Origin of the sequence: Streptomyces massasporeus, assembly GCF_014648995.1 — a bacterium.
Lineage (GTDB): Bacteria > Actinomycetota > Actinomycetes > Streptomycetales > Streptomycetaceae > Streptomyces > Streptomyces massasporeus.
In genome coordinates, this window is record NZ_BMSE01000010.1 from 201,992 (window position 1) to 258,215 (window position 56,224).

53 protein-coding genes and 2 pseudogenes (1 of these 55 only partly in view) are annotated in these 56,224 nt (G+C 71.2%); 30 read left to right on the forward strand and 25 right to left on the reverse strand.

What is annotated here, in order from left to right; all coding sequences use genetic code 11:
* Positions 1-280: 280 nt before the first annotated feature.
* The 8 genes and pseudogenes from IE153_RS22825 to IE153_RS22860 all read left to right on the forward strand — a co-directional run bounded on the left by IE153_RS22825 (position 281) and on the right by IE153_RS22860 (position 9,267).
* Entirely contained in the window at positions 281-1,324 is a 1,044-nt protein-coding gene (locus tag IE153_RS22825; protein ID WP_189591680.1) for a BMP family lipoprotein, read from the forward strand.
* Between the two features lie 273 nt (positions 1,325-1,597).
* Positions 1,598-2,644, forward strand: coding sequence for a BMP family lipoprotein (locus IE153_RS22830; protein ID WP_185012517.1), 1,047 nt, complete (start codon positions 1,598-1,600; stop codon positions 2,642-2,644).
* Positions 2,645-2,854: 210 nt separating this feature from the next.
* A complete protein-coding gene (locus IE153_RS22835) occupies positions 2,855-4,426 on the forward strand; it encodes an ABC transporter ATP-binding protein (RefSeq protein WP_189591681.1) in 1,572 nt (523 codons plus the stop codon).
* A complete protein-coding gene (locus tag IE153_RS22840) occupies positions 4,426-5,544 on the forward strand; it encodes an ABC transporter permease (RefSeq protein WP_189591682.1) in 1,119 nt (372 codons plus the stop codon). Before IE153_RS22835 ends, IE153_RS22840 begins: the two co-directional genes overlap by 1 nt.
* Positions 5,541-6,806, forward strand: a complete 1,266-nt coding sequence (locus tag IE153_RS22845; protein ID WP_189591683.1) for an ABC transporter permease — start codon at positions 5,541-5,543, stop codon at positions 6,804-6,806. The genes IE153_RS22840 and IE153_RS22845 overlap by 4 nt, the downstream gene beginning before the upstream one ends.
* Positions 6,803-7,207: a cytidine deaminase gene (locus IE153_RS22850; RefSeq protein ID WP_189591684.1), complete on the forward strand. Its 405-nt coding sequence runs from the start codon at positions 6,803-6,805 to the stop codon at positions 7,205-7,207. Before IE153_RS22845 ends, IE153_RS22850 begins: the two co-directional genes overlap by 4 nt.
* Before the next feature lie 85 nt (positions 7,208-7,292).
* Complete coding sequence (locus IE153_RS22855) at positions 7,293-8,576, forward strand: thymidine phosphorylase (RefSeq protein ID WP_189591685.1); 1,284 nt, start codon at positions 7,293-7,295, stop codon at positions 8,574-8,576.
* A 96-nt stretch (positions 8,577-8,672) separates the two neighbouring features.
* A pseudogene (locus IE153_RS22860) lies at positions 8,673-9,267 on the forward strand (Uma2 family endonuclease).
* Position 9,268: 1 nt separating this feature from the next.
* Here the strand turns inward: IE153_RS22860 and IE153_RS22865 are convergent.
* Positions 9,269-10,189, reverse strand: coding sequence for an AEC family transporter (locus IE153_RS22865; RefSeq protein ID WP_189591686.1), 921 nt, complete (start codon positions 10,187-10,189; stop codon positions 9,269-9,271).
* A gap of 156 nt (positions 10,190-10,345) precedes the next feature.
* Between IE153_RS22865 and IE153_RS22870 the strand changes: the two genes are divergently transcribed.
* A complete protein-coding gene (locus tag IE153_RS22870; protein WP_189591687.1) occupies positions 10,346-10,732 on the forward strand; it encodes an STAS domain-containing protein in 387 nt (128 codons plus the stop codon).
* Here the strand turns inward: IE153_RS22870 and IE153_RS22875 are convergent.
* From IE153_RS22875 to IE153_RS22885, 3 genes are all read right to left on the reverse strand, one after another.
* Positions 10,616-11,632 carry a sigma-70 family RNA polymerase sigma factor gene (locus IE153_RS22875; protein ID WP_189591688.1) on the reverse strand — a complete coding sequence of 339 codons (1,017 nt, stop codon included), beginning with the start codon at positions 11,630-11,632 and terminating at the stop codon, positions 10,616-10,618. The two genes, IE153_RS22870 and IE153_RS22875, sit on opposite strands and share 117 nt — an antisense overlap.
* Positions 11,633-11,783: 151 nt before the next feature.
* The gene (gene dnaN, locus IE153_RS22880; RefSeq protein WP_189591689.1) at positions 11,784-12,926 is read right to left on the reverse strand and encodes a DNA polymerase III subunit beta; all 1,143 of its coding nucleotides are present in this window, start codon (positions 12,924-12,926) and stop codon (positions 11,784-11,786) included.
* 95 nt (positions 12,927-13,021) lie between these two features.
* Complete coding sequence (locus tag IE153_RS22885; protein WP_189591690.1) at positions 13,022-14,296, reverse strand: MFS transporter; 1,275 nt, start codon at positions 14,294-14,296, stop codon at positions 13,022-13,024.
* 62 nt (positions 14,297-14,358) lie between these two features.
* Here IE153_RS22885 and IE153_RS22890 point away from each other — a divergent pair, with 62 nt between their 5' ends.
* Positions 14,359-15,321 carry a LysR family transcriptional regulator gene (locus tag IE153_RS22890; RefSeq protein ID WP_097219606.1) on the forward strand — a complete coding sequence of 321 codons (963 nt, stop codon included), beginning with the start codon at positions 14,359-14,361 and terminating at the stop codon, positions 15,319-15,321.
* A 71-nt stretch (positions 15,322-15,392) separates the two neighbouring features.
* Here IE153_RS22890 and IE153_RS22895 read toward each other — a convergent pair whose 3' ends face one another.
* The gene (locus tag IE153_RS22895) at positions 15,393-16,151 is read right to left on the reverse strand and encodes an alpha/beta hydrolase family protein (RefSeq protein WP_031106358.1); all 759 of its coding nucleotides are present in this window, start codon (positions 16,149-16,151) and stop codon (positions 15,393-15,395) included.
* 123 nt (positions 16,152-16,274) lie between these two features.
* Between IE153_RS22895 and IE153_RS22900 the strand changes: the two genes are divergently transcribed.
* Both IE153_RS22900 and IE153_RS22905 read left to right on the forward strand, forming a co-directional pair.
* On the forward strand, positions 16,275-17,465 hold the full coding sequence (locus tag IE153_RS22900) for an adenosine deaminase (protein ID WP_189591691.1): 1,191 nt from the start codon (positions 16,275-16,277) through the stop codon (positions 17,463-17,465).
* A 139-nt stretch (positions 17,466-17,604) separates the two neighbouring features.
* Entirely contained in the window at positions 17,605-17,961 is a 357-nt protein-coding gene (locus IE153_RS22905; RefSeq protein ID WP_189591692.1) for an ATP-binding protein, read from the forward strand.
* An 80-nt stretch (positions 17,962-18,041) separates the two neighbouring features.
* Here IE153_RS22905 and IE153_RS22910 read toward each other — a convergent pair whose 3' ends face one another.
* The 5 genes from IE153_RS22910 to afsQ1 all read right to left on the reverse strand — a co-directional run bounded on the left by IE153_RS22910 (position 18,042) and on the right by afsQ1 (position 21,885).
* A complete protein-coding gene (locus IE153_RS22910) occupies positions 18,042-18,254 on the reverse strand; it encodes a PspC domain-containing protein (RefSeq protein ID WP_189591693.1) in 213 nt (70 codons plus the stop codon).
* Between the two features lie 62 nt (positions 18,255-18,316).
* Positions 18,317-18,901 carry a VanZ family protein gene (locus tag IE153_RS22915; protein WP_189591694.1) on the reverse strand — a complete coding sequence of 195 codons (585 nt, stop codon included), beginning with the start codon at positions 18,899-18,901 and terminating at the stop codon, positions 18,317-18,319.
* An 85-nt stretch (positions 18,902-18,986) separates the two neighbouring features.
* Positions 18,987-19,607: a hypothetical protein gene (locus IE153_RS22920; RefSeq protein ID WP_189591695.1), complete on the reverse strand. Its 621-nt coding sequence runs from the start codon at positions 19,605-19,607 to the stop codon at positions 18,987-18,989.
* Entirely contained in the window at positions 19,604-21,211 is a 1,608-nt protein-coding gene (locus tag IE153_RS22925) for an ATP-binding protein (RefSeq protein ID WP_189591696.1), read from the reverse strand. Before IE153_RS22925 ends, IE153_RS22920 begins: the two co-directional genes overlap by 4 nt.
* Positions 21,208-21,885 (reverse strand): two-component system response regulator AfsQ1, encoded by a 678-nt coding sequence (afsQ1, locus tag IE153_RS22930; protein ID WP_053675520.1) that lies wholly within the window; start codon positions 21,883-21,885, stop codon positions 21,208-21,210. Before afsQ1 ends, IE153_RS22925 begins: the two co-directional genes overlap by 4 nt.
* Positions 21,886-22,123: 238 nt before the next feature.
* On the opposite strand from afsQ1, the gene IE153_RS22935 reads away from it, so the two are divergent.
* Positions 22,124-22,948, forward strand: coding sequence for a SigE family RNA polymerase sigma factor (locus IE153_RS22935; RefSeq protein WP_189591697.1), 825 nt, complete (start codon positions 22,124-22,126; stop codon positions 22,946-22,948).
* 210 nt (positions 22,949-23,158) lie between these two features.
* Here the strand turns inward: IE153_RS22935 and IE153_RS22940 are convergent, their stop codons facing one another.
* Positions 23,159-23,863, reverse strand: a complete 705-nt coding sequence (locus IE153_RS22940) for a uridine kinase family protein (RefSeq protein WP_189591698.1) — start codon at positions 23,861-23,863, stop codon at positions 23,159-23,161.
* Between the two features lie 56 nt (positions 23,864-23,919).
* Here IE153_RS22940 and IE153_RS22945 point away from each other — a divergent pair, with 56 nt between their 5' ends.
* Entirely contained in the window at positions 23,920-24,321 is a 402-nt protein-coding gene (locus IE153_RS22945) for a hypothetical protein (protein WP_189591699.1), read from the forward strand.
* Between the two features lies 1 nt (position 24,322).
* Here the strand turns inward: IE153_RS22945 and IE153_RS22950 are convergent, their stop codons facing one another.
* Complete coding sequence (locus tag IE153_RS22950) at positions 24,323-24,739, reverse strand: MFS transporter (protein ID WP_229829119.1); 417 nt, start codon at positions 24,737-24,739, stop codon at positions 24,323-24,325.
* A gap of 5 nt (positions 24,740-24,744) precedes the next feature.
* Here IE153_RS22950 and IE153_RS22955 point away from each other — a divergent pair.
* Positions 24,745-24,861, forward strand: a pseudogene (locus IE153_RS22955) (TetR/AcrR family transcriptional regulator); the annotation flags it as partial.
* A gap of 140 nt (positions 24,862-25,001) precedes the next feature.
* On the opposite strand, the gene IE153_RS22960 reads toward IE153_RS22955, so the two are convergent.
* The 3 genes from IE153_RS22960 to deoC are packed head-to-tail and all read right to left on the reverse strand — an operon-like array spanning position 25,002 to position 28,334.
* Positions 25,002-25,892, reverse strand: coding sequence for an aldehyde dehydrogenase family protein (locus tag IE153_RS22960; RefSeq protein WP_189591700.1), 891 nt, complete (start codon positions 25,890-25,892; stop codon positions 25,002-25,004).
* Complete coding sequence (locus IE153_RS22965) at positions 25,893-27,350, reverse strand: aldehyde dehydrogenase family protein (protein ID WP_189591701.1); 1,458 nt, start codon at positions 27,348-27,350, stop codon at positions 25,893-25,895.
* A gap of 21 nt (positions 27,351-27,371) precedes the next feature.
* On the reverse strand, positions 27,372-28,334 hold the full coding sequence (deoC, locus tag IE153_RS22970; protein ID WP_189591760.1) for a deoxyribose-phosphate aldolase: 963 nt from the start codon (positions 28,332-28,334) through the stop codon (positions 27,372-27,374).
* Between the two features lie 158 nt (positions 28,335-28,492).
* On the opposite strand from deoC, the gene IE153_RS22975 reads away from it, so the two are divergent.
* Together IE153_RS22975 and IE153_RS22980 are read left to right on the forward strand one after the other, a co-directional pair.
* Positions 28,493-29,197, forward strand: coding sequence for a PH domain-containing protein (locus IE153_RS22975; RefSeq protein ID WP_189591702.1), 705 nt, complete (start codon positions 28,493-28,495; stop codon positions 29,195-29,197).
* Between the two features lie 416 nt (positions 29,198-29,613).
* Positions 29,614-29,973, forward strand: a complete 360-nt coding sequence (locus tag IE153_RS22980; RefSeq protein WP_189591703.1) for a DUF6204 family protein — start codon at positions 29,614-29,616, stop codon at positions 29,971-29,973.
* A gap of 75 nt (positions 29,974-30,048) precedes the next feature.
* Here IE153_RS22980 and IE153_RS22985 read toward each other — a convergent pair whose 3' ends face one another.
* The 3 genes from IE153_RS22985 to IE153_RS22995 all read right to left on the reverse strand — a co-directional run bounded on the left by IE153_RS22985 (position 30,049) and on the right by IE153_RS22995 (position 33,508).
* The gene (locus IE153_RS22985) at positions 30,049-31,734 is read right to left on the reverse strand and encodes a phospho-sugar mutase (protein WP_189591704.1); all 1,686 of its coding nucleotides are present in this window, start codon (positions 31,732-31,734) and stop codon (positions 30,049-30,051) included.
* A gap of 404 nt (positions 31,735-32,138) precedes the next feature.
* Entirely contained in the window at positions 32,139-32,963 is an 825-nt protein-coding gene (locus IE153_RS22990; RefSeq protein ID WP_097219657.1) for a purine-nucleoside phosphorylase, read from the reverse strand.
* A 107-nt stretch (positions 32,964-33,070) separates the two neighbouring features.
* The gene (locus IE153_RS22995; RefSeq protein ID WP_031110319.1) at positions 33,071-33,508 is read right to left on the reverse strand and encodes a gamma-glutamylcyclotransferase family protein; all 438 of its coding nucleotides are present in this window, start codon (positions 33,506-33,508) and stop codon (positions 33,071-33,073) included.
* A 97-nt stretch (positions 33,509-33,605) separates the two neighbouring features.
* Here IE153_RS22995 and IE153_RS23000 point away from each other — a divergent pair, with 97 nt between their 5' ends.
* The gene (locus tag IE153_RS23000; RefSeq protein WP_189591705.1) at positions 33,606-35,054 is read left to right on the forward strand and encodes an NAD(P)H-quinone dehydrogenase; all 1,449 of its coding nucleotides are present in this window, start codon (positions 33,606-33,608) and stop codon (positions 35,052-35,054) included.
* Positions 35,055-35,219: 165 nt separating this feature from the next.
* On the forward strand, positions 35,220-36,206 hold the full coding sequence (locus IE153_RS23005) for a DeoR/GlpR family DNA-binding transcription regulator (protein WP_189591706.1): 987 nt from the start codon (positions 35,220-35,222) through the stop codon (positions 36,204-36,206).
* A gap of 763 nt (positions 36,207-36,969) precedes the next feature.
* On the opposite strand, the gene IE153_RS23010 is transcribed toward IE153_RS23005, so the two are convergent.
* Complete coding sequence (locus tag IE153_RS23010; RefSeq protein ID WP_189591707.1) at positions 36,970-38,742, reverse strand: acetyl/propionyl/methylcrotonyl-CoA carboxylase subunit alpha; 1,773 nt, start codon at positions 38,740-38,742, stop codon at positions 36,970-36,972.
* A gap of 337 nt (positions 38,743-39,079) precedes the next feature.
* Between IE153_RS23010 and IE153_RS23015 the strand changes: the two genes are divergently transcribed.
* On the forward strand, positions 39,080-39,556 hold the full coding sequence (locus IE153_RS23015) for a hypothetical protein (RefSeq protein ID WP_031109404.1): 477 nt from the start codon (positions 39,080-39,082) through the stop codon (positions 39,554-39,556).
* Here IE153_RS23015 and IE153_RS23020 read toward each other — a convergent pair.
* From IE153_RS23020 to IE153_RS23030, 4 genes are all read right to left on the reverse strand, one after another.
* The gene (locus IE153_RS23020; RefSeq protein ID WP_031109406.1) at positions 39,525-40,145 is read right to left on the reverse strand and encodes a Maf family protein; all 621 of its coding nucleotides are present in this window, start codon (positions 40,143-40,145) and stop codon (positions 39,525-39,527) included. The genes IE153_RS23015 and IE153_RS23020 overlap by 32 nt on opposite strands.
* A 32-nt stretch (positions 40,146-40,177) precedes the next feature.
* Positions 40,178-40,306: a morphogenic membrane protein MmpB gene (mmpB, locus tag IE153_RS42395; RefSeq protein ID WP_086025112.1), complete on the reverse strand. Its 129-nt coding sequence runs from the start codon at positions 40,304-40,306 to the stop codon at positions 40,178-40,180.
* 75 nt (positions 40,307-40,381) lie between these two features.
* The gene (locus IE153_RS23025; protein ID WP_031109407.1) at positions 40,382-40,591 is read right to left on the reverse strand and encodes an acyl-CoA carboxylase epsilon subunit; all 210 of its coding nucleotides are present in this window, start codon (positions 40,589-40,591) and stop codon (positions 40,382-40,384) included.
* A 25-nt stretch (positions 40,592-40,616) separates the two neighbouring features.
* Entirely contained in the window at positions 40,617-42,221 is a 1,605-nt protein-coding gene (locus IE153_RS23030; protein WP_189591708.1) for an acyl-CoA carboxylase subunit beta, read from the reverse strand.
* Positions 42,222-42,331: 110 nt separating this feature from the next.
* Between IE153_RS23030 and IE153_RS23035 the strand changes: the two genes are divergently transcribed.
* Positions 42,332-43,198: a biotin--[acetyl-CoA-carboxylase] ligase gene (locus IE153_RS23035; RefSeq protein WP_189591709.1), complete on the forward strand. Its 867-nt coding sequence runs from the start codon at positions 42,332-42,334 to the stop codon at positions 43,196-43,198.
* Between the two features lie 187 nt (positions 43,199-43,385).
* Positions 43,386-44,492, forward strand: coding sequence for an adenylate/guanylate cyclase domain-containing protein (locus IE153_RS23040; RefSeq protein WP_142160202.1), 1,107 nt, complete (start codon positions 43,386-43,388; stop codon positions 44,490-44,492).
* A 25-nt stretch (positions 44,493-44,517) separates the two neighbouring features.
* Here the strand turns inward: IE153_RS23040 and IE153_RS23045 are convergent, their stop codons facing one another.
* Complete coding sequence (locus IE153_RS23045; protein ID WP_229829121.1) at positions 44,518-45,195, reverse strand: hypothetical protein; 678 nt, start codon at positions 45,193-45,195, stop codon at positions 44,518-44,520.
* A gap of 234 nt (positions 45,196-45,429) precedes the next feature.
* On the opposite strand from IE153_RS23045, the gene IE153_RS23050 reads away from it, so the two are divergent.
* The 3 genes from IE153_RS23050 (at position 45,430) to hutH (ending at position 49,148) form a co-directional block, all read left to right on the forward strand.
* Positions 45,430-46,230, forward strand: coding sequence for an enoyl-CoA hydratase/isomerase family protein (locus IE153_RS23050; RefSeq protein WP_189591710.1), 801 nt, complete (start codon positions 45,430-45,432; stop codon positions 46,228-46,230).
* A gap of 110 nt (positions 46,231-46,340) precedes the next feature.
* Positions 46,341-47,492 carry a GGDEF domain-containing protein gene (locus IE153_RS23055; protein WP_189591711.1) on the forward strand — a complete coding sequence of 384 codons (1,152 nt, stop codon included), beginning with the start codon at positions 46,341-46,343 and terminating at the stop codon, positions 47,490-47,492.
* A 117-nt stretch (positions 47,493-47,609) separates the two neighbouring features.
* Positions 47,610-49,148, forward strand: a complete 1,539-nt coding sequence (gene hutH, locus IE153_RS23060) for a histidine ammonia-lyase (protein WP_189591762.1) — start codon at positions 47,610-47,612, stop codon at positions 49,146-49,148.
* Between the two features lie 46 nt (positions 49,149-49,194).
* On the opposite strand, the gene IE153_RS23065 is transcribed toward hutH, so the two are convergent.
* On the reverse strand, positions 49,195-49,509 hold the full coding sequence (locus tag IE153_RS23065; protein WP_189591712.1) for a hypothetical protein: 315 nt from the start codon (positions 49,507-49,509) through the stop codon (positions 49,195-49,197).
* Positions 49,510-49,618: 109 nt separating this feature from the next.
* Here IE153_RS23065 and IE153_RS23070 point away from each other — a divergent pair, with 109 nt between their 5' ends.
* The 5 genes from IE153_RS23070 to IE153_RS23090 form a co-directional block, all read left to right on the forward strand.
* Positions 49,619-49,948 carry a hypothetical protein gene (locus IE153_RS23070; RefSeq protein WP_189591713.1) on the forward strand — a complete coding sequence of 110 codons (330 nt, stop codon included), beginning with the start codon at positions 49,619-49,621 and terminating at the stop codon, positions 49,946-49,948.
* 285 nt (positions 49,949-50,233) lie between these two features.
* Positions 50,234-51,484, forward strand: a complete 1,251-nt coding sequence (locus tag IE153_RS23075; RefSeq protein ID WP_189591714.1) for a L,D-transpeptidase — start codon at positions 50,234-50,236, stop codon at positions 51,482-51,484.
* Between the two features lie 16 nt (positions 51,485-51,500).
* Positions 51,501-52,178: an ABC transporter ATP-binding protein gene (locus IE153_RS23080; RefSeq protein WP_189591763.1), complete on the forward strand. Its 678-nt coding sequence runs from the start codon at positions 51,501-51,503 to the stop codon at positions 52,176-52,178.
* Between the two features lie 267 nt (positions 52,179-52,445).
* On the forward strand, positions 52,446-55,700 hold the full coding sequence (locus IE153_RS23085; protein WP_435811936.1) for a S8 family peptidase: 3,255 nt from the start codon (positions 52,446-52,448) through the stop codon (positions 55,698-55,700).
* 77 nt (positions 55,701-55,777) lie between these two features.
* A protein-coding gene (locus IE153_RS23090; RefSeq protein ID WP_189591715.1) for a hypothetical protein crosses the window boundary here: on the forward strand, positions 55,778-56,224 show its 5' portion. The gene runs 66 nt beyond the window's last position; 447 of the gene's 513 nt are visible here — the first part of the coding sequence; it begins with the start codon at positions 55,778-55,780; its stop codon lies beyond the right edge, outside the window.

Here is a 56,224-nt window from a genome sequence, read left to right on the forward strand (position 1 = left end):
CGTCACCCACCCAGCCCAACCCCCGCCCACCCGGCGGAGCCTCCGGTTGCGCGCGGCGCAACCCCACGGCAGCCTGGTGCGCGTCACGAGGTAGGCACACGCCGTGTCCCCGAGTACACCTTTCGACCCCGTTCGATCCCGTGGTTCACAAGGGCGTAACCGGCCATCGGCACGAATGGATAACGGCCCCGCGGCGAACCGTTCCCAGGAGTGTCTACGCGCGTTAATGTGCGCCGAACCGAGCACCCATCGCGGGGCTTTGGAGAATGGGGAACTTCAGATGCGTCGGATTTCCAAACTGACCCGTGTCGCGGTGGGGGTCGCGTCGCTCGGGCTCGTCGCCACGGCCTGCGGCGGCACCAGCAGTGACAGCGGCGACAGCGACAGCAACGACAAGGGCCTCGCCATCGCGTACGACGTCGGTGGCAAGGGCGACCAGTCCTTCAACGACGCCGCCTACGCCGGCCTGACGAAGGCCAAGGACGAGTTCGGCTACAAGACGGCCGACATCGAGCCCACCGAGGGCGAGACGGACGCCGACAAGGAGCAGCGCCTGGCGTCGCTCGCCAAGCAGGGCTACAACCCGGTCATCGGCGTCGGGTTCGCCTACGGCCCGGCGATGAAGGCCGTCGCCGCCAAGTACCCGAAGACCACCTTCGGCATCGTGGACTCGGTCGTCGAGGGCAAGAACGTCGCCTCCCTCGTCTTCGCCGAGGAGCAGGCCTCGTACCTCGCCGGTGTCGCCGCCGCCAAGGCCACGAAGACCGACGTCGTCGGCTTCGTCGGCGGTGTCGACGTCCCGCTGATCCACAAGTTCGAGGCGGGCTACAAGCAGGGCGTGCAGGACACCAACTCCAAGGTGAAGGTCCTGTCGCAGTACCTGACGCAGACGGCCGAGGAGGGCGGCTTCTCCAGCCCCGACAAGGGCAAGGCCGCCGCCGAGGGCCAGATCGAGAAGAAGGCCGACGTGCTCTACGCGGCCGCCGGTCTGTCCGGCCAGGGCGTCATCGAGGCCGCGGCCAAGGCGAAGGTCTGGGCCATCGGCGTCGACTCCGACCAGTACAAGCAGGCCGCCCTGGCCCCGTACAAGAACTACATCCTGACCTCCGCGCTCAAGGACGTCGGCGGTGCGGTCTACACACTGGCCAAGTCGGTCAACGACGACAAGCCGCTGACCGGCACCCAGACGTTCGACCTGAAGGTCAAGGGCGTGGGCCTGTCGGAGTCCAACCCGGAGTACGCGAAGGTCGCGGGTCTTCAGGACGCCGTGAACAAGGCCAAGCAGGAGATCATCGACGGCAAGATCAAGGTCAACACCGAGTGAGCCGACCGGTCTGACCAGCCGAAGCGGGCGGACACCCCCTGGGTGTCCGCCCGCTTCGCGCTGTCCGGAGCGGATCACCCAGCGCCACGCCCCGTTTGCGGTCGGCAACGCCCCGGTCATGGGCGGGTGATGGCTTGGGCACGGGCGCATAACAAGGTGGACAGAAGGGGTTTTCAGGCAGGTCTACGCGCGTTAATCTGCGGCGAAGCCAGCGCTGAAGCTGAACCGTCCCGGCGCTGTGCGACCTCGGTTGTACGACAGGAGCACCCACACATGCGCCGGATTTCCCGGATCACGGTCGCAGGCGCAGCGACCGCCTCCCTGGCCCTCGCCCTCTCCGCCTGCGGCAGCACCTCGACCTCCGGGTCGTCCGACTCGAAGGGCGACAAGGGGCTCGCCATTGCGTACGACGTCGGCGGCAAGGGCGACCAGTCCTTCAACGACGCCGCGTACGCGGGCCTGGAGCAGGCGAAGAAGGAGTTCGGGTACCAGACGGCCGACGTGGAGCCCACCGAGGGTGAGACGGACGCCGACAAGGAGCAGCGCCTGGTCTCCCTGGCCAAGCAGGGTCACAACCCGGTCATCGGTGTCGGCTACGCGTACGCCGCGGCCGTCAAGGGTGCCGCGGAGAAGTTCCCGGACACCACCTTCGGCATCGTCGACGACGCCACGATCAACACCAAGAACGTCGCCGACCTGGTCTTCAACGAGGAGCAGGCCTCCTACCTGGCCGGTGTCGCCGCCGCCAAGACCTCCAAGTCGAAGGTCGTCGGCTTCGTCGGCGGTGTGGACATCCCGCTGATCCACAAGTTCCAGGCGGGCTTCGCGCAGGGCGTCAAGGACACCGACCCGAAGGTCAAGGTGCTCTCGCAGTACCTCACCCAGACGGCCGAGGAGGGCGGTTTCGCCAGCCCCGACAAGGGCAAGACGGCCGCCGAGGGGCAGATCGAGAAGAAGGCCGACGTGGTCTACGCGGCCGCCGGCCTGTCCGGTCAGGGTGTCATCGAGGCCGCGGCCACCCAGAAGGTGTGGGCCATCGGTGTCGACTCCGACCAGTACCAGCAGGAAGCCCTTGCCAAGTACAAGGACTCCATCCTGACCTCGGCGATGAAGGACGTCGCCAAGGCGGTGTACAACCTGGCGAAGTCGGTCGAGGACGGCAAGCCCGAGACCGGTATCGTTCGTGGCGATCTGAAGACCGGCGAGGTGAGCCTGTCGAACTCCAATCCGAAGTTCGCGGACGACGCCGAGCTCCAGGCAGCCATCAAGACGGCCAAGGAGAAGATCATCAGCGGCGAGATCAAGGTCAAGAGCAGCTGACGAGCGACTGCCTCGAAGCAGGCGGTAACCCCCGGGGTTACGTCCGCTCGACGGGGTACGGGGAGCTGCTCCTCGTGCCCCGTTGCCGCGGGGCGTCGGCCCCTTTGTATGCCGTAGGGGCGCTACGCGCGTAGACGGCCCCCGTCCCCAGGAGAGTGCGCCATCAACGCGTCCAGCAGCCCTCCGGCCGGAGCGGCGGTCAACGAATCGGTGACCGCCGTCGAACTCGCCGGGATCACCAAGCGTTTCCCCGGAGTCGTGGCCAACCACGACATCCACCTCAGCGTCCGCAAGGGCACCGTGCACGCCCTCGTCGGCGAGAACGGCGCCGGCAAGTCCACGCTGATGAAGATCCTCTACGGCATGCAGAAGCCGGACGAGGGCACCATCGCCGTGGGCGGCGAGCAGGTCACCTTCTCGTCGCCGGCCGACGCCATCGTCCGCGGCATCGGCATGGTCCACCAGCACTTCATGCTCGCCGACAACCTCACGGTCCTCGAGAACGTGGTCCTCGGCAGCGAGAAGCTCTACGGCATCGGCGCCAAGGCCCGCCGCAAGATCAAGGAGCTCTCCGAGCGCTACGGCCTCGGCGTCAAGCCCGACCTCCTCGTCGAGGAGCTCGGCGTCGCCGCCCGCCAGCGCGTGGAGATCCTCAAGGTCCTCTACCGCGGCGCGACCACCCTCATCCTCGACGAGCCGACCGCCGTGCTCGTGCCGCAGGAAGTGGACGCGCTCTTCGCCAACCTGCGCGAACTGCGCTCCGAGGGCCTGTCGGTCATCTTCATCTCGCACAAGCTCGGCGAGGTGCTCTCCGTCGCCGACGAGATCACCGTCATCCGCCGCGGCACCACCGTCGGCACGGCCGTCCCGGCCGAGACGACGCCCCGTCAGCTCGCCGAGATGATGGTCGGCAGCGAGCTGCCCACGCCCGAGACGGCCGAGTCCACGGTCACCGACCGCCCGGTCATCACCGTCGACCAGGTGCGCCTCGCGGCCCCCGGCGGCAAGGCCCTCCTCGACGACATCAGCTTCACCATCCACGCGGGCGAGGTCCTCGGCATCGCCGGCGTCGAGGGCAACGGCCAGACCGAACTGGTCGACGCACTCATCGGCCTGCGGTCCGCCGACAGCGGCACCATCCGGCTCGCCGACGAGGAGATCACCGCCTGGCCCACCCGCCGGCGCCGCGAGCAGGGCATCGGCTACATCCCCGAGGACCGGCACCGCCATGGCCTCCTCCTGGAGGCACCCCTCTGGGAGAACCGCATCCTCGGCCACGTCACGGAGAAGCCCCTCGCCAAGGGCGTCTGGCTGGACCCGAAGGCGGCCCAGGAGGACACCCGCCGGATCGTGACGGAGTACGACGTCCGCACCCCCGGCATCGACGTCACCGCCGCGTCCCTGTCCGGCGGCAACCAGCAGAAGCTGATCGTCGGCCGCGAGATGAGTCACAAGCCGCGCTTCCTCATCGCCGCGCACCCCACCCGGGGTGTGGACGTCGGTGCCCAGGCCGCCATCTGGGACCACATCCGCGACGCCCGCCGCGAGGGCCTGGCCGTGCTGCTGATCTCCGCAGACCTCGACGAGCTGATCGGCCTGTCCGACACGCTCCGCGTGATCTACAACGGCAAGCTGGTCGCCGACGCCGACCCGGCCACCATCACCCCCGAGGAGCTCGGCTCGGCCATGACCGGTGCCGCCACCGGGCACCTCGCGCACGACGACACCCCCGAGATCTCGAAGGCCGACGCCCCCGAGTCTCCGGAAGACGAGGCCCGCTGATGAAGAAGTTCGACAAGGAGCGCGTGCTCCTCGCGGTGGCCGGACCGGTCATCGCGCTGGCCGTGGCCTTCGTCCTGAGCGCGATCGTGTTGCTCGCGTCGGGCAAGAGCCCCTTCGAGCCGTTCGCCCTGATGTTCGAGCAGCTGGGCTTCTCCGACATCCAGGTCCTGATCATCAACCAGGCCTCGATGTACTACATCGCGGCCCTCGCGGTGGCCATCGGCTTCCGGATGAACCTGTTCAACATCGGCGTCGACGGCCAGTACCAGCTCGGCGCCATGATGGCCGCCGTCGTCGGCGCCCATGTGAACATGCCGGCCGCCCTCCAGGTCCCGTTGCTGCTCCTGACCGCCGTCCTCACCGGCGCCTTCTGGGCCGGCATCGCCGGTGTCCTCAAGGTCACCCGCGGCGTCAGCGAGGTCGTCGCCACGATCATGCTCAACGCGATCGCCACCTCCGTGATCGCCTACCTGTGGCTGCCGGACGTCTTCGGTGTGAAGGTCGGCAACAACAACACCACCGGCGAGATGTACGAGTCCGGCTGGATCCCCGGGATCAGCCTGGGCGACTCCGGCGAGATCTACGGCCTGGTGCTGCTCGCCGTCCTGCTCGGCATCGGCTACTGGGTCGTCCTCAACCGCACCCGCTTCGGCTTCGACCTGCGCGCCTCCGGCGCGTCGCAGACCGCCGCCGCGGCCAGTGGCGTGGACCCCAAGCGCATGGTGCTCAGCGCCATGCTGATCTCCGGCGGCATCGCGGGCCTCGCCGGCCTGCCGATCCTGCTCGGCGACACCCACACCTACAGCCTGAACTTCCCCACCGGCATCGGCTTCCTCGGTATCGGCATCGCCCTGCTCGGCCGCAACAGCCCCGTCGGCATCGCCTTCGCCGCCCTGCTGTGGGCCTGGCTCGACAAGGCCTCGCCCGAGCTGGACTTCCACGGCTACGACAAGGAGATCGCGGTCATCATGCAGGGCCTGATCGTCCTCTCGGTCGTCGTCTCCTACGAGGCCGTCCGCGAATGGGGTCTGCGCCGCCAGCAGCGTCGCGTCGGCGCCGAACTCGCCGCCGGACACGTCCTCGGCGCTCAGAACACGAAGGAGGTGGCTGGCCGATGACCACCGCGACCGACGTCAACCAGCCCACGCTGCAGCCCGCGGCGCCGACCGGCCGCCGCCTGTCGTGGCCCGTGCTGCTGCTCATCATCGCCGGAGGCCTGGCGCTCACCTCGATCGTCCGCCTCATCACCGGCGCCGACGGCATCACCAACGTCAGCCAGATGTCCACCGCGCTCCAACTCGCCGTGCCGATCGGCCTCGCCGGTCTCGGCGGCCTGTGGGCCGAGCGCGCGGGCGTGGTCAACATCGGCCTCGAGGGCATGATGATCCTCGGCACCTGGTTCGGCGCCTGGGCCGGCTTCCAGTGGGGCCCCTGGACGGGTGTCCTGGTCGGCATCCTCGGCGGCGCGATCGGCGGTCTCCTGCACGCCCTCGTGACCGTCACGTTCAACGTCAACCACATCGTCTCCGGTGTGGCCATCAACATCCTCGCCCTCGGCGCCACCCGCTACCTCGCGCCCCTCGCCTTCGAGGGCCACACGGGCGGTTCCGCCAAGCAGTCGCCGGCGGTGGAATCCCTCGGCCACTTCACGGTGCCGGGGCTGTCCGACGCGCTGCGGGACCTGAACAACCAGGGCTGGTTCTTCGTCTCCGACATCGCCGGTCTGCTCGGTGGCCTGGTCACCAACGTGTCCTGGCTGACCCTGATCGCCATCGCGCTGATCCCCGCCACCTGGTGGATCCTGTGGCGCACCGCGTTCGGCCTGCGCCTGCGCTCCTGCGGAGAGAACCCGATCGCCGCCGAGTCCCTCGGCGTCAACGTCTACAAGTACAAGTACATCGCCGTCGTCATCTCCGGCGGCCTGGCCGGCCTCGGCGGTGTCTTCCTGTCCATCGTGGCCAACCCCTTCTACCTGGAGGGCCAGGTCAGCGGACGCGGCTTCATCGGCCTCGCGGCGATGATCTTCGGCAACTGGATGCCGGGCGGCCTCGCCCTCGGCGCGGGCCTGTTCGGCTACACCGACAGCCTCAACCTGCGCGGCGGTTCCGCCAACGTCCACGCGTTGCTGCTGCTCGGCGCGTTGCTGCTGATCATCGGGGCGATCTTCCTGGTGGTCCGCAAGAAGTACGCCCCGTCGATGATCACCGCGGTCGTCGCCGCCCTGGTGTTCGCCTGGTACGCCACCACCGACGAGGTCCCGAACCAGGTCGTCTCCGCCACGCCGTACGTCATCACCCTGGTGGTCCTCGCCATGTCGGCCCAGCGGCTGCGCATGCCCAAGGCGGACGGGCTGCCGTACCGGAAGGGGCAGGGCAAGTGACCGGCTCCGGCCCGGCCGTCGACTGGGAGAAGCTGCGTGCGGTGGCCCGGGACGCCATGTCCCGGGCGTACGCCCCGTACTCCGGCTACCCGGTCGGAGTGGCGGCCCTGGTCGACGACGGCCGGATCATCTCCGGCTGCAACGTCGAGAACGCCTCGTACGGCCTCGGCCTGTGCGCCGAGTGCGGCCTGGTGTCCGAGCTGCACAACACCGGCGGCGGCCGGCTGACGCACTTCACCTGCGTCGACCGCCACGGCGACACACTCGTCCCGTGCGGCCGCTGCCGTCAGCTGCTCCACGAGTTCGGCGGCCCGGAGATGCTGCTGGAGACCCCCGCGGGGATCCTGCCGCTCTCGCAGATGCTGCCCCAGGCCTTCGGCCCGGAACACCTCAGCAAGTAACCACCGTGCGGCCCCTCTGAGTTGCTCACGCGACCGGCTCAGGGGGGCCGTACGGCTTCTGGAATCCTCGGAAGGAAGCCAAGCCATGGCCATGGACGTCATCTCCGTCATCCGCACCAAGCGGGACCGCGGTGAGCTCAGCGACGCGCAGATCGACTGGGTCATCGACGCGTACACCCGCGGGGAGGTCGCCGACGAGCAGATGTCCGCCCTCGCCATGGCGATCCTGCTGAACGGCATGAACCGCCGTGAGATCGCCCGCTGGACGGCCGCGATGATCGCCTCCGGCGAGCGCATGGACTTCTCGTCCCTGTCCCGCCCGACCGCCGACAAGCACTCCACGGGCGGCGTCGGCGACAAGATCACGCTGCCGCTGGCCCCCCTGGTCGCCGCCTGCGGCGCGGCCGTCCCGCAGCTGTCGGGCCGTGGCCTCGGCCACACCGGCGGCACCCTGGACAAGCTGGAGTCCATCCCCGGCTGGCGTGCGCTGCTGTCCAACGAGGAGATGCTGAACGTCCTCGACACCACCGGCGCGGTCATCTGCGCGGCGGGCGACGGCCTGGCCCCCGCCGACAAGAAGCTCTACGCACTCCGCGACGTCACCGGCACGGTGGAGGCGATCCCGCTGATCGCGTCCTCGATCATGTCCAAGAAGATCGCCGAGGGCACGGGCTCGCTGGTCCTGGACGTGAAGGTCGGCACCGGCGCGTTCATGAAGACCATCGAGGACGCCCGCGAACTGGCCTCCACGATGGTCGGCCTCGGCACCGACCACGGCGTGAAGACGGTCGCGCTCCTGACGGACATGTCCACCCCGCTGGGTCTGACCGCCGGCAACGCCCTGGAGGTCCGCGAGTCGGTGGAGGTCCTGGCGGGCGGCGGCCCGGCCGACGTGGTCGAGCTGACGGTCGCCCTGGCCCGCGAAATGCTGGACGCTGCGGGCATCAAGGACGCCGACCCGGCGAAGGCCCTGGCCGACGGCTCGGCGATGGACGTCTGGCGGCGCATGCTCGCGGCCCAGGGCGGCGACCCGGACGCGACGCTTCCGGTGGCCCGCGAGCAGCACGTGATCAAGGCCCCGGCCTCGGGCGTGCTGACCCGCCTCGACGCCTACGACATCGGAGTCGCGGCCTGGCGCCTCGGCGCGGGCCGTGCCCGCAAGGAGGACCCGGTGCAGGCGGGCGCCGGCGTCGAGATGCACGCCAAGCCGGGCGACACGGTCACGGAGGGCCAGCCCCTCCTGACCCTCCACACCGACACACCCGAGCGCTTCGAATACGCCCTCCAGTCGATCGAGGGCTCCTACGACGTCGCGGCGCCCGGGACGGACTTCACGGCGTCGCCGGTGGTGCTGGAACGTATCGCCTGACCAGGCGGTTTCCCCTTCGGGAAAACGGGACCGGTGGACCCCCGCCGGTCCCGTTCGGCATGCTGGGATCGGTGACGCACCGATTGGAGAACCGCCATGAGCGCACTCACCGTCGACCACTCGCCGGCCAACGGGCACGAGTGGGACGACCTCGTCCGGATCTGGCAGGAGACGGACGCGCCAGAGGGCTGCAAGGTGGAGATCATCGAGGGGATCGTCACCGTGGCACCACCGTCGTCAAACGCCCACAACGACATCGCTGACCTGGTTCAGCGAGCCTTGTACGAGGTCATCCCCAGGCACTGGGGCATCTACCAGACCCTGGGTACGGCGGTCCCGTCCCGTGACGGGCTCTATATTCCTGATCTCGCGGTAGCCCCCAGGCAGGTGCTGCGTGACGAGGGTGGCAACTTCATCCCAGCGGCTGCGGCCGGACTCATCGTCGAGATCACGTCCAAGTCGAACGCGGCGCACGACCGGATCAAAAAGGGCCGCAGGCTACGCCCAGGCGGGTGTCCCGCTGTATCTGCTCATCGACGGCTGGGCCCCCGGCGGTCCCACCATCACGCTCTACGGCGAACCGCAACGGGATGTCTACCGGGTTCTCGACGCGGGCAAGTTCGGAGAACTCATCACGCTGCCCGAGCCCTTCGGCCTCGACCTCGACACCGGTGAGTTCGCCGAGAAGTGAGTCACCCCAACACAGCCGCCACGACCACCAGCACCGGCACCGCCAGCACCGTCGACAGCAGGATCGCCTCCCGCGCCAGCACCTCGCCCACCCGGTAGCTGCTCGCGTAGGTGAAGAGGTTCTGTGCCGCCGGCAGCGCGGAGGTCACCACCACGTCGAGCAGCAGGGCACCGCGCAGGCCGAAGACGCCCGCCGCCAGGGCGTAGGCGACCAGGGGCTGGACCACGGACTTCAGGACCACGGCGAGGAGCACCGGGGCCCGTTCCGCGCCGCGCAGCGGGAGTGTGCTGCCGCGCAGGGAGATACCGAAGGCCAGCAGGACAGCCGGGACCGACATGTTGCCGATCAGGGTCAGGGGGTCCATCAGAGGGCCCGGCACCGTGAGGCCCGACGCCGAGACCGCCACCCCGGCCAGGGAGCCCAGGGCTATCGGATTGCGCAACGGCGTCAGCAGCCGCTGCCACAGGGGCCGCTTCTCCCCGCCGCTCGCCAGGTCCAGGACCGTCAGCGCCACCGGTGTGACACCGACCAGCTGGAACAGCAGTACCGGCGCGACCAGGGACGCGTCGCCCAGCACGTACACGGCGATCGGAATGCCCAGGTTCCCGGAGTTGACGTAGCTGGAGCACAGCGCGCCGATCGTCGTCCGGCCCACACCCCACCCCCGCGCCGCACCCACCGCCACGAAGACGCCCGCTGCCGCTGCCGTGCTCATCGCCGTGACCAGCAGCCGGTCGGAGAAGATCACCGACAGGTCGGCCTGCGCGAGGGTCGTGAAGAGCAGCGCCGGGGACGCCACGTGGAAGGCGAGCTTGGTCAGGACCTCGCGGCCGCCGTCGCCCAGATACCCCCGGCGGCCGATCAGATAGCCGACGCCGATGACGACGGCGATGACCGCGAACCCGCTCAGCACCCCCTGCACGTCGCCCCCTCACCGGCGAAGCGAGCATCGGGCAGCGCGGCAGGGGGAGATGGTTGGAGCATGCAGCCAACCCTCCGGGGAAGGCGCTGCCCAGGTCAATGTGATCCTCGCGGCGCCGCCCGGTCCGCACGGCGCGCGCCGGGACCGACCACCGCGATGAGTTACGCCCGCCCGCCCGGTCTACCGATCGTGGACGCCATGACACCGCCCGTGCTCGTACTGCCCGGCCCCGTCACCCGGGACGAGGTGAGAGGGCTCAGCGACGATGTGCGGGCACTGCTGCACGGCAGCGGTGCCCGGGTCGTGGTGTGCGACGTCGCGGGTCTGGGGCCGCCGGGCCTCGCCGCCGTCGACCTCCTGGCGAGGCTCCAGCTGGCCGCCCGCCGAGCCGGGGGACGGATACGGCTGCGCGACCCCGACCCGGCCCTACGCGCCCTGCTCGACCTGGTCGGTCTCCGCTTCGAGGTGGAGGGGGAGGTCGAAGAGCGGGAACCACCGCTGCGTGTCGAGGAAGCAGTGGAACCCGGTGATGCGGCCGTCTGAGATCTCCAGCACCTGGACCGCCCACGGCACGAAGCCGCCCTTGTCCGGGTCCGGCTTGTACTGGGCGAACCCCGGCAGGCCGTTGACCTGGACGGGCACCAGTCGGGAGCCCGCGCAGGGCGCGCCGAGGGTGGTCATGAAGCCGGTGATGTCCCGCGTGCCGGTCAGCCAGAGGTCGAACGGCGGCATCGTCATGACGGCGTCCTCGTGCAGCAGGGCCGTCAGCGCCGTCATGTCGTAGCCCTCGAAGGCCGCTACATAGCGGTCCAGCAGCTTCTGCTGGTCCTCGTCCAGCGGGTCGGAGACGGCGGCCTCGGCGCCCGGCTCCTGCCGCTCGGCCAGGGTGGCGCGGGCCCGCTGGAGGGCGCTGTTCACCGACGCCACCGAGGTGTCCAGCAGCTCGGCGACCTCGCTGGCCTTCCAGGCCAGGACCTCGCGCAGGATCAGCACGGCACGCTGCTTGGCGGGGAGCTGCTGGAGGGCGGCCATGAAGGCCAGCCGCACGGACTCCTTGGCGACCGCCGCCTCCGCCGGGTCGTGGGTCGTGGGCAGCACACGGGCGTCCGGCATGGGCTCCAGCCAGGTGTGGTCCGGGCGGGGGGAGAGGGCGGCCCGGGCGAGCGGGGTGGACTCGGTCAGGTCCATGGGCCGGGCGCGCTTGTTGCCCGCGGTCAGCATGTCAAGGCACACGTTGGTCGCGATCCGGTAGAGCCAGGAGCGCAGGCTGGAGCGGCCCTCGAATTTGTCGTAGCTGCGCCAGGCACGGACCATCGTGTCCTGCACCGCGTCCTCCGCCTCGAAGGAGGAGCCGAGCATCCGGTAGCAGTACCCCGTCAGCTCGGTTCGGTGTGCCTCCAGCCTGGTGTCCAGGTCCGTCGGTGTCGCCGTGCCGTTCGCCATCTCCACCCACCCCTGTGGACGTTCTGTTCACGCGCCATCGCGCTCCAGCACTTCGGAAGCTACCGCAGCCCACTGACAACGGCCCCCCGAGCGCACAAAAGCGCAGGTGGAAGGGGATGATCCAGACCGGCTGAGACGGGCCCGCAGGCCTTCACACGAGCTCCTTGACCGACATCAGCAGATGCCGGTGCTCCCCGGCGCCCGCCTCCGCCGCCCCGTCGCCCGGCACGGCGTGCAGCAGTGCCCGCTGTCCCGCCCCCAGCAGTTCCAGCCGCACCCGCGGGCTCTCGAAGGACGTCAGCGCGTCCAGCAGGTAGGCCGGGTTGAACGCCACCGGCATCTCGTCGGCGCCGCTCAGCGTGGCGGGCAGCCGCTGCGCCGCCACGTCGTCCCCGTAGCCGGCCCGCAGCCGTACGGAGCCCTCGGCCGAGAAGTCGAGCCGCACCGGACTGTTCGCCTCCGCCACCACCGCGACCCGCCGCACCGCCTCCGCGAGTCCCTCGCGCCCCACCTCGGCGACCGCGGCCCCCGCCATGGCGAACAACGACGTGTACGCCGGCAGCCGCCCCTCCAGCAGCCGCAGCGCGGTCCGCGTCCGCCCGCCCTCGAACCCGACCAGCCCGCCGCCCCCGCCAGGCTCCCAGCCGATCCGCACGTCCCCGCAGCGCGCCAGCGACCGCGCCACGTCCAGCAGCCGCCGTGCGGGCAGCAGGGTCTCCACGACCCCGTCATCGCGGGCGGCCTCCCGCTTCCACTCCAGCCGCCGCACCGCGTACCGGTAGCGGTCCGAGGCCGCCAGAGTCATCTCCCCGCCATCGAGCCGCAGTTGGACGCCCGTCAGCAGGGGCAGCGTGTCGTCGCGTCCGGCGGCGACCGCGACCTGGGCGACGGCGGTCGCGAACGCGGCGGCGTCGACGGTGCCGTACGGCGCGGGCGGGGCGGGCACGGGCGGGTACTCGGCGAGCGGCAGCGTCGACAGCCCGAAGCGCGTGCCGTCCGCCTCCACTGTGAACCGCGAGGTCTCCAGCACACAGCCCACCGGCCCGTCCGGCAGCACTCGGCAGACGTCCAGCAGCCGCCGCCCCAGGACGAGCAGCCGCCCGGGCACGGTCACCTCCGCGTCGGCCTCCACCCGCACGGCCGCCTCGAAGTCGAACCCCGTCACGGTCAGCCGTCCCGCGTCCGCCTCGAGCAGCAGCCCGCCCAGCACCGGCACCGGCGTCCGCCCGGGCAGCGCGCGGGCCGCCCGACCCACGGCGTCGGCGAACTCCGTACGCTCCACTCGGAATTCCATGGAAAGTCCCCCTGCTCGGTCCGGTGATCAGCAGACGCGGACGGTATCCGCACCCACTGACAACCGGCCCTGAACAGGGGGCGTGGCGTCGAGGCTCAGGCGGCCGTGGCCAGTTGCCGGCGCTGCAGTCGGGCCGCCCGGGTTCCGAAGACGGTGATCGTGACGACGCCCAGGACCGCCAGGAGTCCGACCCCGACCGTCCCGGCCCAGCCGCCCGCGTGGAACGCGAGCGCGCCGACCGTGCTGCCCGCGCTGGAGCCGATGTAGTACGCCGACTGGTACAGCGCCGAGGCCTGGGCCCTGCCGTGCGTGGCCGTCTTGCTGACCGCCGAGGAGGCGACCGCGTGGCCCGCGAAGAAGCCCGCCGTGATGAGCACCAGGCCCAGCAGGACCAGCGGGAGGGAGCCCGCCAGAGACAGCAGCAGGCCCGCCGCCGTCGTACCGCCGCCCGCGTACAGCGCGCCCCGGCGGCCCAGCCGGCCGACCAGCCGGCCCGCCGTGGACGCCGACACCGTACCGACCAGGTACACCAGGAAGATCGAGCCGATGATGCCCTGCGGCAGCGAGAACGGGGCCTCGGTCAGGCGGTAGCCGATGACCGTGTACACGCCGCCGAACACCGTCATGAACAGCGCGCCGATCGCGTACAGCCGGCACAGCAGCGGGTTGGACAGGTGGTCGCGGACCGTACGGGCCAGCACACGCGGCCGCAGCGAACCGGCCCTGAAGTGCTTCGGGGCGGGGAGCAGCAGCCGGAAGGCCACCGCACACGCCACCGCGATCACCCCGATGACGCCGACGGCCACGCGCCAGCCCCACTCCTGCGCGACCCAGCCGGTGATGACCCGGCCGCTCATCCCGCCCACGCTGTTGCCCGCGACGAACAGGCCGATCGCGGTGACCAGCGCCTTGGGACTGACCTCCTCCGCGAGGTACGCGGTCGCCGACGCGGGCAGCCCGGCCAGGGCGGCGCCCTGCAGCGCCCGCAGCGCGATCAGCACGCCGAGGGAGGGGGCGAGGGGCACCAGCAGCCCGAGCGTGACGGCCACGGCCAGCGAGGCGGTCATGACCGCCCTACGTCCGAAGCGCTCCGACAGGGCGCTCATCGGCAGCACGAACAGCGCCAGCCCGCCCGTCGCGGCGGCCACCGTCCAGCTCGCGTCGCTCGCCGCCACCCCGAACTCGCCGGAGATCAGCGGGAGCAGGGCCTGGGTGGAGTACAGCAGCGCGAAGGTCGCGACACCCGCGAGGAAGAGGGCGAAGCTCATCCGGCGGTAGCCGGGTCCGCCCGGGGAGACACGGGAGTCGGCAGCGGGGACAGGGACATCGGCGCCCACGACGGTGGACGCCCCGGTACTGGCGGGAGACATGCCTCGAACGTACGGACAGCGCACTCATCCGTCCAATGCATGGAACGGTCATAATCGTTCCCATGGTGCATCAACCGAGCTCACAGGGTCGCCTGTCACCAAGCAGTGACACAGAAGACATGGCAGAGATGTCGAAGGTGCTGGCGCCGCGCCTCGCGTACTTCGCGGGCGTCGCCCGCACCGAGCACGTCACCCGGGCCGCTCAGGAGATGAACGTCCCCCAGTCGACCCTTTCCCGCTCCATGGCCCGCCTGGAGCAGGACCTGGGCGTCGACCTGTTCGCCCGGCATGGCCGCACGGTCTCCCTCACCCCGGCCGGCCGCACCTTCCTCGCCTCCGTGGAACGCGCCCTGGCCGAGGTCGAGCGCGCCGCCGAGGAGGTGCGCGCCGACGCCGACCCGACCACCGGCAAGGTCGCCTTCGGCTTCCTGCACACCATGGGCGCCGAGACCGTCCCGGGCCTGCTGCACGCCTTCCGCGCCGACCATCCGCGGGTCCGCTTCAGCCTCGTCCAGAACTACGGCGAGGCCATGCTGGAACGCCTGCGCGCGGGCGAACTCGACCTGTGCCTGACGTCGCCGGTACCGGACGCCCCCGACCTCGTGGCCCGCCGCCTGGACGAGCAGAAGCTGCGCCTGGTCGTCCCCGCCGACCACTCCCTGGCAGGCCGCCGCCGCATCCGCCTCGCCGAGGCCGCGGACGAAACCTTCGTCACCCTGGAACCCGGCTACGGCCTGCGCCGCATCACCGACGACCTGTGCAAGGAGGCCGGCTTCAAGCCCCGCATCGCCTTCGAGGGCGAAGAGGCGGAAACACTGAGGGGCCTGGTGGCGGCGGGCCTGGGAGTCGCCCTCCTGCCTCCACCGGCGGTCCCGCGCCCGGGAGTGGTGGAACTGACGGTCACGGCCCCAAGGGCGGCCCGCGAAATCGGGGTCGCCTGGTTGGAAGGCCACCCGGACACGCCCCCGGTGGCGGCCTTCAAGAAGTTCCTTCTCTCACGAAGGGGCAGCTTGTTGCCGACCTGAAGGGGCGCGGGGAACTGCGCGATCAGCCACGACGGACCCACAGCCCGAAACCCGCACGTGCCCCGACGGCGCTACCGCCTCGAGGGACTGAACCCCGCAGCGAGCGGCATCCGCAACCCCAACGGCGGCGGCGCCGCGAACGCGTCCCGCACGGGCCGCGACACCGCCCGCCCGAACAACGCCCCCATCACGAAGTCCTCGGCCAAAGCCAGCACTTCGTCCCGGTACTGATGCAACCCGTGTCCGTCCGCGTGCACTTCGAACCGGCACACGTCCCGGTTCGCCTTCTTCGCCCGGGCCGCCAGCCGGAACGACAGCTCCGGATCCGTCCGCCCGTCGTTCGTGCCGTGCACGATCAGCACCTGGCGCCCGACCAGCTGCTTCACCGGTTCGGGTGGCGCCGCGACGTCTTCCTCCGGCAGCCAAGGGGCGAGTGCCAGCACGGAGTTGACGGCCTCGTGGCCACCCGCCCGCAAGCCCGCCCGGCCGCCCATCCCGACCCCGACGAGGCAGACCGGCACGTCCCCGTACCGCCGTACGATCTCGTCGGCCGCCCAGGTCGCGTCCTGCGCGAGATTGGCCTCGCTGCCGTTCCACCCGCGGTAGCGGTAGTGCACCACGTGCGCGGCGAGACCCTCGTCCCGGCCCGCGCGGGCCAGCCGGCGCCCGACGCCGCGCATGGAGGCGGTCGCCAGCATGGGCGACGGTCTGCGGCCGGATACTTCGTCGCCGCCGGGGAGCAGCAGCACCGCGCCGCTCACCGCCGTCGGCTCCGGACCGAGTGCCCTGCCCAGCCGGGCCCTGCGAACCGGCGTCGCTTGGTGTGCCATGACAGAACAGTGTCAGAAGCGCGGGTGTACGCGACCCGTCCTCGGGATCACCGTTCCGTATCGACGAAAACGCAAAGCATCCGGGAACGCGCCATCTACGCGCGTAGGAGTTAGAGTGCGGAAATGACGAGCCAGACCATCGCGAACACCCCGACACCGGACCAGATCCGCCGGGCGCCCAAGGTTCTGCTGCACGACCACCTCGACGGCGGTCTGCGTCCCGGCACGATCGTCGAACTCGCCCGCGAGAACGTCCCCCACAGCCCTAATGGCGTGGGAGGTGCCCCCATCACCCAGCTCCCCGACACCGACCCCGAGAAGCTCGGCGTCTGGTTCCGCGAGGCCGCCGACTCCGGCTCCCTGGAACGGTACTTGGAGACGTTCTCCCACACCGTCGGCGTCATGCAGACCCGTGACGCCCTGGTCCGGGTCGCCGCCGAGTGCGCCGAGGACCTGGCCGCGGACGGCGTCGTCTACGCCGAGGTGCGCTACGCCCCCGAGCAGCACCTGGAGGGCGGCCTCGGCCTCGAAGAGGTCGTCGAGGCCGTCACCGAGGGCTTCCGGGAAGGGGAGCGGCGCGCACGCGAGAACGGGCAGCGCATCCGCGTGGGCGCGCTGCTCACCGCCATGCGGCACGCGGCCCGCGCCCTGGAGATCGCCGAACTCGCCAACCGCTACCGCGATCTGGGCGTCGTCGGCTTCGACATCGCGGGCGCCGAGGCCGGCTACCCGCCCACCCGGCACCTCGACGCCTTCGAGTACCTCAAGCGCGAGAACAACCACTTCACCATCCACGCCGGCGAGGCCTTCGGTCTGCCCTCCATCTGGCAGGCACTCCAGTGGTGCGGCGCCGACCGGCTCGGGCACGGTGTGCGGATCATCGACGACATCCAGGTCCACGAGGACGGCCGGGTCGAACTCGGGCGGCTCGCCTCCTACGTCCGGGACAAGCGCATTCCGCTGGAGCTGTGCCCGAGCTCCAACCTCCAGACCGGGGCCGCGTCCTCGTACGCCGAGCACCCCATCGGTCTGCTGCGCCGGCTGCATTTCCGCGCCACGGTCAACACGGACAACCGCCTGATGTCCCACACCAGCATGAGCCGGGAATTCGAGCACCTCGTCGAGGCATTCGGATACACGCTCGACGACATGCAGTGGTTCTCCGTCAATGCGATGAAATCATCTTTCATTCCTTTCGATGAACGGCTGGCCATGATCAATGACGTGATCAAGCCCGGATATGCCGAGCTGAAATCCGAATGGCTGTTCCGTCAGACCGCTTCCACCAGCGGTTCTGGCGCCTCGGAGAGCTGAAGCGGGGGTATTCGGCGCGCAGTGAATGCGGGCGGTGTTCACCATCCGTCCGCATTTCGATGTTTGCGGCCGACGGGGCCGCGTGATTACGGTCGTTGAACCGCTCACACCCCGTCATCCCGTTACGAGGACGCATTTCATGAAGCAGTCTGCTGCCAAGACCCTCGGTGTCGCCGCTCTCGGTGCCGCCTTCGCCGCCGCCGGTGCGGGTGCCGCCAACGCCGCCCCGGCCGTCCCGGACACCGCCCAGGCCCTGGAGACCGTCACCGCGGCGCTCCCGGCGGAGCAGCTCTCCCAGACGCTGCCGGCGGGCTCGGGCGAGGCGGTGGGCCAGGGGCAGACCCTGGCCGGTACCGGTCTCGCCGCCGCCCAGCCGGTCGCCGGGCAGTTGCTCGCCCAGGGCCCGGCCGGCCCGGCTGCCAAGCTGCTCGGCGGGCTCCCGGTGCAGGACCTGCCCGCGCACGGCCTGCCGGTGAACGGCGTGCCGGCCGTCTGACCCACCCGCCGAGGCGGACACACACGCCGATGGGGCGCACCTGCACGGGGTGCGCCCCATCGGCGTTCTCGCAACGGGGCTTACCAGGCCGTCCGGGTCTTCCCGTGCACCTTGTCCTCCGAGGGCAGCACGATCCACAGCGCGATGTACAGCAGGAACTGCGGGCCGGGCAGCAGGCACGAGACGAGAAAGATCACGCGCATCGTCGTCGCGGAGGTGCCGAAGCGCCGTGCCAGCGCGGCGCACACTCCGCCGATCATGCGGCCGTGGGTGGGGCGGGCGAGGCGGGACATGTGCGACTCCTTCGTGAGGGTGTGTGAGGCCTCTCGTCCGAGTACCCCATCTGCACTCCACGCTACGGAGACGAAGGGGGCAAAGCGTCGCTCCACGGGGCGATCCCGACCCTGGGAATCGTCGGGGTCCGACCCTGAGCCGGCTCCTGAGGGTGCAGGGGCGCGCGGAGCGGGCGGGCGGTGGTGCGACGGCGCAGCCAGGAACGGCCCGCCGGAACCAGCGCGAGATGCGCGAGGGCCACGCCCAGGGTGTTCAGGAACAGTGAGTCGACGTCGACGACCTGACCGGGCACGCCCGTCTGCAACAGCTCGATGCCCCAGGAGAGCAGGGCGCCGGCCGCGACGGTGCGCAGCAGGGACGCCAGCGGCGAGACGACCAGCCTGCCGCCGACCAGCGGCAGCAGCGCACCCAGCGGAGCGAGCAGGGCCAGCCCCTCGCCGATCCGCCGGGCCGCCTCCGGCCAGCCCAGGGCGAGATCGGCCCGGATACCGGCGAACGGCCGCAGATTGGCGGGCATCACCCAGGGCACGTCCAGGGGCCGCAGCGTGAACCAGGCGACGAACGCGAGGTGGGCGACGAGGAGGACACCCCCTGTCACACGGATGCGGAACGCGGCGCTGCCGCCGATGGAGCCTTGACGCTGCACGACCCCCAAGACGCGGCCTCCGGCAGGATCGGTTCCGGGATGGGCCCTGGTTGCCCTGTGAGGCATACGCCACAGGCGGGGCGGATCACTCCCCGGCCGCGTCCTTCGACGGCGGTTCCGTGCTGCCCGGCCGGGCCCGCACCTCGTCGGTGCACTCGTAGCGGCGCGGGGACTCGGCGCCCGGCCCGCCCAGGACCACCGAGCCGTCCCCCTCGGCCGCCGCCGAGTCGGAGAAGGTGCAGACGACCTGCGCGAGGGCGTACGAGGTGAGGCCGGCCGGCGCGGTGCTCAGCCGCAGCGTGTCGTCCGGGTCGCCGGGGCGCGGCCCGCCGACGGTGATGCCGCCGCGCACGTCCGTGCTGTAGCCGGCCTCCTTCTCGGCGGCCGACGTGGGTGCGGCGAGCTGGTCCAGCAGGCCCTGCGCGACCAGGATGCGCCGCTCGGAGTCGGCCGCGCCGTCCGGGACCCGCACGGTCCGGTCGACGGTCACCAGCGACGACCCGCACAGCAGGAACACCTGCACCGGCAGCCCGCGGGCCGCCTGCGTGGAGACGTCCGGCTCGGCGAGCGAGCACTGCACCCGCGAGGGCGCCGGCCCGAAGTTCGTCGGCACCTCCGTGGCCCGGATCCCGCAGCCGGCCAGCAGCACGGCGAGCGCCGGAACGGCCAGCAGGCGGGGCACGGCCGCGAGACGTGCGGTCATCATGCGTCCCCCTTCGTGTCCTCGCCCTGGGGCCGGTCGGTGTCGCTCCCGGGCGTCAGCCCGTCCTCAGCGGGCTGCTCCTCCTCCGCGGGGGACGTGCCGCGCGGGAGCCGCAGTGTGAAGACCGCACCCGAATCGGGCGAGTTGGCCGCGGTGATCTCGCCGCCGTGGATGTGGGCGTTCTCCAGCGCGATGGACAGTCCCAGGCCGCTGCCCTCGGAACGCGGCCGGGAGGCGCTGGCCTTGTAGAAGCGGTCGAAGACGTGCGGCAGGACGTCCTCCGGGATGCCGGGGCCGTGGTCCTGCACCTCGATGACGATCGAGTCGTCCGCCTCCCGCACGGACACCCGCACCGGGGAGCCGCCGTGCTTGAGCGCGTTGCCGATGAGGTTGGCCAGGATGACGTCCAGGCGCCGCGGATCCAGCCGGGCGTGCAGGCCGCGCTCGGCGTCCAGCTCGACCGCGTCCAGCCAGGCACGGGCGTCGATGCAGGCGGTGATCTGGTCGGCGATATCGACGTCGTCCAGGACGAGCCGGGCGGTACCCGCGTCAAAACGCGTGACCTCCATCAGGTTCTCGACCAGGTCGTTCAGCCGCCGCGTCTCGCTGACCACCAGCCGGACGGCGGGTTCGATCATCGGGTCCATGCTGCCGGTCTCCGCCTCCAGCTCCTCCTCCAGGATCTCCGTCACGGCGGTGATCGCGGTGAGGGGGGTACGGAGCTCATGGCTCATGTCCGCGACGAACCGCCGGGACGCCTCGTCCCGGGCGGCCATGTCCTCGACCCGTTTCTCCAGCGCCTCGGCCGCGTAGTTGAACGTCCGTGACAGATCGGCCAGTTCGTCGGTCCCGGACACCCGCAGCCGGGTGTCCAGCTTGCCCTCGCCCAGCCGCCGTGCGGCCACCCCGAGCCGTTGCACCGGCTTCAGCACGGTCGTCGCCGCGGCCTGCGCGAGCAGCGCCGAGCCGATCAGCGCGAGCCCCGTGGCGATGCCCAGCGACCAGGCCAGCGAGTTGAGGTCCTTGGCCTCCGGCTCCAGCGACTTGAGCATGTAGCCGGTCGGGCCGCCGCCGATCACCCGCGTACCGGCCACCAGGTACGGGGTGTCGTGGTCGACTATGCGCTGCCAGTACAGGTGGTACGGGTGCTTGTTGGCCCCGTCGACCTTCTGCGTCCGGTTCACCGCCGTGCGCAGCGACTTCGGCACGTCCTGGAGCGAGAAGCCGTTCAGCCCGCCGGAGCTGCCGTAGACGGTCCGGCCCTCGGTGTCGCGGCCGACCAGCAGCACGCTGAAGCGCTGGTCGCTGCCCGCCATCTGGCCCGCGGTGTGCTGCAGTTCGTCCTGCGTCGGACGTTCGGGCAGCGCCCCCGCCCGGTTCTGCATCTCCTGCTCGAAGTCGCGCAGCACGGCGTCCTGGGTGCGGGTGAGCACCGCCTCGCGGTTGAGCCAGTACGCGATCCCCGACGCGGACACGGCGGCCGTCAGGGCCACCAGGCCGAAGACGACGACCAGTCGCAGCCGCAGGCTGGTGAAGCGCAGCCGCGACAGAGCTCCCTTGCGCGCCCCGGTCCAGCCGTGGGCCCCCCCTTGGTGCGCCTGGGTCACTGAGGCGCGTCCAGCCGGTAGCCGACACCCCGCACGGTACGGATCAGCGTCGGGGACGACGGCACGTCCTCGACCTTGGCGCGCAGCCGCTGGACACACGCGTCCACGAGCCGCGAGTCGCCCAGGTAGTCGTGCTCCCACACCAGCCGCAGCAACTGCTGGCGGGACAGCGCCTGGCCCGGCCGCCGGCTCAGCTCCAGCAGCAGCCGCAGCTCGGTCGGCGTGAGCTGGAGGTCCTCACCGTTCTTCGTCACGGTCATCGCCGAGCGGTCGATGACGAGGCTGCCGAAGCTCGCAGCGTCGTTCGACTCCCGCTCGCCGCGCCGCAGCACGGCCCGGATCCGGGCGTCGAGCACCCGCCCCTGGACCGGTTTGACGACGTAGTCGTCGGCGCCGGACTCCAGCCCGACCACCACGTCGATGTCATCGCTGCGCGCGGTCAGCAGGATGATCGGCAACTGGTCCGTGCGCCGGATGCGCCGGCACACCTCGAACCCGTCGATGCCGGGCAGCATCACGTCCAGCACGATCAGATCCGGCCGCTGCTCGCGAAGGAGCTTCAGACCGTCCTCACCGCTGGCAGCGGTCGCCACGCGGTGGCCCTGGCGCGTCAGTGAGAGCTCCAGGGCCGTCCGGATGGCGTCGTCGTCCTCGATCAGCAACAGGGAAGGCACGCGCTCATTCTGGCCCATGGAGGGCTCGGGGTTCGACCGGTGGGGCCCACTCGATGCGAGCGGTACCGCCGACGTGTGTGCAGGAGCTGTGGTGGACCTGTGGCCGACCCCTGTGACAGGTCTGTGACAGTCGGCGGACACGGCCATGAAAGTGCCGCGGCAAGCTTTTCGGCACAGGCAAGGAAGCCCGCCCCAACCGGCGGGCCGCACAACGGAAGTCCACGACGGGGGGCGCGAGATGAACACGCTGCACGGCATCAGCACCAGCGCAGTTGTCACGCGTCTGCACGACGTGCACAGGGGTTCCGAGAAGTCCGGTGTCGATGGGGGCCCCTCCCGCGCGAGCGTAGCCGAGCGTGGGGGAGGGCGGGGGTGCGCTCGCGGCACCGGGCGTCAGCACACCGCGTTCATGACGGTGGTTGACGCACCCACGGGGGAGATCAACAAGGGGTCCGCGGCGGCAGCCGCCACGGGCACCGTCGGGGGAGCAGCGTACGGGGAGGGCTCGGGGGAGCGCCGTTCGCTGACGGAGACCGTAGATGCCGAAGCGGCGTTTACCGCCTACGTCCAGGAGCGCCGCGCCTCCCTGTACGCGACCGCCTACCACCTCACCGGTGACCGCTTCGAGGCCGAGGACCTGCTGCAGAGCGCGCTGTTCTCGACCTACCGGGCGTGGGACCGGATCAGTGACAAGGCGGCGGTCGGCGGATACCTCCGCCGCACCATGACCAACCTGCACATCAGCGCCTGGCGGCGCCGCAAGCTCAACGAGTACCCGACCGAGGAACTGCCGGAGACGCCCGGTGACACGGACGCGATGCGCGGCACCGAGCTGCGCGCGGTCCTGTGGCAGGCGCTGGCCCGGCTGCCCGAACTCCAGCGCACCATGCTGGTCCTGCGCTACTACGAGGGCCGCACGGACCCGGAGATCGCGGAGATCCTCGACATCAGTGTCGGCACGGTGAAGTCCAGCATCTGGCGGTCGCTCCGCCGGCTGCGCGAGGACGAGGTCCTCAGCTTCGGCCGTGACGAGGAGGACGCCTTCGGCGAGCTTGTCGCCTGAAGGTTCGGGGGGGCACCGCAAAGGGGGCCCACGGGGGAACTGCAGGGACGCTGGGGGGCGTCTTGGCAGGAGAGTGGGGGACTGCGGAGACGCTGGGGGGTGTCTCCGCAGGGCGGGGGAGGACAACGGGGGAACACAGGAGCGGGGCTGGAGGGCCGGGGGGTCCGTCCAGTCCCGTTTTCCTTTGTGCCCTGACCGCGGCCTGGCCGGTCAGGCCGCCGTACGGAGGCTCGCGCACCGGCCGGCCGCCGCTGCCGCCAGGCGGCCCATCGCCTCGTCGCGGTCGCAGGCGTACGCGCCCAGCGCCGTCTGGCGGGCGACGATCGTGCGCTCCTGCCGCATCAGGCGCCAGCCGCGGCGCAGCAGGAAGGGCACCGACTTGCGGCCCTCCTTCAGATCCCGCAGGAACCGGCGGCGGAACGTCTTCACCGGGCCGCGGCTCAGGCACAGCGCGTCGGCGAGGACGCCGAGTTCGCGACAGCGCGTGACGATCTCCGCGGCGAAGATGCCCTCCGCGATGAACAGCGGGGTCCGCCCGATGTCGACCGTCTCCACGCCGGTGCGGGCGCTGAGCGAGAGGTCGTAGAGGGGAACGTCCGTGCGGCCCGTGCGGCACAGCCGGGTGATCGCGGCGACGGCGGTGTCCGCGTCCCACGAGTCGGGGTGGTCCCAGTCGATGTCGGAGCTCTCCGCCACGAGCGGCAGTGTCGGGTCGTCGCCCTCCTTGTAGAAGTCGTCGAGCCGCAGCACCGGAAGGCCGGAGCGGGCCGCGAGGAGGGACTTGCCGGAGCCGGAAGGGCCGCAGAGCAGCACGACTCGCGTCGGTATGGGCAGAGGAGAACTCACGGGACACCAGTGTGAGGCATCGACCGGGGGCCGTACGACCCCGCGGGTCGGCTTTGATGCGCGCGTCACATCTCAACTACCCTTCGTGTCGTTCCGATTACCCACAGCGTCAGAAGGTGGCAGCGATGGCCCGACACGACTCACCCATGAAGCCGACCGCCCAACGTGCCCTGGCCGTCCTCGCGACCGCCGGCATCGCGCTGGGAGCGGGTGCGGGTGCGGCGGCGGCCGCGGCGGGCACCGGCTCGGTCCTGGACGTGGTCCACACCTCTGTGGGGAAGACCGACCCCCGGGCCGGCCTCCAGGCGGCGAGCGACACCCTCTCCTACGCCACCGGCACCGTCACGGGCCTCAAGCCCAACCCCCTCGCCGGCACGGGAGTCGACCCGCTCGACAACAGCGTCGGCACCGAGGTCGCCGACTTCAAGCCGATGTCGTCCCGTGAGGTGACGGGACCGGTGGCTCAGGCGCCGTCGATCGGGGGCATCCCGGTGGTGGAGCGCCTGGGCGAGCCGCTCTCGCGGTAACTCACCGCCCTCGCAGCGGGACCTCCCGGACCAGCCACGCCACCCCGAAAGCCACGGCGCACAGCGCGGCCGTGCCGAACGCGACACCGTGCAGGCCGTCCACCACACCGGTCCGGAACACGTCCTGGACCGGTTCCGGCAGGTCCCGCAACAGTCCGGGGGTGAGCTCCCCTTCGGTCAGCCGCCCGCCCCCGGCGCCGAGCCCGTCCGTCACGGCAGCCGTGAGCCGGCCGGTGTAGACGGACCCGAGGACGGCGACGCCCAGGGAGCCGCCGATGGTGCGCAGCAGTGTCTGGGTGCCGCTGGCCGCGCCCATGTCGCGGGGCTCGGCGTTGTTCATCGTGATGAGCATCGCCGGCTGCATCAGACAGCCGATGCCCACGCCGAGCGCCGGCGTCAGGCCGGAGGCGACGGGCATCGTGAGAGGGCGGTGCCGCCGTCACCATGCGCCGCCTCGCCACCAAGCTCGGCGTCGCCCCCATGGCGGCCTACCGGCACGTCAACGGCAAGGACGACCTCTGGGCGCTCATGATCGACCGGGCCTGGGAGTTCGCATTCGGCCTCGACTGCGTCCTCGACGGCATCGGGCAGCGGCTCGGGATCTGAGGCCGAGCGGACACGGAGAAGCCCCGGGCCTCCTGGACGGAGGAGGACCGGGGCTTCCGTATCGAGGGGGCGGGCTAGTACGAGGAACCCGAAGCGCCCAGTGACCCCGTGGGGTGCCAGACCGTTTTGGTCTCCAGGAATGCCGTCAGACGGCCGATGCCCGGGGTCTCCGCGTAATCCACAGGCTGTGGACGGAGAACGCGCTTGAGGTTGTCGGCCGCCGCGATCTCCAGCTCCTTCGCGAGGGCCTCGTCGGCCCCCGCGAGGTCGATCGCGTTGACGTCCTGGTGGGCCGCCAGGGGGGCAGCGATCTCCGCCGTGCGTCCCGACAGGACGTTCACGACGCCGCCGGGGACGTCCGAGGTGGCCAGGACCTCGGCCAGGGACAGGGCGGGGAGCGGGGACTTCTCGCTCGCCACCACGACCGCCGTGTTGCCCGTCGCGATCACCGGGGCGAGTACCGACACCAGTCCCAGGAACGACGACTCCTGCGGCGCCAGCACCGCGACCACGCCCGTCGGCTCGGGCGAGGACAGGTTGAAGAACGGGCCCGCGACCGGGTTGCCGCCGCCGACCACCTGGGCGATCTTGTCGGTCCAGCCCGCGTACCAGACCCAGCGGTCGATCGTCGCGTCCACGACCGCCGCCGCCTTGGACTTCGACAGCCCCTCCGCGTCCGCCACCTCACGCACGAACTGGTCGCGGCGGCCCTCCAGCATCTCGGCGACGCGGTAGAGGACCTGGCCGCGGTTGTACGCCGTCGCCCCGGACCAGCCGCCGAACGCCTTGCGCGCCGCGACGACCGCGTCCCGGGCGTCCTTGCGGGACGACAGCGGCGCGTTCGCCAGCCACTTGCCCTTCGAGTCGGTCACCTCGTACACCCGGCCGCTCTCGGAACGCGGGAACTTCCCGCCGACGTACAGCTTGTAGGTCTTCAGGACGTTGAGCCGATCAACTGCATTCATTTAACGCTCGCCCTCCGGGCTCGACGGGGCGAGGTACGCCTCCAGGCCGTGACGGCCGCCCTCGCGGCCGAAGCCCGACTCCTTGTAACCGCCGAACGGCGACGTCGGGTCGAACTTGTTGAACGTGTTGGACCAGACGACACCCGCGCGGAGCTTGTTCGCGACCGCCAGGATGCGCGAGCCCTTCTCCGTCCAGATGCCGGCGGACAGGCCGTACGGCGTGTTGTTGGCCTTGGCGACCGCCTCGTCCGGGGTACGGAAGGTCAGCACCGACAGCACCGGGCCGAAGATCTCGTCGCGGGCGATCCGGTGCGCCTGGGTGACGTTCGTGAACAGCGTCGGGGCGAACCAGTAGCCGCTCTCCGGCAGCTCGCACGCCGGCGACCAGCGCTCGGCGCCCTCCGCCTCGCCCTGCTCGACGAGGGAGGTGATGCGGGTGAGCTGCTCCTCGGAGTTGATCGCGCCGATGTCGGTGTTCTTGTCCAGCGGGTCGCCGAGGCGCAGCGTCGACAGGCGGCGCTTCAGGGACTCCAGGAGCTCCTCCTGGATCGACTCCTGCACCAGCAGGCGGGAGCCCGCGCAGCAGACCTGGCCCTGGTTGAAGAAGATGCCGTTGACGATGCCCTCGACGGCCTGGTCGATCGGAGCGTCGTCGAAGACGATGTTCGCGCCCTTGCCGCCCAGTTCCAGCGTGACCTTCTTGCGGGTCCCGGCGACCGTGCGGGCGATCTCCTTGCCGACGGCCGTGGAGCCGGTGAAGGCGACCTTGTTCACGTCGGGGTGGGCGATCAGCGCGGCGCCGGCGTCGCCGTAGCCCGGGAGGATGTTGACGACGCCCTTGGGCAGGCCCGCCTGGCGGCAGATGTCCGCGAAGAACAGTGCCGACAGGGGGGTGGTCTCGGCCGGCTTCAGGACAACCGTGTTGCCGGTCGCGAGGGCCGGGGCGATCTTCCACGCCAGCATCAGGAGGGGGAAGTTCCAGGGAATGACCTGGCCCGCCACGCCCAGCGGCCTCGGGTTCGCCCCGTAACCGGCGTGGTCGAGCTTGTCGGCCCAGCCCGCGTAGTAGAAGAAGTGCGCGGCGACCAGGGGCAGGTCGGCGTCGCGCGTCTCCTTGATCGGCTTGCCGTTGTCGAGGGTCTCGAGGACGGCGAGCTCGCGGGAGCGCTCCTGGATGATGCGGGCGATGCGGAAGAGGTACTTCGCGCGCTCCGCGCCCGGGAGCGCCGACCACTTCTCGAAGGCCCGGCGCGCGGCCTTCACCGCGCGGTCGACGTCCTCGGAACCGGCCTGGGCGATCTCGGAGAGGACCTCCTCGGTGGACGGGGAGACGGTCTTGAAGACCTTGCCGTCCGCCGCCTCGACGAACTCGCCGTCGATGAACAGGCCGTACGAGGGCGCGATGTCGGCGATCGCGCGCGACTCGGGGGCCGGGGCGTATTCGAATACCGAAGACACGTTTTCCATGGTCATGGGGTCTCAGTCCACCGTCACGTAGTCGGGGCCGGAGTAGCGGCCGGTGGCCAGCTTCTGGCGCTGCATCAGCAGGTCGTTCAGCAGCGACGAGGCGCCGAAGCGGAACCAGTGGTTGTCCAGCCAGTCCTCGCCCGCGGTCTCGTTGACCAGCACGAGGAACTTGATGGCGTCCTTCGAGGTACGGATGCCGCCCGCCGGCTTCACGCCGACCTGGATGCCGGTCTGGTCACGGAAGTCGCGGACGGCCTCCAGCATGAGGAGGGTGTTCGCGGGGGTGGCGTTCACCGCGACCTTGCCGGTGGAGGTCTTGATGAAGTCCGCGCCCGCCAGCATCCCGAGCCAGCTCGCGCGGCGGATGTTGTCGTACGTCGAGAGCTCGCCCGTCTCGAAGATGACCTTCAGGCGTGCGGAGGTCCCGCAGGCCTCCTTCACGGCCGTGATCTCGTCGTACACCTTCACGTATCGACCCGAGAGGAACGCCCCGCGGTCGATGACCATGTCGATCTCGTCGGCACCGGCGGCGACGGCGTCCCGCACGTCGGCCAGCTTGACGTCGAGCGCGGCGCGGCCGGCCGGGAACGCCGTGGCCACCGAGGCGACCTTCACGCCGGAGCCGGCGACGGCCTCCTTGGCCACGGCCACCATGTCGGGGTAGACGCAGACCGCCGCGGTGGCGGGCGTCGTACGGTCCGTCGGGTCGGGCTTGACCGCCTTCGCGCCGAGCGCCCGGACCTTGCCCGGGGTGTCCGCGCCTTCCAGCGTCGTCAGGTCGACCATCGAGATCGCGAGGTCGATGGCGTACGCCTTCGCGGTCGTCTTGATCGAACGGGTGCCGAGGGAGGCCGCACGGCCCTCGAGTCCGACCGCGTCGACGCCGGGGAGCCCGTGGAGGAAGCGGCGCAGCGCGCTGTCGGACGAGGCGACGTCCTTGAGGGGGTGAGCTGCGGTGAGTGCAGAACTGGGCATGGTCACCAGACGAGCATATCTACGCGCGTAGCGGCTGTACAGTCCCGGGTTCTCTTCGATGGAGTCCCCAAGGGGTCCCATGGGGTCCCTGGTGGCCGGGGTGGCCTTTGGGAAGGGGGCGGAGGTCCGGGGCGGGGCGGGTCCGGCAGAATCGAGACATGACGAGCCCCGAACCCCAGCCCCCGGCGCCGCAGCCTCCGGAGCCCGAGTCCAAGGACCGGGTCTACCGGTCGGTCCCGGCCATCGCCGGTGGAGTGCTGCTGCTCGCCATCACCGGGTGGCTCGGAATCGACGCGATCGTCACGGGGGAGGGGCGCACGCCGTGGCTCGCGCTCGCCGTGCTGCTCCTCGTCGTGCCGCTCGTCATCGCCTTCACGCTTCGGCCCGCCGTGTACGCCGGCGACGACCGGCTGCGGATCCGCAACCCCTTCCGCCTCGTCGTCGTGCCCTGGGGGCAGGTCGCCTCGCTGCGCTCCTCCTACTCGAACGAGGTCCTCACCGAGTCCGGCGCGAAGTACCAGCTGTGGGCCGTGCCCGTTTCGCTGCGCGCCCGCAAGAAGGCCGCGCGGCGCGAGATGCGGGCGACCGCGCAGGCCCGGCGGGAGATGGGGCGGGACGAGGGCCGCGGCAGCGCGCTCGGGATGCGGGCGGGTCTGGACGCAGGCCTCGGCGGGGACTCCGTCTCCGATGGGCCCGCGCGGGCCGAGACCGACCGGATCATGGACGAGCTGCGCGGGCTGCACGAGGCGCGGCACCAGGCGGAGTCGGCACGCGGCGAGGTCACCGTGCGGTGGGCCTACGAGGTGCTGGCGCCGGCGCTGGCGGGGGCGGTGCTGGTGCTGATCCTGGTGGCGACGGGCTGAGGTCCCGGGGGGCGGCGGTGCTGATCTTGCCGGTGACGGGCTGAGGTCCGGGGGGCTGGTCGTGCTGTTCTTGGTGGTGGGCTGAGGTCCGGGGGCCGACGGTGCTGATCCTGGTGACGGCCTGAGGTCCGGGGGGCCGGTCGTGCTGGTCCTGGTGGTGACGGGCTGAGGTCCGGGGGGCCGGTCGTGCTCATCCTGGTGGTGATGGGCCTGTGGTCCGGCGGTCGGCCGAGCTCATCCTGGTGGTGATGGGCCTGTGGTCCGGCGGTCGGCCGAGCTCATCCCGGTGGTGATGGGCTGACGGCCCGGCGGCCGGCCGTGGCGGCGTGGGCTGTGGAGCCGGTGCCTTTCCGGCGCCGTGGCGCCCTCCGGAAAAGCGGTGGAGTATGTGCGCTCCCCGCGCCTAGGTTCGGGGTATGAGTACCCGTACCTTCCGTGTCACCGTCCGGGGCGTGTTCGACGGGCTGAGCGCCGAGCAGCGCGCCGGGCTGCTGGAGCGGGCCGCCGAGCACGACGTGCTGCGCGCCGCGTTCACGCCCCAGGGGAGCCTGACGTACGACGTGGCCGTGCGGCCCGCCTTCACGTTCCGCTTCCTCGACTCCGGGGAGGCCGAGGAGGACATCCTGGAGGCGACCGAGCGGGCCGAGGAGTCGGCGCGGGCGTGGCTGGAGCAGCGCGGGTACGGCTACAAGAAGCTCCGGTCCACCGCCGAGGACCTCTCCCAGGCGCCTCTCGGCAAGCGGCAGCGGCGGGAGGCCGCCCGGAAGGGTTTCTGAGTCCTCGGCGGGGGGATCGGCCGGGGGGAGAGATCGGCGGGGGAGGGGAGCGGCGAGGGTGCGGGGCCTCGGCCCTCAGATGCCCGCCGCCGTCGACAGGTCGCGCTTGATCGACTCCAGCAGCGCCGTCGCCTTCGCGCGGGCCGCCGGGAGATCCTGGTGGGACCCGACCGGGATCACGACCTCCAGGTAGCACTTCAGCTTCGGCTCCGTGCCGCTCGGGCGGACGATCACCCGGGCGCCGTCGAGGGTGTAGCGAAGACCGTCCGTGGGCGGGAGTTCGGCCGTGCCCTGCGTGAGATCGTCCGTGCGGGTGATCGGCAGGCCGGCCAGCTCCGTCGGGGGCTGTTCGCGCAGGCGCCGCATCGCGGCGGCGATGAGGGACAGGTCCTCGACGCGGACCGAGAGCTGGTCCGTGGCGTGCAGGCCGTGCTCCACCGCCAGGTCGTCCAGCAGGTCCAGGAGGGTGCGGCCCTCCTCCTTGAGCTGGGAGGCCAGTTCCGTGATCAGCAGCGCGGCCGTGATGCCGTCCTTGTCGCGTACGCCGTCGGGGTCCACGCAGTAGCCGAGGGCCTCCTCGTAGCCGTAGCGCAGGCCCTCGGCGCGGGCGATCCACTTGAAGCCGGTGAGGGTCTCGACGTGCGGGAGGCCCGCCTTCTCGGCGATACGGCCGAGGAGGGACGACGAGACGATCGACTCCGCGAAGGTGCCGGTCGCTCCGCGGCGGACCAGGTGGGCGGCGAGCAGGGCGCCGACCTCGTCGCCGCGCAGCATGCGCCAGTGGGTGCCGTGGGTGGCGTCGGTGGCGTCGGTTCCGTCCTGTACGGCGACGGCGCAGCGGTCCGCGTCCGGGTCGTTGGCGATGATCAGGTCCGGGGCGGCTTCGCCGGACAGCGCGCGTGCCGTCGCGAAGGCCAGGTCCATCGCGCCGGGCTCCTCCGGGTTGGGGAACGCGACGGTCGGGAACTCCGGGTCGGGATCGGCCTGCTCCGCTACGAGGACCGGTGCCGGGAAGCCGGCGCGGGCGAAGGCGGCCAGGAGGACGTCCTTGCCGACGCCGTGCATCGCCGTGTACACCGTGCGGGCCGTGCGGGGGGAACCCTCGGACAGGACGGCGTCCGTGCGGGCGAGGTAGGCGTCCAGGACGCTGTCGTCGAGGGTGTCCCAGCCTTCGGTGGGGCGCGCGACGGTGGTGAGGGACGGGACGGCGGCGATCTCCGCCGCGATGTCGATGTCCGCCGGAGGGACGATCTGGGAGCCGTCGCCGAGGTAGACCTTGTAGCCGTTGTCGCGGGGCGGGTTGTGGCTGGCCGTGACCTCCACGCCGGCGACCGCGCCGAGGTGCCTTATCGCGAAGGCGAGCACGGGGGTCGGGAGGGGGCGGGGGAGGACGGCCGCGCGCAGGCCGGCGCCGATCATGACGGCGGCGGTGTCCTGGGCGAAGTCGTGGGACTTGTGGCGGGCGTCGTAGCCGATGACGACGAGGCCGGCTTCCCCTTCCCCGGCGGGGGGACCCTGCTTCTTGAGGTATGCCGCGAGGCCGGCGGCGGCGCGGATGACGACCGAGCGGTTCATGCGCATGGGGCCGGCGCCGAGTTCGCCGCGGAGGCCGGCGGTGCCGAACTGGAGGGTGCCGCTGAAACGGGCGGCGAGTTCGGTCTCGTCCTTGGCGTCGATGAGGCGGGCGAGCTCGGTGCGGGTGTCCGGGTCGGGGTCCTCGGTGAGCCACGCCTGGGCCTGTGCGATGAGTTCGTCGTGCACGGTCGGTGTCAGCCTCTCGCTTGTCGATGATCGGTGCGGGTGCCTCCGGCGGTGGGGCGGGGGCTTGCCTTCACGCCGGTGGGGGTGCGCGTGCGCTTCGCCTTCGCGGTGCGTGTGGGTCGGGGCCGCGCCGGGGGGTGTCCGTGCTCGGAACGGCGCGATGGGGTTGCGTACCGACCAACCGTCCGTTGACGCGCCAACCGCTGCGGGCGGACACCTCCCGATACGGCCCCTTCTCGCCGTACGCGGGTGCGGGAGCGTCCTCGCTCGCCGCCCGTGGGTGGCCGGCGGTCCTGTCCTTGTGCCGCTGTGGGTGGCCGGAGGTGCAACCCCCTAGGGGCGCGGGGACTGCGCGACCAGCCACTACGGGCCCGCAGACCGCCGGACCGCCTTCCGAAGCCTTCTCAGAGGCGGCCGAGGACCTGCGCGAGCAGGGAACCCATGCGTGTCGCGGAGTCGCGGCCGGCCTGGAGGACCTCCTCGTGGTTCAGGGGCTCGCCCGTCATGCCCGCGGCGAGGTTGGTGACGAGGGAGATGCCCAGGACCTCGGCACCCGCCTCGCGCGCGGCGATCGCCTCGAGGACCGTCGACATGCCCACCAGGTCCGCACCGATGACCCGGGCCATACGGATCTCGGCCGGAGTCTCGTAGTGCGGGCCGGGGAACTGGGCGTAGACGCCTTCCTCCAGCGTCGCGTCGACCTCCTTGCACAGGGCACGCAGGCGCGGGGAGTACAGGTCGGTGAGGTCGACGAAGTTCGCGCCGATGATGGGGGAGGTGGCGGTGAGGTTGATGTGGTCGCTGATGAGGACCGGCTGACCGGGGCGCATGCCCTCGCGCAGGCCGCCGCAGCCGTTGGTGAGGACGACCGTCTTGCAGCCGGCCGAGACCGCGGTGCGGACGCCGTGGGCGACCGCTGCCACCCCGCGGCCCTCGTAGTAGTGCGTACGGCCCAGGAAGACCAGGGCGCGCTTGTTGCCGATCCGGTACGAGCGGATCTTGCCGCCGTGGCCCTCCACCGCCGGGGGCGGGAAACCGGGGAGCTCGGTGACCTGGAACTCGGCCTCGGGGGCGCCCAGCGCGTCCACGGCCGGGGCCCAGCCGGAGCCCATCACGAGGGCGACGTCGTGGGTCTCGGCGCCCGTCAGTTCGCGCAGGCGGGCCGCGGCGGCGTCGGCGGCCGTGTGGGGGTCGCCCTGGATGTCGTCCGGAAGAAGAGATGCGTTCACGCCGAAGAGGGTAGCCGCTGTTTGCCTACGCGCGTAGATGGCAGAGCTCACGGGGTGGCGATCGTTGTCTTGTCGTTTCCGACGAAGAGGTCTCGCGCGGGCTGCCCTCAGCAGGGGCGCTTGCGCAGCTCCATCACGTAGTCGTGAGGGGCGCCCGCCGACTCGGCCGCGTCGGCGATCTCGCCCAGGTAGCGGGCGGAGGGCAGGCCGCCCTCGTAGGCGTTCAGGGCGAAGGCCCAGGCGGATTCCTCGCCGTCCAGGGTGTGGACCCGTACGCGCGTACGGCGGTAGATGTCGAGGCCCACGCCCTCCCAGCGGTCGAGGGACTCCTCGTCCATCGGGGCGATGTCGTAGAGGGAGACGAAGACCTGGGAGAGCGGGTCCTCCACGATGGTCGGCAGTGCGCCCTCCCAGCCCATGTGCTCGCCGCCGAACGTCAGTCGCCATCCGTTCAGCCAGCCGGTGGCGCGCAGCGGCGAGTGCGGGGCGCGGCGGGACATCAGCCGCGCGTCGAGGTTGCCGGCGTACGCGGCGTAGAGCGACATGGGGGAAGGGTACGGCAGGCGGCCCCGGCGTCACTGTCGTAACAACAGGCGCATCGGCGGGCCCCCGGGGCGGTGGCACGCGGAGCGGTGCGGGACAATGGAGTACGTGACTCGGATCGTGATCATCGGTGGCGGACCCGGCGGATACGAAGCGGCCCTGGTGGCCGCTCAACTCGGCGCGGAGGTGACCGTCGTCGACTGCGACGGTCTGGGCGGGGCGTCGGTGCTCACCGACTGCGTGCCGTCGAAGACCCTGATCGCCACGGCCGAGGTGATGACCACCTTCGACTCCTCCTACGAGGAGCTGGGGATCATCGTCGCCGACGACACCCCGCACATCGAGCAGGCCGCCCGGGTGGTGGGGGTGGACCTGGGCAAGGTCAACCGGCGTGTGAAGCGGCTCGCGCTCGCCCAGTCGCACGACATCACCGCCTCCGTGACGCGTGCCGGGGCGCGTGTCATGCGCGGGCGCGGGCGGCTGGAGGGCATGCAGGCGCTCGACGGGTCGCGCAAGGTCGTGGTGCGCACCGCCGACGGGAGTGAAGAGACCCTGACGGCTGACGCCGTGCTCATCGCCACCGGCGGGCACCCCCGCGAGCTGCCCGACGCCCAGCCCGACGGTGAGCGGATCCTGAACTGGACGCAGGTGTACGACCTCGACGAGCTCCCCGAGGAGCTCATCGTGGTCGGATCCGGTGTGACCGGTGCCGAGTTCGCCGGTGCCTACCAGGCGCTCGGGTCACGGGTGACGCTCGTGTCGTCGCGCGACCGGGTGCTGCCGGGTGAGGACCCGGACGCGGCCGCCGTGCTGGAGGACGTCTTCCGGCGGCGCGGCATGAACGTCATGGGGCGTTCCCGGGCGCAGTCCGCCAAGCGGGTCGGGGACCGGGTCGAGGTCACCCTCGCCGACGGGCGGGTCATCACCGGCTCGCACTGCCTCATGGCCGTCGGTGCCGTGCCCAACAGCGCGGGCATGGGTCTCGAGGACGCCGGTGTCCGGCTGCGCGAGTCCGGCCACATCTGGACCGACAAGGTCTCGCGCACGACCGCTCCGGGTGTGTACGCCGCCGGTGACGTGACCGGCGTGTTCGCCCTCGCCTCCGTGGCCGCCATGCAGGGCCGCATCGCCATGTACCACTTCCTGGGCGACGCCGTGGCCCCGCTGAACCTCAAGACGGTCTCGTCGAACGTCTTCACCGACCCCGAGATCGCCACCGTCGGCTACACCCAGGCCGACGTCGACGGCGGGAAGATCGACGCCCGGGTCGTGAAGCTGCCGCTGCTGCGCAACCCGCGCGCGAAGATGCAGGGCATCCGCGACGGCTTCGTCAAGATCTTCTGCCGGCCGGGCACGGGCATCGTGGTGGGCGGTGTCGTCGTCTCACCGCGCGCCTCGGAACTGATCCACCCCATCTCGATCGCGGTCGACAACAATCTGACCGTCGAACAGATCGCGAACGCCTTCACCGTCTACCCCTCGCTGTCGGGCTCGATCGCCGAGGTGGCACGGCAGTTGCACACGCGCAAGGAGAACGGCGAGGGCTGAGGCCGAAACCGACTCCTCCCTGGTCACGGGGAGTGTTCGACCATTCGTACGGCATAGGCGGCGGGACTAGGCCCTATACCACTTCCCGCTGCTCGGTGCGAACATCTTCTGCTATTCAGCGCAAACTGCTGAAAGCAGACGGTCGCTGGCGTTACTGTCAGTTTCGTGTTCGCTGCAGAACGTCGCCAATTGATCCTCGAAATGGTGCGAGCGAACGGGGCCGTGTCGCTCCGTGAGCTCGCCCGCGTCGTCCAGACCTCCGAAGTGACCGTACGGCGGGACGTGCGCGCGCTGGAGGCAGAAGGACTCCTCGACCGCCGGCACGGCGGTGCGGTACTGCCGGGCGGTTTCACGCGGGAGTCCGGCTTTCCGCAGAAGTCTCATCTCGCGACCGCCGAGAAGACCGCCATCGCCGACCTCGCCGCGAACCTCGTGGAAGAGGGGGAGGCGATCGTGGTCGGGGCGGGTACGACGACCCAGGAGCTGGCCCGCCGGCTGGCCCGGGTGCCCGGCCTGACCGTCGTCACCAACTCGCTGCTGGTGGCGCAGGCCCTGGCCCACGCCAACCGGGTCGAGGTCGTGATGACCGGCGGTACGCTGCGCGGTTCGAACTACGCCCTGGTCGGGAGTGGTGCGGAGCAGTCCCTGCACGGGCTGCGGGTGTCGCGGGCGTTCCTGTCCGGGAGCGGGTTGACCGCCGAGCGCGGGCTGTCCACGTCCAACATGCTGTCGGCGTCCGTCGACCGGGCGTTGGTGCAGGCGGCCGCGGAGGTCGTGGTCCTCGCCGACCACACCAAACTCGGCACCGACACCATGTTCCAGACCGTGCCGACGGATCTCATCACGCGCCTCGTCACGGACGAGCCGCCGGCGCATGACGACCGTGCCGCCACGGAGTTGCAGGCGCTTGCCGACCAGGGTGTGCAGATCGCTGTCGCCGGGGGGCAGGGGGGGTCTGCCGGAGCGGGGGCGGGGGGCCCGGGGGGTGATGCGGTCTCGGCGCGCCAGCAGCGCCGGGATGTGCCGTTGCCCGGGCCTCGGCGGCAGGTGCCGGGGGCTGGTGGGCAGTTGAGGTCCGCCTCTGCCTCGATGCTGGGTGAGCAGGGGCCCGGGGCGGAGCGGGCGCGGGTGGCTGATCTGCGGCGGCGATGATGTCGGCGGTGGGCTGAGCCCGTGGGACTACCAGCCCCGGCGTTGTCGCTGAGGCCGGGTGGGTCCGCAGCCCTGCGTCGCGAGGTGCCGCTGCGTCGGTGCTGAGGCCGGGGGTCCGCAGCCCGGCGGCACGGGGTGCCGCTGCGCCCACCCGTGCCGCCCCGGGCGGCACGCATGCCCGCAGCGAGGGCGGGACGGGCGCCCGGAGCTGAGGCAGCCGCCGCGCGCCATGCGGCGCGAAGCGCACGGGGGAGGCTGGGGCAGCAGCGGTGGGCATGCGGCGCGATGCCAAACCCGCCCGCGGCCCCGGGCCCGTACGGGCGAGTCACGACGCGCCCGCAGCCATAGGTCTGCGATGACTGGGCGAGTGAGGATGCTCCCGCGGCCATGGCCCGTGACGCATGGCGAGACGCATCCGCAGCCATAGGGCTTGTGACGCTGGGCGAGACGTGCGAGCCCGCAGTCAAGGGGCCGTGATGCCGCGCGAGACGTGCCCGCACTCAAAGGGCCGTGACAGCGGGCGAGGCGTGCCCGCAGTCGGTGTCAAAGGCCTATGGACGCCGCTGGGGCGGAAGCCACGACGCTCCCGCAGCCGCCGTCGTACGCAAGGGGTCGTGTCGGGGGGTGTCCGCCCGCAGCGGTTGGCGCGTCAACGGACAGTCAGTCGGTATGAAGGTCCATCGCGCCGTTCCGAGGACGGACCCCCGGCGCGGCCCCGACTCGGGGCCGCGCCGCAGGCGTTCGTCCGTTGAGCTGAGGGGCGTCAGTCCTTGATCTCGCAGATCGCCGCGCCCGACGTCACCGACGCGCCGATCTCCGCGCTCAGGCCCTTGATCGTGCCCGACCGGTGCGCGTTGAGGGGCTGCTCCATCTTCATGGCCTCCAGGACGACGATCAGATCGCCCTCCTTGACCTCCTGGCCCTCTTCGACGGCCACCTTGACGATGGTGCCCTGCATCGGGGACGCGAGGGTGTCGCCGGAGGCGACGGGGCCCGACTTCTTCGCCGCGCGGCGCTTCGGCTTGGCGCCCGCCGCGAGGCCCGTGCGCGCCAGGGACATGCCCAGCGACGACGGCAGGGAGACCTCGAGGCGCTTGCCGCCGACCTCGACGACGACCGTCTCGCGGCCCGGCTCCTCGTCCGCGTCCGCATCGGCCGGCGCGGCGAACGGCTTGATCTCGTTGACGAACTCCGTCTCGATCCACCGCGTGTGCACCGTGAACGGGTCCGTCGAGTCCGTGAGCTCCGGCGCGAACGCCGGGTCCTTCACCACCGCACGGTGGAAGGGGATCGCCGTGGCCATACCCTCGACCTGGAACTCCTCCAGCGCACGGGCGGCCCGCTGCAGCGCCTCCTTGCGCGTGCGGCCGGTGACGATCAGCTTGGCCAGCAGGGAGTCCCACGCCGGGCCGATGACCGAGCCGGACTCCACGCCCGCGTCCAGGCGGACACCCGGGCCGGACGGCGGGGCGAACGTCGTGACCGTGCCGGGAGCCGGGAGGAAGTTGCGGCCCGGGTCCTCGCCGTTGATGCGGAACTCGAAGGAGTGGCCGCGCAGCTCCGGGTCGCCGTAGCCGAGCTCCTCGCCGTCGGCGATGCGGAACATCTCGCGCACGAGGTCGATGCCGGCGACCTCCTCGGTGACCGGGTGCTCCACCTGCAGACGGGTGTTGACCTCCAGGAAGGAGATCGTGCCGTCGAGGCCCACGAGGAACTCGACCGTGCCGGCGCCGACGTAGCCGGCTTCCTTCAGGATCGCCTTGGAGGCGGAGTACAGCTCCTCCACCTGCGCGTCGGACAGGAAGGGGGCCGGGGCCTCCTCCACCAGCTTCTGGTGGCGGCGCTGCAGGGAGCAGTCACGGGTGGAGACGACGACCACGTTGCCGTGCTGGTCGGCCAGGCACTGGGTCTCCACGTGCCGCGGCTTGTCCAGGTAACGCTCGACGAAGCACTCGCCCCGGCCGAACGCGGCGACGGCCTCACGGACCGCCGAGTCGTACAGCTCCGGCACCTCTTCGAGGGTGCGGGCGACCTTCAGACCACGACCGCCACCACCGAAGGCGGCCTTGATCGCGATCGGCAGGCCGTGCTCCTCGGCGAACGCGACGACCTCGTCGGCACCGGACACCGGGTCGGGCGTGCCGGCCACCAGCGGGGCACCCGCGCGCTGCGCGATGTGCCGGGCGGCGACCTTGTCACCGAGGTCGCGGATCGCCTGCGGCGGCGGGCCGATCCAGATCAGGCCCGCGTCCAGGACCGCCTGAGCGAACTCGGCGTTCTCGGAGAGGAAGCCGTAGCCCGGGTGGATGGCGTCCGCGCCCGACTCGCGGGCGGCGTTGAGCACCTTCTCGATGTCGAGATAGCTGGTGCCCGGCGTGTCACCGCCCAGGGCGAACGCCTCATCCGCGGCGCGGACATGCAGAGCGTCCCGGTCCGGGTCGGCGTAGACGGCCACGCTCGCGATACCGGCATCCCGGCAGGCCCGGGCCACGCGGACAGCGATTTCGCCACGGTTGGCGATGAGCACCTTGCGCACGATTGAGGCTCCCTCCTTGAAACAAGCCGAGTTTAGGGACAGCCGACACGACACTTCGACCCGTCCCCAGTGGTGAGCTTGCCCACACGGAGCGTGATGCGAGGCTCGCTCGAGCGGCGAAATCCCTTGTCGCACCGCGGTACGCAGTACTCCTGCGGGAAACCCTAGCCGTCTCCTGTGGTCAAGGTCTCTGTCATCACGTGCTGCGGGCCACTCTGTTTCTTTGTGGAGTCCCTACGAATGGCCCAATGATTCTTTGCCCGCTGCCGGACCCTTGTCCCCCGGTTTACCGGTTAGTAGCGTTCGCGGTGTCTTCAGAGGGAAGAGGGTGGGCCCGGTGATACGCAGGCCGGTGGCGTGGGTCGTGGCGGTGGTGCTGTTCGCCGAGGCGTTCGGTCTCGCGGCGCTCAACTGGTTCCTGGGGGTCGTCGTCGACCGGCAGGACATGTCCCTGGCCGGGCTGGACCCGCACATGATGTCGGTGTCGTCGAAGATCGGCGGGATCGTCTTCGGCCTCTACTTCGCCCTGTGCGGCCTCGTCGCCCTGCTGGTGGCGCTGCGGGACCGGCCCCCGGCGGGCCTCGGACGGGTGCTGCTGATCAGCGCGGCCGTCGTGCACGGGCTGCTGGGCGCGTTCACCGTGGGGCTCGTCGGCTGGACCGCGTTCCTGTTCATGGTGCTGGTCCTCGCGCTGATCGTGCTGCTGCTGATGACGTACGACCGTCCGGCCGAGCCCGCCGACGCCGCGCCCGAGGGCGGCAAGGGCGGCGATGGGTCCCCGGTCACTTCTCCGCCGGCGCCCACAACTCCGTGATGCCCACGCCCAGTTCGGCCAACAGCCGGCGCAGGAGCGGCAGGCTGATGCCGATCACGTTGCCGTGGTCGCCGTCGATGCCGTCGATGAACGGGGCCGAGCGGCCGTCCAGGGTGAACGCCCCGGCGACGTAGAGGGGTTCGCCGGAGGCGACGTAGGCGGCGATCTCCTCGTCGGTGGGCTCGCCGAAGTGGACGACCGTCGAGGCGGTGGCGGAGACGTAGCGGCCGGTGAGCGTGTCGTAGACGCAGTGGCCGGTCTGCAGGGTGCCGGCCCGGCCGCGCATCGACTTCCAGCGGGCGGTCGCCTCCTCGGCGTCCGCGGGCTTGCCGAGGGCCCGGCCGTCCAGGTCCAGCACCGAGTCGCAGCCGATCACGAGCGCGCCCTTGACCTCCGGCCGGGCCGCCACGACGGAGGCCTTCGCCTCGGCCAGGGCGAGCGCCAGCTCGGCGGGGGTGGGGGCGGTGACGGCGTCCTCGTCGACGCCGCTCACGATCACCTCGGGGGTGAGGCCGGCCTGGCGGAGCAGTCCGAGCCGGGCGGGGGACTGGGAGGCGAGGACGAGTCGCCTGCGGCGCTGAGCAGTCATGCGGTCAGGTTAGTCACCCGGGCGGGGCCGGTTCACCTGACGCCGATCACGATCATCACGAGCACCATGGCCAGGGCCAGGAGAACGCTCAGCCGCCGCAGCATGTCCTGCATGTCACGCAGTTCTTCGGGCGGCTCGTTCTCGGGGTCGGACCACAGCATGCCTTCCATGGTCGGACGGGGGGTGGGCCGGCGCCTGAGTACGCGTACTCAACTTGCCGGGCCCACCCCCACGCATCACCCCGGCCAGTAGGTACGGCCCCACGCCGCCGGCCCCGGCTGGGGCAGGCGGTGGGCCGCGATGCGGGACGGGTCGGACCAGGAATCGCGGGACGTCGGCGCGCCGGGCGGGGCGGCTGCCGCCGCCGCGGCGCGGGCCCTGACCACCGCCAGGGCGGCGGCCAGCTCCTCCGGGGTCGGGTTGCCCCGTACGACCTTGATCGTCATGTGGGCCTCCTGGGCTCGCTGCGGACTAGAGGGGGATGTTGCCGTGCTTCTTCGGAGGCAGGGATTCCCGCTTCGTACGCAGTTGACGCAGACCCCGTACGACGTGCCGGCGGGTCTCGGAGGGCCGGATCACGGCGTCGACGTAACCGCGCTCGGCCGCGACGTAGGGGTTGAGGAGGGCGTCCTCGTACTCGCGGATCAGCCGCGCCCGGACCGCCTCCAGATCCTCGCCGTTCGCCTCGGCCTCCGCGATGGTGCGGCGGTGCAGGATGTTGACCGCGCCCTGGGCGCCCATGACGGCGATCTGGGCGGTGGGCCAGGCGAGGTTGAGGTCGGCGCCCAGGTGCTTGGAGCCCATGACGTCGTAGGCGCCGCCGAAGGCCTTGCGGGTGATGATCGTGATGAGCGGGACGGTCGCCTCGGCGTAGGCGTAGATCAGCTTGGCGCCGCGGCGGATGATGCCGTCGTGCTCCTGGCCGACGCCGGGCAGGAAGCCGGGGACGTCGACGAACGTGATCACCGGGACGTTGAAGGCGTCGCAGGTGCGCACGAAGCGGGCGGCCTTCTCGCTGGCCTTGATGTCCAGGCACCCGGCGAGCTGCGTCGGCTGGTTGGCGATGATCCCGACCGGATGGCCCTCGACCCGGCCGAAGCCGGTGACGATGTTCGGCGCGTACAGCGGCTGCGTCTCGAAGAACTCGGCGTCGTCCAGGACGTGTTCGATCACCGCGTGCATGTCGTACGGCTGGTTCGCGCTGTCCGGGACGATCACGTCCAGCTCGCGGTCCTCGTCGTTGACCTCGAGGTCGGCCTCCTCCGGGAAGGCCGGTGCCTCGGAGAGGTTGTTGGACGGCAGGTACGACAGCAGCTGCTTGATGTACTCGATGGCGTCCTTCTCGTCGCCCGCCATGTGGTGGGCGACTCCGGAGGTCGCGTTGTGGGTCCGGGCGCCGCCCAGCTCCTCGAAGCCCACGTCCTCGCCGGTGACGGTCTTGATGACGTCGGGGCCGGTGATGAACATGTGCGAGGTCTGGTCGACCATGACCGTGAAGTCGGTGATGGCCGGGGAGTAGACCGCGCCGCCCGCGCACGGCCCGACGACCAGGCTGATCTGCGGGATGACACCGGAGGCGTGGGTGTTGCGGCGGAAGATCTCGCCGTACGCGCCGAGCGACGCCACACCCTCCTGGATGCGGGCGCCACCGGAGTCGTTGATCCCGATGACCGGGCAGCCGGTCTTCAGGGCGAAGTCCATGACCTTGACGATCTTCTGGCCGTAGACCTCGCCGAGGGCCCCGCCGAAGACGGTGAAGTCCTGCGAGAACACGGCGACCGGGCGGCCGTCGACGGTGCCGTACCCGGTGACGACCCCGTCGCCGTACGGGCGGTTCTTGTCGAGGCCGAAGTTGGTGGAGCGGTGCCGGGCGAACTCGTCGAGCTCGACGAAGGAGCCCTCGTCGAGCAGGAGCTCGATTCGCTCACGGGCCGTCAGTTTGCCCTTGGCGTGCTGCTTCTCGACGGCACGAGCGGAGCCGGCGTGTGTCGCTTCCTCGATGCGTCGCTCCAGATCCGCGAGCTTGCCCGCGGTCGTGTGAATGTCGGGCTGCTGCTGCTCTTCCGGCTCGGACATCGGGATGCGGCTCCCTGCCTGCTCAAAAGGGGGGACGGTTACTCATCCGTAGAGTAGTGGGGTGCCTCCACATCGGCAGTGCGGCGTTTACCACACCTAGGGTGGCTTGCATGACGCCGCGAGATGCATCAGAGCCGAACGGAAGCCGGTGGTCGGACCTGGACCGCCCGCCCCTCAACATCACCGCCCTGCGCCGGGGTCTGGTACGGCCGGGAGGGCTGTGGTCGGAGGTGGACGTGGTGCAGCGCACCGGCTCCACGAACTCCGATCTGGTGGCCCGGGCGGCGAAGGGCGAGGTGACCGAGGGTGCGGTGCTGGTCGCCGAGGAACAGACGGCTGGGCGCGGCCGGCTCGACCGCCAGTGGACGGCGCCGCCGCGCTCCGGCCTCTTCTTCTCCGTCCTGCTCACGCCGAGCGAGGTGCCGGTGGCGCGGTGGGGCTGGCTGCCGCTGCTCACGGGGGTCGCGGTGGCGACGGGCCTGTCGCGGGCGGCGGGCGTGGACACGGCCCTGAAGTGGCCGAACGATCTGCTGGTCACGGTCGGGGGAGCGGAACGCAAGGCCGGCGGGATCCTGGCCGAGCGGGCCGGCGACGGCGGGGTCGTCATCGGGGTCGGTATCAACGTCTCCCTGAAGGACGACGAGCTGCCCGTGCCGACGGCGGGGTCGCTGGGGCTGGCCGGGGCGGTGAGCACGGACCGTGACCCGCTGCTGCGGGGGGTGCTGCGCTCGCTGGAGGAGTGGTACGGCAAGTGGCGCGAGGCCGGGGGTGACCCGGGGCCGAGCGGGCTCCAGGAGGCGTATGCGGCCGGGTGCGCGACGCTCGGGCGGGTGGTGCGGGCGGAGCTGCCGGGAGATCGGGCGGTCGTCGGGGAAGCGGTGGCTGTGGACGGAGACGGGCGGCTGGTACTGGCGACGGAGGAGGGGATGCAGGAGCCGGTCGGGGCCGGGGACATCGTGCACCTGAGGCCGGCGTGATCTGAGGCCGGGTGGGTCCGGCAGCCCGGCGTAGCGGGGTGCCGCTGCGCCCACCCGTGCCGCCCTTAGCGGCACGCATGCCGCAGCGACGGCCCCGGCTGAGCCTGACGGAGTGAGCTGGCGCACACCTGCCGTAGAGTTGAGGCCGGTCGATACATGACCGTGACAGATCGGAAGGGCAACACGCGTGACCGTCGACGACTCGGGTTCCGGCGAGGACGCGCAGGGCGCCGACTCCGGCGAGGATCCGCTCGCCCTGCGCCTCGAAGGGCTCATCCTGGGCGCCGAGCGCCGCTACACCCCGTTTCAGGCGGCCCGCAGCGCCGGTGTCTCCATGGAACTGGCCTCCCGCTTCTGGCGGGCCATGGGCTTCGCCGACATCGGCCAGGCCAAGGCCCTCACGGAGGCCGACGTCCTCGCGCTGCGGCGCCTCGCCGGTCTCGTCGAGGCGGGGCTGCTGAGCGAGGCGATGGCCGTCCAGGTGGCCCGGTCCACGGGCCAGACCACCGCGCGGCTCGCCGAGTGGCAGATCGACTCCTTCCTGGAGGGGCTGACCGAGCCGCCCGAGCCGGGCATGACCCGCACCGAGGTCACGTACCCGATCGTCGAGCTGCTCCTGCCCGAGCTGGAGGAGTTCCTGGTCTACGTCTGGCGCCGCCAGCTCGCCGCTTCGGCCGGGCGGGTCGTGCAGGCGGCCGACGACGAGGAGATGGTCGACCGGCGTCTCGCCGTCGGCTTCGCCGACCTGGTCGGCTTCACGCGCCTGACCCGCCGCATGGAGGAGGAGGAGCTCGGCGAGCTCGTCGAGGCCTTCGAGACCACGGCCGCCGACCTGGTGGCGGCGAACGGCGGACGGCTGATCAAGACCCTGGGCGACGAGGTGCTCTACGCCGCCGACGACGCGGGCACGGCCGCCGAGATCGCCCTGCGGCTGATCGAGACCATGGCGCACGACGAGACGATGCCGGAGCTGCGCGTCGGCATGGCGTTCGGCACGGTGACCACCCGAATGGGTGATGTGTTCGGTACGACCGTCAACCTGGCCTCCCGGCTCACCTCGATAGCTCCGAAGGACGCCGTCCTCGTCGACACCGCCTTCGCCGAGGAGCTGATCCGTACGCAGGACGCCCCGGCCTCGGAGGCGGAGGCGGCCGAGGAGGCCGCCGCGGCGGAGAAGGAGGGCGAGGAGCCCCCGGTGTACCGCTTCGGGCTCCAGCCGATGTGGCAGCGGCCGGTGCGCGGCCTGGGTGTCGTGGAGCCGTGGCTGCTCACGCGCCGGGACGGGGCGCCGTAGCCGCTCGTCGGTTGTCCCTCGGCTGTCAGCGACCGCCCACCGGCGCGTCCACGCACAGGCCGATCACCGGTACGCACAGGCCCGGGTCGTGCGGCTTCTTCGGCTCCTCGGGCTGGGGCGCCGGGGCCGGTGTCGTGCGGCTCGGCGGGGCGGGCGGGGTCGGGGCGGGTCGCGGGGCGTCGCCGCTCCCCGAGGCCGTCGGCGCCGGGGCGGGGGCGTTCGGCGTGTCGGGGATGGTCGTGGACGTCGGACCGGCGGCTGTGACGGTCGCCGGGGTTCCGGTGGTGGCGGACGGGGACGGCCGCGCCCCCTTGGTGACCGGCGAGGGAGGCAGGGAGCCCAGGGCCGTGGGTGACGACGGGCTCGCGTCGGGGACTGCCGGGAAGGTCGCGGCGGTCTGGGTGGCGTCGTCCGTGGCGGTGGTGACCGGGTCCGGGCGAGGGCCGGCCTCGACGGTGCCGGCGTCGGCGCCCGGGCCGGAGGTCAGACGCAGCAGGCTCAGGGCGCCCGCGGCGAGGGCGAGGCCGCCGGCGGCGAGCAGCACCTTGCGGGGCCGGGGCTTGCGGTGGCGGCCCCGGACGCGGGGAGGGAGGAGAGCGGCCTCGGCGGGGGCCGGCCCGTGGGGCGCGGGCAGCTCACGCCGGAGGGGTGCCGTGGCGGCCCTGGTGTCCCCTCGCGGCTTCGCCGTCGTGTTCGTCGTCATCACGGTCCCTCCCCGAAACGGCCCCTCCCCGAGGCACTCGCGCCCCCTGTGCGCCATGGGGGACGCACGCTATGCGCTCCCATGGGCGGTTGGGTCGGAGTTGGGGTGATGTCACTCGAACGGGTGGGCGGGGGGTGGTGGGGGGAACCGGACCCGTCGGCCCTTTCGCGGGTGGGGTGCGGCTGCGATGATCTGAGCGTCGACCTTGTTAACCCGCGTTAACCGGAGGGTGTCATGAGTGAGGAACGGTTCGGGGAGTTCGTGCTGGTGCGGCGGCATGAGCAGGGGCATGTCGCGGAGCTCGTCCTCGACCGGCCCAAGGCCATGAACGCCGTGTCGACGGAGATGGCGCGGTCCGTCGCCGGGGCGTGTACGGCGCTGGGGGAGGACCGGGACGTCCGGGCGGTCGTCCTGACCTCGACGCATGAGCGGGCGTTCTGCGTCGGGGCCGATCTGAAGGAGCGGAACTCCTTCAGCGACGCTGATCTGCTGCGGCAGCGGCCGGTGACGCGGGCGGCGTACACCGGGGTGCTGGAGCTGCCGGTGCCGACGGTGGCGGCGGTGCACGGGTTCGCGCTCGGGGGCGGGTTCGAGCTGGCACTGGCCTGCGACGTGATCGTGGCGGACCGGACGGCGGTCGTGGGTCTGCCGGAGGTGTCGGTCGGGGTGATCCCCGGGGGCGGGGGCACACAGCTGCTGCCGCGGCGGGTCGGGGCGGCCCGGGCGGCCGAGCTGATCTTCTCCGCGCGGCGGGTGGAGGCCGTGGAGGCGGGCGAGTTGGGGCTGGTCGATCAGCTGGTGGACGAGGGGCGGGACCGGGAGGAGGCGCTGGCCCTGGCGGCGCGGATCGCCGGGAACTCCCCGGTGGGGCTGCGGGCGGCGAAGCGGGCGCTGCGGCTCGGGCAGGGGCTGGATCTGCGCGCCGGGCTGGAGGTCGAGGACGCGGCGTGGCGGACCACGGCGTTCTCGGGGGACCGGGCGGAGGGCGTCGCGGCCTTCAACGAGCGGCGCAAGCCGCAGTGGCCGGGGGAGTAGGGGCCGGAGCGGACCCCGGTGGCAGCACGGAGCGGACCCCTGTGACAACAGTCGTCCCCGTTCGCGTCGTAAACAGGTCAGTCTGGCTGGAAACTCCCTAGCCTGGAGTGATGGGTGAGGACAGACGGCTGGCGGCCGTCGTCGCGTTGGCTCAGGGGATGGCGGCCGCGCACGGGTCGCGTGAGGCGTGGCGTGCCGCGGCCGCCGGGGCGTGCCGGGCGCTGGGTGGGAGTTTCGCCGCGCTGTCGGTCTGGGAGCGGGAGCTCGGACGGCTGAGGGTCCTCGTGAACGTCGGCGAGCTGGCCGAGGGCGAGGAGGAGTTTCCCGAGGACGAGGCCTACCCGGTGCACCAGTTCGCGGAGATCACCGAGTTCCTGCACGAGCAGTGGGCCGGGGGCGGGGAGCCCGACGCGTGGGTGGAGACCGCCGAGGGGCCCGCCGCCGGCCGGGAGCCCGGGTACTGCCATCAGCGGGTCGCCGCCCTGCGCCGCCGGGGCCGCGGCTGCTGTGTCGTCGCGCCCATCGTGCTGCACGGGCGGGCCTGGGGAGAGCTGTATGTCGCCCGGCCGGCCGGAGAGACCGTCTTCGGGCGGGGCGACGCCGACTTCGCCACGGTCCTGGCCTCCGTCGTGGCCGCCGGTATCGCCCAGACCGAGCGGCTGGAGGAGGCCCGGCGGCTCGCCTTCACCGACTCCCTCACCGGGCTGGCCAACCGCCGCGCCGTGGACGTGCGCCTGGAGCGGGCGATCGAGCGGCACCGCCGGGACGGCGCCGTCGTGAGTCTCGTCGTCTGCGATCTGAACGGGCTCAAGCGGGTCAACGACACCCACGGGCACGCCGCCGGGGACCGGCTCCTGGAGCGGTTCGGGTCGGTGCTGTCGCTGTGCGGGGCCATGCTGCCGGGGGCGCTGGCCGCGCGGCTCGGCGGCGACGAGTTCTGTCTGCTCGCGGTCGGGCCGCCCGCCGACCAGGTCGTGAAGGCGGCGGGCGAACTGTGCCGCAGAGCAGCCGAGTTGGAGCTCGGGGACGGGGTGGCCTGCGGGGTCGCGTCCACCGAGGACCCGATCGGGCCGGTGCGCTCCGCCCGGCGGCTGTTCCGGCTCGCCGACGCCGCCCAGTACCGGGCCAAGGCCGAGCGGGCGGACAGGCCGGTGGTGGCGGGCCGGGCCGGGCCAGACGATCCCGTACTGCGGCTCGCGGACGAGCCGTCCCGGGAGGAGGGCGGAGAGCGCCGGCGGTTCCGCGGTCGGCACGCGCCCTGACCCCGGCCCTGGCGGTGTGACCGGTAACCGGCGGTGTGTGACGCATTCGGTAAGGGGTGAACGCCGCCCCCAGTGGTGACATCATCGAATTCACTGCGTACGCTCCTGAATATGGATATGCACACTGTGGTGGTGGGGACGTCCGGGGTGACCGCGTCCGACGTGCTCGCCGTGGCGCGCGGCGGCGCCCGCGTCGAGCTCTCCGAGGAGGCCGTGGCCGCCCTCGCCGCGGCCCGCGAGATCGTGGACGCGCTGGCGGCCAAGCCGGACCCCGTGTACGGCGTGAGCACCGGCTTCGGTGCCCTGGCGACCCGGCACATCAGCCCGGAGCTGCGCGCGCAGCTCCAGCGCAACATCGTCCGCTCGCACGCCGCCGGGATGGGCCCGGCCGTGGAGCGCGAAGTCGTCCGCGCCCTGATGTTCCTGCGGCTGAAGACCGTCTGCTCCGGGCACACCGGCGTCCGGCCCGAGGTCGCCCAGACCATGGCCGACCTCCTCAACGCCGGGATCACCCCCGTCGTGCACGAGTACGGCTCCCTCGGCTGCTCCGGCGACCTCGCGCCGCTGTCCCACTGCGCGCTGGCGCTCATGGGCGAGGGCGACGCCGAGGGCCCCGACGGTGTCGTACGCCCGGCCGCCGAACTCCTCGCCGCGCACGGCATCCAGCCGGTCGAACTGCGCGAGAAGGAGGGCCTCGCCCTCCTCAACGGCACCGACGGCATGCTCGGCATGCTGGTGATGGCCCTGGCCGACCTGGAGACGCTCTACCGGTCCGCCGACGTCACCGCCGCCCTGTCCCTGGAGGGCCTGCTCGGCACCGACAAGGTCCTCGCCCCCGAACTGCACGCCATCCGGCCCCACCCGGGGCAGGCCGCCAGCGCCGCCAACATGCTGGCCGTGCTGAAGGGGTCGGGGCTGACCGGGCACCACCAGGACGACGCCCCGCGCGTCCAGGACGCCTACTCGGTGCGCTGCGCCCCGCAGGTCGCCGGCGCCGGGCGGGACACCATGACGCACGCCCGGCTCGTCGCCGACCGCGAGCTGGCGGCCGCCGTGGACAACCCCGTCGTGCTGCCCGACGGGCGCGTGGAGTCCAACGGCAACTTCCACGGGGCGCCCGTCGCCTACGTCCTGGACTTCCTCGCCATCGCCGCCGCCGACCTCGGCTCCATCGCGGAGCGGCGCACCGACCGGCTGCTCGACAAGAACCGCAGCCACGGCCTGCCGCCGTTCCTCGCCGACGACGCCGGTGTGGACTCGGGCCTGATGATCGCTCAGTACACGCAGGCCGCGCTGGTGAGCGAGCTGAAGCGGCTCGCCGTACCGGCGTCCGCCGACTCGATCCCGTCCTCCGCGATGCAGGAGGACCACGTCTCGATGGGCTGGTCGGCGGCGCGCAAGCTGCGCACGGCCGTCGACAACCTCACCCGGGTGATCGCCATCGAGCTCTACGCCGCCACGCGCGCCGTGGAGTTGCGCGAGGGCCTGGCCCCGGCGCCCGCGTCGCAGGCGGTCATCGACGCCGCACGGGAGGCGGGAGTCCAGGGCCCCGGGCCGGACCGGTTCCTCGCGCCCGACCTCGCCGCGGCGGACGCGTTCGTGCGCGAGGGGCGGCTGCTGGCCGCGGTCGAGAAGGTCACCGGGCCGCTTCAGTAGGGCCGCGGGGGTCCCGTCGTCCGGCGGGGCCCCGCGTCAACGGCCGTCAGAAACCGAGCCGTTCCCGGCGCACCGAGTACACGACGAACCCGGCGCCGAGCGTGAGGCAGAAGGTCCCGCCGATCACGTACGGCGTGCTGTCGAAGCTGCCGGTGTCGGCGAGGCGGGTGCCGGTGACGGAGGTGTCCGCGGTCGTCGCCGCGATCCGGGCCTGCTCCGTGACCTGCGGCGACGGGCTCGTCGAGACCGCGTCTCTCACCGGGGAGTCCGACGTCGCGTTGGCGGACGGAACGAACCACATGGCGCCCAGCAGGGACGCCGCGGCGGAGGCGGTCAGCAACGGGCGGCGAGCGGATGACACGGAATATCGATCCCCTTGTGACGTCGGCGAATTGGCCGTGTGGGGCGATGTTAGTGAAAGTCGCGGGTCACGGGAAAGTCACGGGTGGGCCTGGACGTACGCTCCCGCCATGAGCACTCCAGAGACATCACGGTTTGTACGGCTTCGGGTGGAACTCGTTCTCGAGGTCGACGACGCGGACGCGGTCACCAAGTCCGCGCTGCGCCGGATCGCCGAGGAGGCGGACGTGCCGGCGGCGGAACGAGCCCAGGCCGAGGGCGCTGTGACGGAAGACACCGCGGAGGCCCTCGCGTACCTCGTGGACCCGTTCGACCTGGTCAGCCAGGTGCCGGGGATCGATCTCCAGCAGGCCTCCTGGAGCAGTGAACGGATTGACTACGACCCCGATTCGCCGGACTGGGACCTCGACGAGGATGATGGCGACGACGGCAACGGCTGAGCTGTCCGGGATTCGTGACCCCGGGCGGCAACCGCCGCCCGGGGTCTTCGCGTCTCAAGCGACGCACCGACCGCACCCGTAACGACCGGCCCCGTCCGTCACGGACGTGGTGATCCCCACACCTGCGCGACCTGGGGAACCGGACGAACCGGTCGTAGCGTTGAAAGTTCCGGATGAGGACTCACGAGTCCTGGCGAGGACTCACGGGTCCCGACGGGGGCACTCAGGTTTTTGACGGGGACACTCGGGGTTTTGGGGAAATCGGCAACGATGGAGAAGCGTGTGATGACGGTCAGTAAGCGGCGCAAGGGCCTGACGGTCGCGTCCGCACTGCTCGGCGGAGTGCTGATGCTCTCGGCGTGTTCCGGAGGCGACGACAGTGCCTCCGGGGGCGACGGAGGCGACAGCTCCCAGTCGAAGGTCGACGAGGCCGCGGCGAAGAAGACCTCCGAGGCCCAGATCAAGATCACGCCCGAGGACGGCTCGGACAACGCCTCCATCAACAACTCCGCCGCCGTCACCGTGAGCAAGGGCACGCTCACCGACGTGAAGATGACGACGTCGGAGGGCGCGGAGGTCAGCGGCCAGATATCCGCGGACAAGACCAGCTGGAAGCCGACCGCCCAGCTGGAGCGGTCCACCACCTACAAGCTGGCGGCCGAGGCGAAGGACTCCGACGGTCGCGTCGCCCACGAGAACGCCTCGTTCACCACGGTCTCCCCGTCCAACAGCTTCATCGGCAACTTCACGCCGGACGACGGCACCACCGTCGGCGTCGGCATGCCGGTCTCGATCAACTTCGACAAGGCGATCACCAACAAGGCCGCGGTCCAGAAGGGCATCAAGGTCAGCACGACCGGCGGCCAGGAAGTCGCCTGCCACTGGTTCAACGCCAACCGCATGGACTGCCGGCCCGAGGACTACTGGAAGGAAGGCTCCACCGTCACGCTGAAGCTCGCGCTCGACGGTGTCGAGGGAGCCAAGGGCGTCTTCGGCGTCCAGCAGAAGACGGTCACCTTCAAGATCGGCCGCAATCAGGTCTCGTACGTCGACGCGAAGACCAAGCAGATGAAGATCACGCAGGACGGCAAGACCGTCCGCACGATCCCGATCTCCGCCGGCTCGCCCGAGAACAAGACCTACGAGGGCATCATGGTGATGTCCGAGAAGTTCAAGGAGACGCGCATGAACGGCGCGACCGTGGGCTTCACGGACGACGACGGCAAGGGCGAGTACGACATCAAGGACGTGCCGCACGCCATCCGCCTCTCCAGCTCGGGCACGTTCATCCACGGCAACTACTGGGGCGCGAAGTCCATCTTCGGCAGCGTGAACACCAGCCACGGCTGCGTCGGCCTGCAGGACGCCAAGGGCGCCAACGACCCGAACACCCCGGGCGCGTGGTTCTTCAAGAACTCGATGCTCGGTGACGTGGTGGTCGTGGAGAACACCGGCGACAAGACGGTCGCGCCGGACAACGGCCTCAACGGCTGGAACATGGGCTGGGCCGACTGGAAGGCCGGTTCCGCGGTCTGACGATTCGCCGGCTCTCCTGACGAAAGGCCGCCGCCCACCCCGGACACCCGGGGTGGGCGGCGGCCTTTCGTCGCCGGGGGTAGACCTGACCATCCCCGACGGAGACAGACTGGTCATCCAGGGCCCCACCGGCGGTGGAAAGTCCACACTGCTCCAGATGCTCGGCGGCCTCGACCGGCCCACCTCCGGCGAGATCGTCCTGGACGGCACCGACCTCGCCGCCCTGCCGGAGGCGAGACTGACCCGGGTGAGAAGCGAAAGCATCGGCTTCGTCTTCCAGTCCTTCAACCTCATCCCGACGCTCACCGCGCAGGAAAACGTGGAGACCGCCCTCGTCCCCCTCGGCGTGAAGCCGAAACAGCGACGCGAACAGGCCGCCGAGGCACTGAAGTCGGTCGGTCTCGGCGAGCGTCTCGCGCATCTGCCCGGCGAGATGTCCGGCGGTCAGCAGCAACGCGTGGCCATCGCCCGGGCCTTGGTGAAACAGCCGAAGGTGCTCCTCGCCGACGAACCCACCGGCAATCTCGACGAATCGATGCGCGACGAGATCATGGACGTACTCGAACGCATGTGGGAGGAACTCGGTCTCACCTTCGTGATGGTCACCCACGACTCGGCGATAGCGAAGAAGGCTCCGCGTGTGGCGACGATCCGCAAGGGCCGCATCTCTGTCAAGGAGAACGCGCGTGCGTAACCGCGCGGCCCTGTAACGGAGTTCCGTCGGCCGTGTAACAGTCGGCCGACGGGATTCTTACCGTCCTCTCATCTATTGAGCAGCTGATCACCCCTCGGCATACTGCGTATTCCGGGGGGTGTACGGGCACGCGTACGAGACCACCCCCGGCCGGGTGAACGGGGAATTCGCCCGGTTCTTCTGCAAGGGGGAAACTTGCGCAGACAAGTGAAAAGGGCGTACGCGGCCACCGTCGCCACAGCGGCGGCCGTGGCACTGGCCGCGGGCATGACCAGCCCGGCGTCGGCCAACGGCGAGCAGACGGCAGCGTCCGCCAAGCCGGCGTCCCTTACCGCCAAGCACCGCATCACACTCATCACCGGCGACCGCGTCGTGCTGGACGCCAAGGGCCGTGTGATCGGCCTGGAACACGCCAAGGGCCGCGAGAAGGTACCCGTCCAGATCCGCAAGGTCGACGGCCACACCCTCGTCATCCCGGCCGACGCGGCCCGCCTGGTCGCCACCGGCAAGCTCGACCAGCGGCTCTTCGATGTCACCGAGCTCAACAAGTCGACGACCCGCAAGGCCCAGAAGAAGGGCCTGAAGGTCATCGTCGGCTACCAGGGTGGCGCTGCCGCTACCAAGGCCGACGTCCGCGAGGCCGGCACCCTGAGCCACGCGCTGAAGTCCGTGAACGCGGACGCCGTGCAGACGCCGCAGCAGGACACGCCCGAACTCTGGGACGCGGTCACCAACGGCGAGAAGACCGCCTCCGGCATCGCGCACGTCTGGCTCGACGGCGTCCGCAAGGCCAGCCTCGACAAGTCCGTCCCGCAGATCGGCGCGCCCAAGGCCTGGTCGGCCGGCTACGACGGCAAGGGCACCAAGATCGCCGTCCTGGACACCGGTGTCGACGCCACCCACGACGACCTCAAGGGTCAGGTGGCCGGCGCCAAGAACTTCACCACCTCGCCCGACGCCTCCGACAAGGTCGGCCACGGAACGCACGTCGCGTCCATCGCGGCCGGTACCGGCAAGAAGTCCGGCGGCAAGTACAAGGGCGTCGCGCCCGGCGCGAAGATCCTCAACGGCAAGGTCCTCGACGACGGCGGCTTCGGCAGCGACTCCGAGATCCTCGCCGGCATGGAGTGGGCCGTCGCCGAGGGCGCCGACGTCATCAACATGAGCCTGGGCGGCGGCGACACGCCCGCGATCGACCCGCTGGAAGCGGCGGTGAACAAGCTGTCCGACGAGAAGGGCGTCCTGTTCGCCATCGCGGCCGGCAACGAGGGCGACTTCGGCGAGCAGACGATCGGCTCCCCGGGCAGCGCCGCGGCGGCCCTGACCGTCGGCGCCGTCGACGACAAGGACGAGCTCGCCGACTTCTCCAGCCGCGGCCCCGGCATGGACGGCGCCCTCAAGCCCGATGTGACCGCGCCCGGCGTGGACATCACCGCGGCCTCCGCCCCGGGCAACCAGATAGCCCAGGAGGTCGGCGAGAAGCCGGCCGGCTACATGACGATCTCCGGTACCTCGATGGCGACCCCGCACGTCGCGGGCGCGGCGGCGATCCTCAAGCAGCAGCACCCGGATTGGACGGGCGACCGCCTGAAGGGCGCCCTCACCGCCTCCACCAAGGGCGGCAAGTACACCCCGTTCGAGCAGGGTTCGGGCCGGATCCAGGTCGACAAGGCCATCAAGCAGTCCGTGATCGCCGAGCCGGTCTCGGTGAGCTTCGGGGTGCAGCAGTGGCCGCACACCGACGACAAGCCGGTCACCAAGGAGCTGACGTACCGCAACCTCGGTACGAAGGACGTCACGCTGAAGCTGACGTCGACGGCCACCAACCCCAAGGGCCAGGCCGTCCCGTCCGGCTTCTTCAAGCTCGGCGCCACCTCGGTGACGGTCCCGGCCGGCGGCAAGGCCTCCGTGCCGTTCACCGTCAACACCAAGCTCGGCGGCACGGTCGACGGCGCGTACTCGGCGTACGTGACGGCGACGGGCGGCGGCCAGACGGTCCGCACGGCGGCGGCGGTGCAGCGCGAGGTCGAGTCGTACGACGTGACGCTGAAGTTCCTCGACCGCGACGGCAAGGCCGCGAAGAACTACAGCGCCGACCTGACCGGCATAGCGGGCCTGGGCCTGGGTAAGGGGGCCATGCCGTACGACGAGGACGGCACCGTCACCACCCGTGTCCCCAAGGGCACCTACGTCCTCAACACGAACATCTACGTGGGCGACGACCCGGAGAAGTTCGAGGGCGTCGACTGGCTCGCTCAGCCCAAACTGAACCTCACCAAGAACACGACGATCACGCTGGACGCCCGCAAGGCCAAGCCGGTGGACATCACCGTCCCGGCCACCGGCGTCAAGTCGGAGTTCGCCTCGGCCGACTACACGGTGGAGAGCGGGGACAGCAGCTACGGCTTCGGCTGGTGGCTGGACTCCTACGACGGCTTCCGCAGCGCCCACGTCGGCCCGCAGATCACCGACGGTTCGGTGACCCAGCAGTGGGACGGCCACTGGTCCAAGGGCGCCAACGAGGAGTACAACGTCATCGCCGGCGGCCCGGTCAAGCAGCTCGCCACCGGATTCACCAAGCACTACAAGGCGAGCGAACTCGCCACGGTGAAGGCCGGTCTCGGTGCCGCGGCGAGCGGCAAGAAGGGCTCGGTCAACGCGGTGGGCTGGATGCCGTGGAGCTCCAGCGCTTCCTCGATCGGCATGCAGCAGGCCCTGCCCGGCACCCGGACGATCCACGTGTCCGCCCAGGGTGGCGTGAAGTGGCAGCTCGAGTTCGCCCAGTCCGGGGGTGTGGACGAGGACGGCTTCCCGGTCGACGAGGCCGCCTACGCGATGGGCACGCACACGTTCGCGGCCGGCAAGAGCTACTCCAAGACCGTCAACACGGCTGTCTTCGGGCCGCGCCTGACCGGCGACTTCGGTGTCATCCGTGAGGGCAACGAGATCTACGGTTCCCTGCCGCTGTTCGCCGACGGCAAGGGCAACGTGGGCTACTCGACGTTCTCCGCGGTCGACACGACCCTCTACCGCAACGGCACCAAGGTCGGCAGCAACGACGACCCGCTGTTCGGCGACAAGCAGTTCAAGGTCCCGGCCGCCGACGCCGAGTACAAGCTCACGACGTCGGTCAAGCGCAGCGTCAAGGTCGCCGCGGCCTCCACTCGCGTCGACGCCAGCTGGACGTTCCGCTCGAAGAAGACCAACAGCATCACGAAGCTCCCCGTCTCCACGGCCCGCTTCGGCGCGACCACGGGTCTGGACAGCAAGGCCCCGGCCGACAAGACCGTCAAGGTCCCGGTCACCGTCGAGGGCGCGGCCAAGGGCAGCAACCTGAAGTCGCTGTCGGTCTACGTGTCGTACGACTACGGCAAGACCTGGAAGAAACTCACCGTCAAGGACGGCAAGGTGAGCGTCAAGAACCCGGCGAAGGGGAAGGCCATCTCCTTCCACGCCAAGATCGCCGACAAGAAGGGCAACAAGTCGACGATCTCGATCTACAACGCGTACTACGGCAAGTAAGCGGTAGCGCGAGCGCGTTGACGGCCCGTCGGAAGCCTCGGCTTCCGGCGGGCCTGCCGCGTCAGTAGGGTCCTCGCATGACCGCCGCCGTGACCGCCATGATCACCGCCGTCGTGGGTGTCCTCGGCACGCTCTTCGCGCCGGTGCTCGGCCAGCGGCTCTCCGCACGGCAGCGGGACGAGGAGACCCGGGCCGAGGAGCAACGACGGCGGTTCGAGGAGCGCAGGGACGCGTACACGGCCATGAACAGGGCCTCACGCCAGTTCCACACCCTCCTGAAGGACGCCCTGCACCGCCTGCGCGACGGGGTCTACGGCGACGCCGAGCGTGACCAGCTCGAAGAGACGCGGCGCGACTACCGGGACCGGTACGCGCAGGCCCAGATGATCGTGCCGGAGCGGATCCTGGAGGCCTCGCGGTCCGTCAACGAGGTCCTCGCGGGCACCGACGCGGCGGTCAAGCGACTCGACCGCGGCGTGGCCCGGGAGGGCGAGAGTGCCGAAGGCGCCCTGCTCGACCTGAAG

Excerpts from the sequence above, each read along its gene's own strand:
- IE153_RS22825 (WP_189591680.1), top strand. The coding sequence starts at position 281 with ATGCGTCGGATTTCCAAACTGACCCGTGTCGCGGTGGGGGTCGCGTCG.
- IE153_RS22830 (WP_185012517.1), top strand. The coding sequence starts at position 1,598 with ATGCGCCGGATTTCCCGGATCACGGTCGCAGGCGCAGCGACCGCCTCC.
- IE153_RS22840 (WP_189591682.1), top strand. The coding sequence starts at position 4,426 with ATGAAGAAGTTCGACAAGGAGCGCGTGCTCCTCGCGGTGGCCGGACCG.
- IE153_RS22845 (WP_189591683.1), top strand. The coding sequence starts at position 5,541 with ATGACCACCGCGACCGACGTCAACCAGCCCACGCTGCAGCCCGCGGCG.
- IE153_RS22855 (WP_189591685.1), top strand. The coding sequence starts at position 7,293 with ATGGCCATGGACGTCATCTCCGTCATCCGCACCAAGCGGGACCGCGGT.
- IE153_RS22870 (WP_189591687.1), top strand. The coding sequence starts at position 10,346 with ATGAGTTACGCCCGCCCGCCCGGTCTACCGATCGTGGACGCCATGACA.
- IE153_RS22875 (WP_189591688.1), bottom strand. The coding sequence starts at position 11,632 with ATGGCGAACGGCACGGCGACACCGACGGACCTGGACACCAGGCTGGAG.
- dnaN (WP_189591689.1), bottom strand. The coding sequence starts at position 12,926 with ATGGAATTCCGAGTGGAGCGTACGGAGTTCGCCGACGCCGTGGGTCGG.
- IE153_RS22885 (WP_189591690.1), bottom strand. The coding sequence starts at position 14,296 with ATGTCTCCCGCCAGTACCGGGGCGTCCACCGTCGTGGGCGCCGATGTC.
- IE153_RS22890 (WP_097219606.1), top strand. The coding sequence starts at position 14,359 with ATGGTGCATCAACCGAGCTCACAGGGTCGCCTGTCACCAAGCAGTGAC.
- IE153_RS22895 (WP_031106358.1), bottom strand. The coding sequence starts at position 16,151 with ATGGCACACCAAGCGACGCCGGTTCGCAGGGCCCGGCTGGGCAGGGCA.
- IE153_RS22900 (WP_189591691.1), top strand. The coding sequence starts at position 16,275 with ATGACGAGCCAGACCATCGCGAACACCCCGACACCGGACCAGATCCGC.
- IE153_RS22905 (WP_189591692.1), top strand. The coding sequence starts at position 17,605 with ATGAAGCAGTCTGCTGCCAAGACCCTCGGTGTCGCCGCTCTCGGTGCC.
- IE153_RS22910 (WP_189591693.1), bottom strand. The coding sequence starts at position 18,254 with ATGTCCCGCCTCGCCCGCCCCACCCACGGCCGCATGATCGGCGGAGTG.
- IE153_RS22920 (WP_189591695.1), bottom strand. The coding sequence starts at position 19,607 with ATGATGACCGCACGTCTCGCGGCCGTGCCCCGCCTGCTGGCCGTTCCG.
- IE153_RS22935 (WP_189591697.1), top strand. The coding sequence starts at position 22,124 with ATGAACACGCTGCACGGCATCAGCACCAGCGCAGTTGTCACGCGTCTG.
- IE153_RS22945 (WP_189591699.1), top strand. The coding sequence starts at position 23,920 with ATGGCCCGACACGACTCACCCATGAAGCCGACCGCCCAACGTGCCCTG.
- IE153_RS22950 (WP_229829119.1), bottom strand. The coding sequence starts at position 24,739 with ATGCCCGTCGCCTCCGGCCTGACGCCGGCGCTCGGCGTGGGCATCGGC.
- IE153_RS22960 (WP_189591700.1), bottom strand. The coding sequence starts at position 25,892 with ATGAATGCAGTTGATCGGCTCAACGTCCTGAAGACCTACAAGCTGTAC.
- deoC (WP_189591760.1), bottom strand. The coding sequence starts at position 28,334 with ATGCCCAGTTCTGCACTCACCGCAGCTCACCCCCTCAAGGACGTCGCC.
- IE153_RS22975 (WP_189591702.1), top strand. The coding sequence starts at position 28,493 with ATGACGAGCCCCGAACCCCAGCCCCCGGCGCCGCAGCCTCCGGAGCCC.
- IE153_RS22980 (WP_189591703.1), top strand. The coding sequence starts at position 29,614 with ATGAGTACCCGTACCTTCCGTGTCACCGTCCGGGGCGTGTTCGACGGG.
- IE153_RS22995 (WP_031110319.1), bottom strand. The coding sequence starts at position 33,508 with ATGTCGCTCTACGCCGCGTACGCCGGCAACCTCGACGCGCGGCTGATG.
- IE153_RS23000 (WP_189591705.1), top strand. The coding sequence starts at position 33,606 with ATGGAGTACGTGACTCGGATCGTGATCATCGGTGGCGGACCCGGCGGA.
- IE153_RS23020 (WP_031109406.1), bottom strand. The coding sequence starts at position 40,145 with ATGACTGCTCAGCGCCGCAGGCGACTCGTCCTCGCCTCCCAGTCCCCC.
- mmpB (WP_086025112.1), bottom strand. The coding sequence starts at position 40,306 with ATGCTGTGGTCCGACCCCGAGAACGAGCCGCCCGAAGAACTGCGTGAC.
- IE153_RS23025 (WP_031109407.1), bottom strand. The coding sequence starts at position 40,591 with ATGACGATCAAGGTCGTACGGGGCAACCCGACCCCGGAGGAGCTGGCC.
- IE153_RS23030 (WP_189591708.1), bottom strand. The coding sequence starts at position 42,221 with ATGTCCGAGCCGGAAGAGCAGCAGCAGCCCGACATTCACACGACCGCG.
- IE153_RS23035 (WP_189591709.1), top strand. The coding sequence starts at position 42,332 with ATGACGCCGCGAGATGCATCAGAGCCGAACGGAAGCCGGTGGTCGGAC.
- IE153_RS23045 (WP_229829121.1), bottom strand. The coding sequence starts at position 45,195 with ATGACGACGAACACGACGGCGAAGCCGCGAGGGGACACCAGGGCCGCC.
- IE153_RS23050 (WP_189591710.1), top strand. The coding sequence starts at position 45,430 with ATGAGTGAGGAACGGTTCGGGGAGTTCGTGCTGGTGCGGCGGCATGAG.
- IE153_RS23055 (WP_189591711.1), top strand. The coding sequence starts at position 46,341 with ATGGGTGAGGACAGACGGCTGGCGGCCGTCGTCGCGTTGGCTCAGGGG.
- hutH (WP_189591762.1), top strand. The coding sequence starts at position 47,610 with ATGCACACTGTGGTGGTGGGGACGTCCGGGGTGACCGCGTCCGACGTG.
- IE153_RS23070 (WP_189591713.1), top strand. The coding sequence starts at position 49,619 with ATGAGCACTCCAGAGACATCACGGTTTGTACGGCTTCGGGTGGAACTC.
- IE153_RS23075 (WP_189591714.1), top strand. The coding sequence starts at position 50,234 with ATGACGGTCAGTAAGCGGCGCAAGGGCCTGACGGTCGCGTCCGCACTG.
- IE153_RS23085 (WP_435811936.1), top strand. The coding sequence starts at position 52,446 with ATGACCAGCCCGGCGTCGGCCAACGGCGAGCAGACGGCAGCGTCCGCC.